Origin of the sequence: Anaerococcus senegalensis JC48, from assembly GCF_000321005.1 — a bacterium.
GTDB classification, from domain to species: Bacteria; Bacillota; Clostridia; order Tissierellales; family Peptoniphilaceae; genus Anaerococcus; species Anaerococcus senegalensis.
The window spans coordinates 1-57,671 of record NZ_HE578908.1 but is presented as its reverse complement, the minus strand read 5'-3'; the positions used below and the strand labels follow the sequence as shown (position 1 = coordinate 57,671).

The window sequence follows — 57,671 nt, the reverse complement described above, 5'->3', positions numbered from 1 at the left end:
TTAAGAGAAGAATAGGAGGATATGATGGCTAATAAAAGAAAGCTTGGTAGAAGAACTGATCATAGAAATGCCTTACTTAGAAATCAAGTAACTTCTTTGTTAGACAATGGTAGAATTACTACTACCCTAACAAGAGCAAAAGAAACTCAAAAAATGGCTGATCGTATGATTACATTAGGAAAGAAAAATACTCTTCATACAAGAAGACAAGCAGCTCAATATATATATAAACCATCTACAGTTCAAAAATTATTTGGTGAAATAGCACCAAATTATGAAGATAGAAATGGTGGATATACTAGAGTATTAAAACTTGGACCAAGAAAAGGCGATGGTTCTGAAAGAGCAATTATAGAATTAGTATAATTAACTTACTCTATAGCATCTTATGAAAATAAGGTGCTTTTTTTTATGCTTATTTTTATATTTTAATAAATGAAATTATTTTTATAAATTTTAGATTAATTTTTTATTATGATAAAAATTGAAAATATGGCTCATAAATGTTAACATTATAAGAGAATAAATGTTAAAAAGAGGTTCATATGGGTAAGGAAAAAATAGAAAAATTTAGAGATGATAATTTCTATGTGTTAAACTCAATGGATGATTGGGTTAGAATACTCGATAAATATGGCAGAATTGTCTTTATAAATGAAAAAATGAAAAGAGATATTCACCTTGATAGATCACTCATTGAGCAAAATATTGATGCTGATAAACTTAGCGAAAAATCGGATATTTTTAAAAGTACTACAATTGAAGAAGAAAGACTTATTAATGGAAAATATTATTCTATTAAATCTTCACCACTTTATAATAATAATGAATTTGTAGGTATAATAGAAGTTTATAGGGACATTACTAGTGAGTCTAAGATGAAGGTTGATCTTTTTAATGCGAATAGAAAGATGCTTGAAGATATTAGGTTTGTTAGAAAAATTCAAACAAATATTTTGCCTAAAAATAAGAGATATGGAGATATAAAACTTGAAGGTAGGTATATACCTTCTAATGATGTTTCTGGTGATTTGTTTGATATTATAAAAGTAGATGATGATAAATACGCCTTTTATATAGCAGATGTTATGGGACATGGTGTTAAATCTTCTATTATGACTATGTTTGTAAAATTATCAATTCAAGCTATTTTTGAAAGACATATTGACTATTCTCCAGGCCAAGTCCTAAAGAAATTAAGAGAAGGATTTGTAAAACTTGATATGAACTCATCCCAATATTTTACAGTATGGATTGGAATTTTTGACTGCAAAAATAATACCCTTACCTTTTCAAATGCAGGTCACAATTGCCCACCTCTTCACTTAATACATAATAAAAATTATGTGGAGAAACTTGTAGTTTCTGGAAGAATGATTTCAAATATAATAGAGCAAAATATTTATCAAGAAGTAACTATAAACCTAAATCCAAAAGATAGAGTTTTATTTTATACAGATGGAGTTACTGAAAGTAAGGATATTGATAAAAATGAATATTCTGTTGAAAGATTGATGAAAATTTTGAAAAAAAATAAGAAACTAGATTTTATTTTAAGTGATTTAGAAAATTTCACTTGGGGAGAACAAGATGATGATATTAGTCTTGCCTTAATTGATTATAAAGGAGAATTAAATGAAAATTAATCGATATATTGATCACACTTTATTAAAAGCTGATGCCACAAAAGATCAAGTTAAAAAAATTGTTGAAGAGGCTAAGGAATACGAATTTAAGTCTGTATGTGTAAATTCTTCTTATGTTTCTTTTATTAGAAATATGGATAAGGATATAAGGATCACATCAGTAATTGGCTTTCCTTTGGGAGCTATGACTACAAAGTCTAAGGTTTTTGAAGCAGAAGATGCTATAAAAAACGGTGCTGATGAAATTGATATGGTAATTAACGTTGGAAGACTTAAGGATAAGGACTATGATTATATCCTTAATGATATAAAAGAAGTTAAAAAGGCTTGTGGGGATAAAATATTAAAAGTTATTATTGAAACTTGCCTTCTTGATAATGAGGACAAAATTAAAGTATGTGAGATTTCCAAAGAAGCTGGAGCTGATTTTGTAAAAACTTCTACAGGATTTTCTACAGCTGGAGCAAAAAAAGAAGATGTGGCTCTTATGAGAAAAACTGTTGGACAAGAAATGGGAGTTAAGGCAAGTGGAGGAATCCATACTTATGATGAGGCAATGGAAATGATTGAGGCTGGAGCAAGTCGACTTGGTTGTTCAGCATCTATTGATATAGTAAAGGGAGAAAAATAAATGAGTGACGTTATGATGCAAGCCTTCGAGTGGGACAGTCCCGCTGACGGAGGCTATTATAAATTTTTAAAAGAAAATGCAAAAAATATAAAAGATGCAGGAATAGATGCTCTCTGGCTTCCACCAATGTGTAAGGGTGGAGGAGACCAAGATGTTGGATATGGAATTTATGACTTGTGGGATTTGGGAGAATTTGACCAAAAGGGCACAGTCAGGACTAAATATGGAACAAAAGAAGAACTTCTTGAAGCCATTGATGAACTTCACAAAAATGAAATAAAAGTTTATGCCGATGTTGTTTTAAATCACAAAGGAAATGCTGATTTTGAAGAAGAATTTATGGCAAGAATGGTAGATCAAAACAACAGAGAAAAAGATGTATCAGAAGATATGAAAATAAAGGCTTGGACAGGTTTTAATTTTCCTGGAAGGGCTGGTAAATATTCTGACTTTGTATGGCATTATTACCATTTTACAGGTGTTGATTATGATGCAAATACCGATACAAAGGCTATATTTAGGATCCTTGGTGATGGAAAATATTGGGATGATGGTGTAAGTGATGAAAAGGGAAATTTCGATTACCTTATGAATGCTGACATTGACCATTCTCACCCAGAAGTAAAAGAAGAAATTTTTAAATGGGTTGATTGGTTTATGGATCAAACTGGTGTTGATGGTTTTAGATATGATGCTTTAAAACACATTTCTGATGAATTTATTTATGATCTATCCAAACATATTATGGAAAAAAAGAAAGATGATTTTTATCTTCTCGGTGAATACTGGCAATATGATGAGGGCCAAATTGATGGATATTTGGATGATACTGATTGGAAAATAGATTTATTTGATGTACCTCTTCATTTTCATTTCCAAGAGGCAAGTAAGTCCAATGGAAATTATGATATGAGAAATATTTTTAATAATACCATAGTTAAGAATCATCCTTTACAAGCAGTAACTTTTGTAGATAATCACGATTCACAGCCAGGACAATCTTTGGATTCTTGGGTAGATGATTGGTTTAAAGAAATTGCCTATTCTTTGATATTATTTAGAAAAGATGGTTATCCTTGCATATTTGCAGGAGATTATTATGGACTTAAAGGCGAAATTAAAAAAGATCCATTAAAAGAAATGATAGATAAGATGCTTGATGTTAGAAAAAAATATTCTTTTGGAAGTCAAGATGATTATTTTGATAATCCTCAAGTAGTTGGATGGGTTAGAAGAACTGATGATAAAACTTCTTCTCTTGCAGTTTTGATTTCTATTGGAGATATGGCAGAAAAACAAATGTTTGTTGGAGAGGAAGAAGCAGGGAAAACCTACATTGATCTTTCAGGAAATAACAAAAACGAAGTTACAATCGATGAAAATGGAAATGGAATTTTTAATGTTGGACCTGGCTCAGTTTCATATTGGGTAGCAAAGGAAAATTAAAATAAATGAAATATTACGCAGTAAAAAAAGGCAGAAATCCTGGGATATACACATCCTGGGATTTGTGTTTAAAAGAAGTAAAAGGATACAAGGGAGCAATATATAAATCTTTCAAAAAAAAAGAAGATGCTGAAGATTTTTTGGAAGAGAAAGAAATTGAAATAAAGGCTGATAAAGATTCAGTAATAGCCTATATTGATGGGTCTTATTCAAAAAAAGATAAAAAATATGGAGTGGGAATAGTTTATATTACTGATGAAAAAATTGAAGAAATTTACAAGGATTTTGATGACGAATTTCATATCCACAGAAATGTTGCAGGCGAAGTAAAGGCAAGTGTCGGAGCAATCAATAAGGCAATAACCGATGGTAAAAAAACAATTTATATCCATTTTGACTACCAAGGAATAGAATCATGGGCTAAGGGAAATTGGAAGAGAAATAACGAGCTTACAAAAAGATACTACGAATTTTTCCAAAAAGCAAAGGAAAAAATCGATGTACATTTCATAAAAGTAAAGGCCCACTCAAATGACAAATACAACGATATGGCGGATGCTTTGGCAAAAAAATCTTTGGGAATAGAATCATGAAAGAATTAGAAAAAATGCTTAAAGGCGAGCTTTATAATGCAAATTATGATGAAGAAATATAAAAAATAAGGCAACAATCCCAAGATTTGTGCTATGAATTTAACCAAACAAGGTCATCAAATAAAAAAAAACGAGAAGAAATAATAAAAAAATTAAAAATAAAAACAAAAGAAAATTTCACTATAGAAAGTCCATTTTTTTGTGATTATGGTTTTAATATAGAAGTAGGAGAAAATTTTTATGCAAATCATAATTTGATAATATTGGATTGTGCTAAGGTAGAAATTGGAGATAATGTATTTATAGGACCAAATGTTACAATTACAACAGCAGGTCACCCACTTGATTATAAAAAAAGAAATGAGGGTCTAGAATATGCCTACAAGATAAAAATTGGAAATAATGTGTGGATAGGGGCAAATGTAGTAATAAATCCAGGAGTAAAAATAGGAGATAATACAGTAATAGGATCTGGATCTGTAGTTACAAAAGATATAAAAGAAAATTCTCTAGCTTTTTGAAATCCATGTAAGGTTAAAAAAGAAATAAATGTTGAATAAATAAAGATTTACTATAATATTGATTATGAAAATGCAAAAAAAGCCTATGATAATGCTAAAAAATCTTTGGAAGATATTCAAAAGAAAATAATTAATAAAAAAACAAACCTAGTAGATAATCTACTAGGTTTATTTTTTTATTTTATATATTTTAGGTAATTTGAGCGTTTATCAGTGGTCTATAAGTAATTCTTAAAAAAACTTGATAATAAAAAAACGCCCCATCAAAAAGGGACGATAATAAACGTGTTGCCACCCTAATTCGCAAATAAAATTTGCCTCATTAGCTAGACCTAAACGCGGTTAACGGGAAGCTTATGAATTATACTTCCAACTATTCCAAGTCTCTGTTCAATTAAAATAATTATAGTTTCTTCCAGCAAACGAAACCTCTCTGTGATTAATTTTTCTAATTTACTTACTCTTCTAAGTGATGGTAGAATCATACCATGATTTTTTTTACTTGTCAAATTTCTTTACAATTATTTTATCTAATCACTTCTAGATTATAATACAGAATATTTTATTTTTTATAAATACAAATAAATTTATAAATTTTTATACTGAAATGTAAAGTATAAGTAAAATTTTATACAAGATTGTAGGTTAAATATGAAAATTCATGTATAATAAAATTAATTTAAGGGGGATTTTATGAAAAAAAATTTAAAATATTTGGATCATTATTTTTAATTATTATAATTATTACAAGTCTTGGTATGGGATATTTTATAGGAAATGAAACTTTTAAAGGACTCACAAATATAACCCCAAGAGAAAAAACTGTAAAAAATATTTCTATGTATGAAAATGAATATAAAAAATTTGCTAAAAATAAAAAAATAAAAGAAATTAAAATTAAATCATCAAAATTTGATCATGAAATTCCTGGTATATTTGTTAAAAATAAAAATGCAAAAAATATTGCAGTAATGGTCCATGGACTTGGTGGTACAAAATATTCAATGTATAGTCAAGGTCAAGGACTTTATGATTTGGGTTTTAGTCTTTTAATATTTGATCAAAGAAATTCAGGTGAAAATTTAGCAAAATATTCTACTTTTGGAGTATTAGAATCTTATGATTGTCTAGATTATTTAGAATATGCAAAAAAAATTGTTAAAAATGAGGGGAAAATTCTTTTATATGGAGAATCTTATGGAGGGGCAAGTTCAATTATTGCTGCAAGTCGTAACGATAGTCTTATAGATTATATGATCTTAGATTGTCCGGTTTCCGATTCCAACGAATTTTCTGATAAAGTTTTTGAAAAGGTAGAAAAAAATCAAGGAATACCACAAGCCTTGATGAAATTTACTGGAAATATTTTCTTAAAAACAAAACTTGGCTTTAGTTTAAAAGATATAGATACAAGAAAATGGCTAAAAAATACAAAAATTAAATGTCCAGTACTAATAATAAATTCATATTCAGATAAAGTTACCCCATATCATATGGGAGAAGATATCTATAAGGCTATAAATACCAATAAAAAAGAAATTTATACTTCCAAAGAAATTCCACATACAAAATTTGCAGAAAGTGAACCAGAAAATTTTAAAAATATTATTTCTAAATTTCTAAAAAAATATAAATAAAAACTCTTACAAATTAATGTAAGAGTTTCTATTATAATTTTTCTACCAAATTTTTAATTTTATCCCTATATTTCTTAGCGATATTTATATCAAAATCTTCTCCAGCTTTTTGGAAATATTGGTTTAGATCCTTTACTGATTTTGCTATTTGGGGATTTTCTTCTCCACTTTCTTCTTTTATTTTTCTTGCTTTTGACAAATACCCATTAATTTCTTCTACAATTTGCATAGTTTTGTGTTCCTGATCGTTTTCTTCCAATAAATATCTAAGTGTCCACTTAATATTTGTTGGTGTAATTCCAGCTTTGTGTTCAATAACAACGCCTTCAGCTCTCATCTTATCGATAAAGTCAAATAATTCTTTTTGTTCAAAATCCTTAAAAAATGCAAAAGTAAAATCATATTGGTCAAGGTGTTCGCCCTTTGATTCTATTTTTTCGTATCCTTCAATTTCAGCAAGATATCCAACCTTTTGATTAACATCTTCCATTCCTATTAATTTTAATTTTACATTTTCCTTTTCACATAAAATTTTTAATTTTTCTTTTTCTATATCATTAGCGTTAAATAAAATAATTAATGCCATAAACTCTCCTTTTCTTTTTTTCATATTTTATCTTATACCCAAAAAGATTATTTACCAACAATGGGTATAATATATTATAAAGATAAATTAGGGGAGAGTTTTATGAAAGATTTTAAATATGAAAATGATAAGATAAAAGAAATTGATAAATTACTTGATGAAGCAAGAGATGCTCTTGGAGTTTTGCAAAGGGCAACAAAGAGAGTAGGAAAAGCTTCTGATTATTCTTTTACTGGACTTGTTGGAAGAAATATGCTTGGAGATTTTTTAAGATCTAACAAAAATAATTCTATAAATAAAGCAATTGATAGGAGCCAAGACGTTCTTTTGAGTCTTCACTCAAATTTATTAACATTTGATCCAAAACTTGCATCAATTATTGATCTTCCTTATAAACTTAGTCAGTTTTCTAGACCTAGAAATCCTATTTCAGATATGAAATTAAGAATTGATATGAGAAAAAAGAAATTGGATATTCAAAAATCTGAGAAAAAACTTATTACTCTTATCAAAAAACTTTCAAAAGAAAGATCTAAGGAAATTAATAAAATTAAAAAAGAAATAGAACTTAAGGCTTTTGAAGATTAATAATTTAGGGACATTTTCACCTTTCTACTTATATATAAGTGGGAGGTGATTTTTTTATGGAAAAATTCAAGGAAGTCTTTGCTTATATATTTACCATGCTTGGATCTTTTTTGGGATTTTATTTTGGTGAAATTGATGCTTTTGTTTATAGTCTTTTATGTTTTGTAATAGCAGATTATATGACAGGGATTTTAAGGGCAGGAGTAGATGGAAAACTTTCTTCAAAAATTGGTTTTAAGGGTATTGCTAAGAAAATTATGATTTTTATTATTGTTGGAATAGGAAATTTGTGTGATAAAAACCTAATTAAATCTGAACCAATGATTAAAACTGCTATTATATTTTTTTATATAGCAAATGAGGGAATTTCTATTTTGGAAAATTCCCTTGCTCTTGGTTTACCAATTCCAATGAAATTAAAAGTTTTATTAGAACAATTTAAGGAGGAAAAATGACAAATAGTAAATTAATTGATGATATAATTTTATCACCAAACCATAGTGGGCTAAGAAATCAAAAAATTACAAAAATTGCCATCCATCATGCAGCAGGAATAATTAAAGGTAGAGACTTGGCAAAAATTTTTCTTCCAAGACAAAGACAAGCTTCTGCAAATTATAATTTAGGATCAGATGGGGTTATTGTTTTGGGTGTAGATGAAAAAAATAGAGCGTGGACAAGTTCTTCTTCATGGTGTGATAATCGCGCTATCACAATTGAAGTTGGAAATTCTACAAGAGGGCCAAATTGGGAAATTTCAGATTTTGTTTTAGATAGGTTGATTGATTTGGTGACAGATATTTGCAGGAGAAATAATATTTATCCTTGTTCTTATACTGGAAATAAAAAAGGAGTGTTGCAAAAACATGAATGGTATGCAAGTACAAATTGCCCGGGCCCTTACCTTGGTAAAAAATTTTCTTATATTGCAAATGAAGTAAATAAAAGACTTTGTAAAAATAATAACTCAAACTTATATAGGGTTAGAAAATCTTTTAAAGATGTTAAAAGTCAAAAAGGAGCTTTTAAATCCTTAGATAATGCTAAAAATTGTGCTAGAAAATATAAATTGAAAGTATTTGATAATTATGGAAATGAAATTTATCCAAGAAAAAATAATAAACCAATTGACATACTTGCAAGAGAAGTTATAAGAGGCGATTGGGGAAATGGAAATGAGAGGAAAAAAAGATTGACACAGGCAGGATATGATTATTATGCCGTACAAAGAAGGGTTAATCAGATTTTAATCTAAGAAAAAAGCATTGGACTTTAGGTTCAATGCTTTTTTTGTATTTAAATTCCATTTTTGTAAAGATAAAAAGAATAAATTGTTGGGATAATACTTGTTACTGCTAAAATTATAAATATATAGTAATTTTTTCCAATAAATGGATTTATTAAAAATAAAATTCCACCCAGAATAAATAAATATCCTGCAAGTCTATGAGTTTTATTCCAGTTTTCGTCGCTATTTAAGGTCCAAGGAATTTTTATTCCTACTGTGTAATTTCTTTTTGTTTTTGGAAGATAATTTCCCATAACTATTAAAAGAAAACCAACAAATACTGAAACTATTACCATAACATTTATTTTTTTATCTAAACCATAAAAAACACTTATCATATAAGTTATAAGTAAAATGAGTGGAACAGTAGCTTTTCCAATTAATATTATAAGCTTATTTACATTCTTGTTTTTTGGGTCGTTATCAAGCATAAAGCATGAAAAAATATTTAGAAAAATTAAAAACATTGGAGTTTTTATAAAGGCGCTGAATTTACTAGAATAATCATCAATTTCATTGTTAATATTCCAATGTGTTGGTATAGTATCTGGCATTTTTTTATAAAATATGATGTTTACTAGGGCAAATAAGATAATAGTAAAAATTACAGAAATTATACTTTCTTTTTTAAATTTAATTTTATTTTTCATTTTCTACTCCTTTAAATTTAACAAACCAAGCCATTATTTCCTCAAAAATACTTGTGTTTAGCTCATAATAAATAAAATTTTTCTTTTTTGTTTCATAAATTAAATCTTCATTTTTTAATAGTTTTAAATGGTGAGAGATGGTTGCCCTTGATAGGTCAAAATTTTCAGCAATTTCTCCTGCATTCATAGATCCTTTTTTTCTCAATAAATTTAATATTTCAATCCTAACAGGATCTGATAAGGCTTTAAAAGTATCGGAAAACAAAATATCACAACCTTTCAATCTATTTTGATAATTATCTAAATAGTTATTTATATTATAAGATTTAAAATAAAAAAAGTCAAATCTATTTTGAAAAATATCTAAATAGATTTGACTTAAATTATTTTTAACTTTTATTCACTTTGCAAAGCTTCAACTGGGTCTTTTTTAGCTGCTATTGATGATGGAATAATTCCTGCAAGTAGGGTTAGTAAAACTGAAATTATTACAAGAATTATACCAGCTTTTATAGGAAGTGATGACTTAATGTAGGAAATATTTGTCATATTTTGTATGATTTTACTAATTGGAATATTTAAAAGACTTGTTACAATAACTCCAAGAAGTCCAGATAATAATCCTTCCATAAAAGTTTCTGATAAAAATACTTTTCTAATATCTTTTTTGCTAGCTCCAATTGATCTTAAAATTCCTATTTCTTTTGTCCTTTCTAAAACGGAAATATAGGTTATTATTCCAATCATTATTGATGAAACAACGAGAGAAACGCCAACAAATGCAATTAGAACATAAGAAATTGCATTTATTATTGTTCTTATTGATGAGGTTAAAAGACCTACAAAATCTGTGTAGTGAATTTTATCTTTTTCTTTTTTATTTTTGTTAAAATCATCAATTATTTTTTTTACCTTGTCCCTGTTTTCAAAATTTTCCACATAAATTTTTATTTCAGATGGGGTATTTTTGGAAACATAACCAAAATCTTCTAGGTTATTTTGGTAAGAATTTGATGAAAGCTCTTCATCATATAATTTATCCAAAACCTTATCTTCAGGATCTTTTAGGAAAAGTCCAATTATATCCATATTTTGTCCTTGATTTTGACTTGGTTTATTCATAGAACTCATTGATGCTTTTTTGATATTTTCTTTTAATTTATCAGAATTTGCTAGCAAAAATGATTGGGCTTTTAATTTTTGGTCAGGGTCTAAATTTTCAAGATATGATTTACTTGCCTTTCTTTTTTCATCCTCATTTTTTGCCTTAAAGGCAATATTGTTTAAAATATTAATGTCTTTATTATTTTCTTGGTCTTTTACAATTTGAGACTCTCCTGCTCTTTTTATCATTTGGTCAGTAAATTTTGATGTAAAACCAAGAGGGGCAGTGTTTGTTTGATTTGTTTCGCTATCTTTTTTTGCCCTGGCAATTCCCACTATTTTTATTTTATATGCATTTTCAATTATCTTTTTCTTTTCGTTGTCATCTTCTTCTATATTTTTATACTTATTATTTTCTTTTTTATAAAAATCAGCTGGAATTAAGGCCTTAAATTCATGACCTAAAAGATCTTTTGTTTTTATTTTTTTATTGTCAAGTTTAATTTTATCTCCATCTTTCATTTTAGTTAAAATGTTTTTGTAGTCTTTTTTTGGTAAAATTCCAAGCTCATACAAACTTTCCCTATCAATAGAATTATTCTTATCTGTAAATAAAACTAATTCGTTGGCATTTTCTGGCCATTTTCCACCTATTAAATCATATTCTTCTTTTACAATATTTGAAATTGATCCATCCTTGTTAGAAATTATTTGTCTAAAATTTTTATGCTCGCTTGATCCCATATTAAAAATTGTAGGGCTATTTGATGAAAACATTTCATTCTCGTCATCTTTAAAATCGGATCCGTCTGTATTTATAAGATTTCCATCCTTATCTTTTCCATATATTTGTAAATTTAAATTGTAAATATAATTTGTTGAGTGTTTTCCAATTGTCTTACTTAAATTTTTCTTATCTAAGTAAGCCTTAAATGGTGATAGGTTATTTTCTGAAATTGATGATGTTAGGGTTGATTTCCTTTTTAAAATATCATTGTTTGCCAAAATATTTTTATCATCTTTTTTGTGATTTTCATCATCAGCAGGATCTCTCATAAAATTATCCCCAAGATTTAGGCTTTCTTCCTTTATTTCTATGGGATAAGATTTTAATGTTTTTCTTTGACTTTCCTTTATAAAATCATCTACCCCATTTGATAGGGATAGAATTAAAGCAATTCCAATAATTCCGATTGATCCTGCAAAGGCTGTAAGAATTGTCCTAGCTTTTTTTGTCAAAAGATTATTAAAAGAAAGTTTTAAGGCTGTTGGGAGAGATAGAGATAATTTTTTGGTTTTAAATTCATCTTTTGTTTTTTCTTCTTCATATGGATTTGAATCCGATAAAATCTTCCCATCTTTTAATCTTACAATTCTTGTAGAATATTTTTCTGCCAATTCTGGATTATGGGTTACCATAATTACAAGTCTGTCTTTTGAAACTTCTTTTAACAAATTCATAATTTCCTTTGAAGTTTCTGTATCAAGAGCCCCTGTAGGTTCATCGGCAAGAATTATTTCTGGATTATTCACAAGGGCACGGGCAATAGCAACTCTTTGCATTTGTCCACCTGATAATTGGGCAGGTTTTTTATAAATATGATCAGATAGGCCTACTTTTTCCAAGGCTTTTTTTGCCAAATCTTCCCTTAATTCTTTCTTTTCGCCTGAAAGAGTTAAGGCGAGTTCTACATTTTTTAAAATGTTTTGATGGCCAATTAGGTTATAGGATTGAAAAACGAAGCCGACCGACCTGTTTCTATAATAATCCCAATCCCTATCCTTAAATTTTTTGGTAGACCTACCATCTATTATCAAATCTCCTGATGTATAATTCATAAGTCCGCCTATTATATTTAAAAGGCTAGTTTTTCCACCACCAGATGGGCCTAGAATTGAAATAAATTCATTTTTTCTAAATGAAATATTTATATCATCAAGAGCTTTTTGTTCACTTTCTCCTGTTTTGTATATTTTACTAATATTTTTAAGCTCTAACATATTATTCCTTTCTCTAATTATATTTATTTATTATACTAGAAATTTATGTTTTGAATATTTAGATATTAAAAATATAATGTAAATATAAAGGAGAATTATGGGTGATATTTATTATTTAACTTATCCAAAAAAATTTAATAAAGATAAGTCGAATCTAGGTTTTTTGGATATCTATGATCTTGATTCAAGATTTATGATAGGAAAAATTTTGGGTGTTGATTATATAATAATTGAAGATATTTTTGAGTATTATGAGAAAGATTTTATAAATTATTTTCAAATAAATAAATTATTAGGACAAAGACGCGATTTTGAAAATCAAATTTTAAAAGCTCACGAACTTGGATTAAAAATAATATTGAGAATAGATTTAGAAAAAGTTTTAAATAAAAATCAAATCACAAATATAATGAATTTTTGGAAAGAAAGATTCATAGATGGTTTTTTCCTTGATAATAGTGAAAATTTTAAAAGCATTTTTGAATATTTAAAAAAATATGATCTAAAGATTATAGTTAATACTCACAAAGAAGACAATATTTATTTTCCTAGTGTTAATTTATCTAAGAATCTTAAAAACATTAATTTAAAATCTTACATTTTAGATAAAAATAAATATGATAAAGTTTTTGCCTTAAATCAAGATCTAGGATTTATTTCGGAAAAGTTTCTAGATTTTAAACATTTTCACACATATTGTGCAAAACTTTTTGCTATCATATCTATATTAAGAAAAGAAAATATTTTTATAAAAGAAGGTGAGGAGACCCTTTTTAATATTGGAGGAATTATTCTAAATGATAGAAAAGAAATATTTGATTTTTACAAGAAATTAATTTTATTAAGGTATAATTATATTGATATATTAAAAGGTGGATATTTTCCATTAAATTTCAAAGATAAAGATGTTTTAGCTTACCTATATTATAAAAATAATAAAGCTTTTATTATTATTAATAATTTGTCCCAAAAAAATATTTTATTAAAATTACCAAGTTTTTTGGATGTCAGAAATGCAAAATTTGTAGTTGGAAATATTTCTAAAAGAGAAATTTTTGAAAATATTAACTTAAGATCTTACGAATCTTTTGCCTTTACCTGTCCAATAGTTGGAATATAAATTAAAAAAAGGAGATAATCATGGAAGAAAAAATGAAAAAATTTGTACCCCAAGTACACTCAAAACTAAGGAAATCATTTATAACGGTGCCAGAGGAAATTTACAGGGCAAGTGGGATAAAAATTTATGAAAAAAGAATAAAATCTCTTTTATTTACAACAGACCTTGCCATAATTAGAAATACAAATGCAGATTCTATAATGGCAGTTTATCCTTACACACCACAAAATACAATTGCCCAATCAATAATTTCTACGGCATCAGTTCCATGTTTTATTGGTGTTGGAGGAGGAACAACTCAAGGAGCAAGGTCAAAATATATTGCTTTTGATGCAGAACTAGAAGGAGCCTATGGTGTTGTTGTAAATTCTCCAATCCCAAACAAGGACATTAAAGCAATTTCAGAATTTGTAGATATTCCTGTAATTGCAACTGTAACAGGTTTTAAAGATGATGTAGTTGGAAAAATAGAAGCAGGGGCAGAAATTTTAAATGTATCTGGTGGTCCAAAAACTCCAGAGCTTGTAAGTGAAATTAGAAAATTAATTGGAGATGAATTCCCAATAATAGCAACAGGTGGCAAAAAACCAGAATCAATTTTAAAAACAATAAAGGCAGGAGCAAATGCCATCTCCTACACAGCACCTTCATCTGCAGAAGTTTTTGAAGAAATGATGGATAAGTATAGGAAGTAGGATTGATTTTTTTAAAAGTCTTAATAATTAAAAAATATTTAGAATGAAAGTCCTAAGTTAATCAAAGAGCTCTCTCGACTACTAAAACTTATTTGAGTTACAAACTTTTCCGTGTTTTCACACTAGTTTTAGGGATAAATGTGCCAAATTAAGGCACATTTATCTGCTCGAGATGGGTTATTGTTGTATTTATTTTTAGGCTAAAGTTTAAGTTGATAATAAAAATAAATAGTATTTTAGGAGATTAAGAATTTATTTTTTTTAAAGTAACTAAGCTAAAAACCCATCTCGACCTTGTGGAGAGATCTCTTGATGGCTATTAGCTGAAGAAAATAAAGCTTAATTTATTAAATATAATTTTTAACAAGGAGAAAGAATGTATAAGGGATACATTACCGACATCGAAGGAATAAAAGTTGGTCATGCTCAAAATTTTGATGGGGGAACTGGTCTTACGGTATTAATTCCTCCCAAAGGAAATACTGCAAGTGTTGATGTAAGAGGGGGAGGACCGGGAACTCGTGAAACTGATTTATTAAATCCTGTAAATACTGTAAGTGAAGTTTCAGCTCTTGTTTTATCTGGAGGTTCCTCCTATGGCCTTGCAGGTTCAATTGGAGTTGTTGAGGAATTGGAAAAAGATGGAATTGGTTTTAAGGTTCCAAGCGGAATTGTTCCCATAGTTCCCCAAGCAATTTTATACGATTTGGATTATAAATCTTATAAAATTAGACCAGATAAAAAAATGGGAAAGGAAGCTTATAAAAATGCAAGTTTTGATGAAAATCGTCAAGGAATAATTGGGGCAGGATGTGGAGCTACAGTTGGAAAGGCCTTGGGGAAAGAATTTTCTATGAAATCAGGACTTGGTTCAGCCACAATTTGTGTAGGAGATTTAAAAGTTTCTGCAATAGTTGCTGTAAATGCTATGGGGGATATTTTTGATGATGAAGAAAATAAACAAATTGCAGGAATTTTAAAAAATAATAAATTCATTCCAACTCTTGAAGTTTTAGAAAAAATTTCTGAAAAAAATTCTTTAAACACTACAATTGGAATTGTTGCAACAAATGGTAAATTTAATAAAACTGAGCTTAGAAAAATTGCTTCAATGACTCACAACGGTTATGCCAGAGCAATAAGACCAGTTCATACTATGATGGATGGAGATACAATTTTTTCTCTTGCAACCAATAAAGTAAAGGTAGATTTAAATCTAGTAGGAAGTTTAGGGGCAAAAGTTATGGCTCGTGCGATTGCAAATGCAATTTATTTTTCAAAAATAGAAAATTCAAGTGAATTTATTTAAGAAATTTATTGACTTTTTAAATAGATTATAGTAACATAGATAAGAATTCTCTACTCCGACTTTTAGATCGGGGTCAAAGACCAAAGGGAGGTGAATAAGATGAATAACTACGAAGCAGTATTGATTTACAAACCAGAAGTTTCAGATGAAGAAAGAAATAAATCTTTAGAAATCTTCAAAGGTATCATAGAAGATAAAGGAGAAGTAGAATCTGTAGATGACTGGGGAAAAAGAAAACTTGCATACGAAATCAATTATATCAAAGAAGGATATTATTATATCGTTGATTTTAAAGCTAGTGGTGACCACATCAAAGAATTTGAAAGAAGATTAAGAATATCTGATTTAATTCTAAGATTCATGGTAATCAGAAAAGAGGACTAAATGAATAAAGTTTTTCTTATTGGAAGACTTACAAAAGATCCAGATTTAAGATATACCCAATCTGGACAAGCAGTTGTTAGTTTTTCATTAGCAGTTGATAGAGGTTTAAGTAAACAAAAAAGACAAGAAATGGAATCAATGAATCGTCCAACAGCTGATTTTCCAAGAATTACAGTATGGGGAGTACAAGCTGAAAATGTATCAAGATATCTAAAAAAAGGAAATCAATGTGCGATAGATGGTAGAATCCAAACAGGATTTTACCAAGATAAAGATGGAAAAATGGTTTATACAACAGATGTTGTAGCAGATAGAGTTGAATTTTTGGAATCAAGATCAGAAGGTCAATATCAAAATAACAACAATCCAATGAATCAAGATAATGGTTTTGGAGATATGAACCAAGATAGATCTTACAATAATTCAAATAATTTCCAACAAAATAACAATCAAAACATGAATAATAATGATGACTTTTTTGACGATGACTTTACAGAAATTGAAGACGACGGAAGAATTCCTTTCTAATTTTAGGAGGATAAAATGCGTAGAAATTTCAGACCAAGAAAAAAAGTCGATCCATTTGTCAAAGACCCTTCAAAAGTAATAGATTACAAGGATGTTGATACTCTAAAAAGATTTATTTCTGATAGAGGAAAGATCCTTCCAAGAAGAGTTACAGGACTAAATGCGAAACATCAAAGAGAAATTACAAGAGCAATCAAAAGAGCTAGACAAGTAGCTTTATTGCCATACGAAGATAATTAAAGATAAATAAAAATAAAAACTTTCAATAAGCAAGCAAAAGACACTCACTCTAGAGTGTCTTTTTTTTTATATAAAAGTAAAATAGAACTATGGAAATAAATAAAAAAAGATATAAGGATTTAGATTCCTATTTTAAAAGAAAATTTAATAAAAAAATAATAAAAATACCCCTTGATGGTGGTTTTACCTGCCCAAACAGAGATGGAAAGATTTCAAATAAGGGATGTATTTATTGCTCTGAAAATGGGGCAGGAGATTTTACAAGAAATGATGATTTGAATAAGCAAATTGATTATCAAGTTAAAAGATTAAGAAAACCAGAAAGAAGAGAAGGATACATTGCGTATTTTCAAAATTTCACTTCAACCTATGGCAATATCGAAAGAATTAAAAAATTATTTTATGGGGCTATTGAAAATCCTCACATTATGGGAATATCTATTGCAACTCGTGCAGATTGTCTTTCAGATGAAGTTATTGAATTACTTGATGATTTGAATAAAAAAACTTTTCTAATTGTTGAGCTTGGACTTCAATCTGTAAATAAAAAATCTATAGAATTTATAAATAGGGGCTATACTCATAAAGAATTCGACCAAGGTCTTTTGAAATTAAAAGAAAAAAATATAAAAACTTTGGCCCATATTATAATAGGTCTTCCCAATGAAAATATTGATGATTTTTTAAATGACATTTATTATATAAATGAAAGAAAATTTTGGGGTATTAAAATTCATAATCTTTATATAGAAAAAGGCTCAAGAATTTATGATTATTATTTGAAAAATCAAAATCAATTTACTATGACTTTGGATGAATACGTTTCATATGTTATACTTATTTTGGAGAATTTAAATCCAAATATAGTAGTTCAAAGACTAACAGGCGATGGACGTCGTGATAGGATTATTTGGCCTACTTGGTCAAAAAACAAAGCAAGAGTTTTGTCGACTATAGATAAAAAATTAAAAGATGAAAACAAAAATCAGGGGGATTTATGGAAAGAGAAATAGGAAATTTTTATATTGAAGGCTATAATTTTGATACAAAAACTTATGATAGCAAGGAAAATACATTATTATTAGTAATTGATCTTCAAGAAAAATTGATGCCTGCAATTTATGAATCTGAAAAAATAGTAAGAAAATCATCAGCACTTTTAAAGGTATTTGATATGTATGGAATAAAAAAAATAGCGACTGAACAATATCCAAAAGGACTTGGTCAAAGTGTGGATGATATTAAAGAATTTCTAGATCAAGATCACATTTTTTCAAAAACAAGTTTCGATGCAATAACTGATGAAGTTTTTTCATATTTAAAAGAAAATAATATTACAAATGTAGTAATTACAGGAGCAGAAAGTCATATTTGTGTGTTTCAAACTGTTAGAAGATTGTTATTTGAAGGATATAAAGTTTTTGTAGTTGAAGATGCTGTTTCAAGCTTTAATAAAGAACAAAAAGATTTAGGATTAAAATCTATTTCAGATATGGGTGCAAGCCTTGTAAATACTGAAATGATTATGTTTGATTTGGCAAGTAATGCTAAGGATGAAAATTTTAAAGAAATTTCTAAAATGGTAAAAGATTTGAGAAAATAAATTGAGCCTTCTTTGTGAAGGCTTTTTTTGTCTTTATTTTTATCATTTTTTATAGTATATAATTTCTAAATAATCCTTGATAATTTTATAAATTTAATCTATTATATATTGATACGAGTTAAGATATTTTTATAATTTAATATATAAATTTTAAAATATTTTACAAAAAAATCTTTATTTAATTTATTAGATAAAACCGACTTTTTTGCTTGTATTTACTTTTTATTGGAATAAAATATATATGATAGGATTTTATATAAATTCTATGTTGATTTTAAATATAAAATAAATTTTTAATATATAGGAAGGGAAAGTGTATGAATTTACATATGGGACTTGATGTCGGCTCTACGACAGTAAAGATCGTTATTACTGATGATAATTTTAACACTCTTTATTCTGTCTACAGAAGACATAAATCAGATGTAAAACAAACAGTTACAGATGTTTTAAATGAAGCTTATGATAGGTTTAAAGATGATTTTTTGACAGTTAATGTTACAGGATCCGGTGGGATGTTTGTTGAAAAATATTTGGGAATTAATTTTGTTCAAGAAGTTATTGCCGAAACAAAGGCTATAAAAGAATTTATTCCCCAAACTGATGTTGTAATTGAACTTGGTGGTGAGGATTCAAAGATAACTTATCTGAAAGGTTCAGTTGAGCAAAGAATGAATTCTATTTGTGCTGGTGGTACTGGCGCTTTTATAGATCAAATGGCAGCATTACTTGATACTGATGCTTCAGGTCTAAATGATTTGAGTAAAAATTATAAAAAAATTTATCCTATAGCAAGTCGTTGTGGAGTTTTTGCAAAAACTGATATTCAAGCTTTAATGAATCAAGGAGCAAGCAGAGAAGATATAGCTATTTCTGTTTTCCAATCAGTTGTAAATCAAACAATTTCAAATCTTGCTTGTGGTAGGCCTATTAAAGGAAATGTAACTTTTTTGGGTGGACCTCTTCATTTTCTAAAAGCTCTTAGAGATAGATTTATAGAAACTTTAGGAGAAGAAGAAAATAATTTTTATATTCCAGATGATGCGCAAATTTATGTTGCAAAAGGTGCTGCGATTTTATCAAAAAATGAAAATCCTATTTCTTATAAATCACTTATTAAATCTTTAGAGGAAGATAAAAAAGTTGATATGGAAATGACTAAAAAAATGGATAGGCTTTTTGAAGATGAAAAAGAGTATCAAGAATTTAAGAAAAGACATGAGACTAATCTTGTAAAATATAGAAATATTGAAGATTATGAAGGAGAAATTTACCTAGGAATAGATGCAGGCTCTACTACTTCAAAAATTGTCCTTATTAGTGAAGATAATGAAATATTACACCAAGATTATAGGATGAATCTTGGAAAACCACTTGAAGTTGTAATTTCTATGCTAAAAGATGCTTACAAAAAAATTTCACCAAAAGCTAAAATTGTTTCATCAGGAATTTGTGGTTATGGGGAAGAATTTATTAGAAAGGCTCTTCATATTGATAATGGAGAAGTGGAAACTATTGCTCATTATTCAGCAGCTAATTTTTTTGATCCTAATGTAGATTTTATTTTGGATATTGGTGGCCAAGATATGAAGGCTATGCATATAAGAGATGGAATAATAGATTCAATCCAATTAAATGAATCTTGCTCATCAGGATGTGGATCATTCTTGTCAACTTTTGCAGCAAGTGTAGGACTTTCAGTAGAAGAATTTCAACAAAAAGCTCTTTTTGCAAAAGAACCAGCAGATTTGGGTTCAAGATGTACAGTTTTTATGAATTCAAAAGTAAAACAAGCTCAAAAGGAAGGATCAGATGTTTCTGATATTGCAGCAGGACTATGCTATTCAGTAATAAAAAATGCTATCCAAAAAGTTATAAAAGTTCGTGATCCAAAATCTTTAGGTGAAAATATAGTTGTTCAAGGTGGAACTTTTTATGGAGATGCAATTTTAAGATCTTTTGAAAAATTATCATCAAGAAATGTAACAAGACCTGAAATTTCTGGACTTATGGGAGCTATGGGTATGGCTTTGATTTCCAAAGAAAAATCAACAGGTCATTCCAAAATTTTATCAGAAGCTGAAATTGATAATTTTACTTACACACAAAAATCTGCAAGGTGCGGAAAATGTACAAACAATTGTTCTCTACAAATAAATATTTTCCCAGACGGATCAAGATTTATTACAGGAAATAGATGTGAAAGAGGAGCTGGAGTAAAACAAGAAGAAACTTTGGCAGATCTTAATATGTACAAATTTAAAAATAAACTATTATTTGATAGACCTACTTTAGGAGATAAAAATATTCTAGGTAAAGTTGGTCTACCAAGGGTTTTAAATATGTACGAAGATTATCCTTTCTGGCATGAATTTTTCACATCTCTTGGTTTTGATGTTGTTTTGTCAGACAAATCAAGTAGAGAAATTTATGAAAAAGGAATTGCAACAATTTCATCAGAAACTGCTTGTTATCCAGCAAAAATCACCCACGGTCATATAGAAAATTTATTGGAAAAAAATATAGATATTTTATTTTATCCAGCAATTTTTTATGAATATAAGCAATTTGATAGGGCACAAAATCATATGAATTGCCCAGTTGTATCAGGATATCCTGATGTAATTAAAAATAATGTAGACGGCTTAAAAAATGTTAAATATATGGCACCATATCTTTCATTTGAATCTGAAAAAATTATTGGAGATAGACTTGTAGAAATTTTTGAAGGATATGAACATAATGGATTTGTTTTAAAGAAAAATCAAATAATAAATGCAGTAAAAAATGCTTGGACAAAACAAGCAGATTATCATGAAGATATTAGAAAAAAGGGAAGAGAAATACTTGAATATGTTCATGTAAATAATGAAAAAGCCATAGTTCTTGCAGGTCGTCCTTACCATATAGATCCTGAAATAAATCATGGAATTCCAGAATTGATTGAGTCTATGAGAATTCCAGTTTTATCGGAAGATGCCCTTGCTTATTCTACAGAAGATTTGGAAAATAAGACTAGAGTTTTGGATCAATGGTCATATCATGCAAGACTATATAGGGCAGCAGAATTTGTAGGAAAAGATCCTTGTCTTCAATTGGTTCAATTAAATTCATTTGGTTGTGGGCTTGACGCAGTAACAACTGATCAAGTTCAAGATATTTTAGAGGCAAATGGAAAGATTTATACACTTTTAAAAATTGATGAAGTTTCAAATCTTGGAGCTGTAAAAATTAGAATTAGATCTTTAATTCAAGCTTTAAGCCAACAAAATAAAGAAGATATTCATCTAAGAAAAAGAGAAGATAAGATTTCTTATAAAAACCATGAATTTACAAAGGAAATGAAAGATGAAGGCTACACAATTCTTGCTCCACAAATGGCAAGAGAGCATTTTCAAATTTTAGAAAAACTTTTTAATGGAAATGGATATAATGTTGAATTTTTAAATAAAGTTGATGAAAAAGTTATTGATAATGGTTTGAAATATGTAAACAATGATTCTTGCTATCCATCAATTACAGTTGTAGGTCAATTTATGGAGGCTGTAAATTCTGGAAGATATGATCCGGATAAATTAGCACTTTTAATGACTCAAACTGGAGGAGCTTGTCGTGCATCTAATTATGTTGGCTATATAAGAAAGGCCTTAAAAGATGCAGGCTATCCACAAATTCCTGTAATTGCCTTATCAGCCCAAGGAATAGAATCACATTCAGGTTTTGACCTTAAAAAAGTTTCAAATATACCACTTTTAATTAATTCAATTAGGTCTTTACTTTTAGGAGATTTAATAAATAGGGTTTCAAATGCAACTAGACCTTATGAGAAAGAAAAAGGATCTGTTAATAAATTAAAAGAGAAATGGATTGAAATCTGTAGAGATAATATTATTAAAATGAGTTCAAAAACTTATAGAAAAATTATAAAAGACATTGTAGAAGAATTTGACAATGTTGAAATTTTGGATATCAAAAAACCAAAAGCAGGAATTGTTGGAGAAATTCTTGTAAAATATTTACAAGAAGCAAATAATCACCTTCAAGATACTTTAGAAGAAGAAGGAGCAGAAGTAATTGTTCCAGATTTAATGGACTTCTTTATGTATTGTTTAAAAAATACAGAAATAAAAAAAGATTTATATGGAAAAAGTCCGTTGGCGGCATTTTTTGGAAAAACTGCTATAAATACAATTGAAATTTATAGGAAACCAATAAGAAAAGCCTTAAAAAATTCAAAAAGATTTTCAGAACCTGTTTATATAAATGATGTAGTAGATTTTGCTAAAGAAGTTACAAGCATAGGAAATCAAGCAGGAGAAGGTTGGCTACTTGCAGGGGAAATGGTAGAATTAATCCATCAAGATGCTCCGAATATTGTTTGTATTCAACCATTTGGTTGTCTACCAAACCATATTACAGGAAAAGGTGTAATGAAAAAAATAAGAGAAATTTACCCTCAAGCAAATATTGTAGCAATTGACTACGATCCGGGTGCAAGTGAAGTAAATCAAATCAATAGAGTAAAATTGATGATGAGCCAAGCAAGAGAAAATCTAAAAGAAAATGTTCATGCATAAAATATAAATAAAAAATCTAGCAAAATTTTGCTAGATTTTTTTTATAAATTTTTCAACATGATTTGTAATAATTCCATTTGGATTTAAAAGTTCTAGTTTCTTATAATCTTCCTTTTTATTTGAAAACCAAATATTAGTTAAAACACCCATCTCTTTTAAATCTATAATTTCTTGAGGACTAATAGCTGTATTTTTTGGATGGTAATACTGCAAATTCAAATCTTCACAAATATTTTTTATATTATCAATCTTTTTGCTAGTTAAATAAGCTAGAGGAATTTTTGTATCAATTTCTCTTATTCTTTTTAGTGAATTTAAATTAAATGAAGAAATAAAAACTTTATCAACCAAACCATACCCATAAATTTTTCCCATCAAAAGTTTTTCTATATTTGGATATTCTATTACATTAGTTTTAATCTCTATATTTGTTAAAACGTCCTTATCTTTAAAAAAAGAAAAATATTCATCTAAATCTGAAATCCTAATATTTTCAAAATCTTTATTATAAGAAAAAGAATATTTTTGTAATTCTTCTAGGCTATGATCTTTAATAAATCCATTTCCATTGCTTGTTCTATCAATTTTTTCATCGTGAATTATAATTAACTCATTATTTTTAGACAAATGAATATCAAGCTCAATAGCATAAACTCCCATTTCATAAGCTTTTTTGAAAGCAAGCATTGTATTTTCTGGATAAAGGGAAGAAAAGCCCCTGTGTGCAATAATTTTCATAAGACCTCCTTTTTTGTATATTACCCTTAAATAAAAAATTGAAAAAATATTTGATAAATTTCATTTTATTATATTCTTAAATGCAGAAAACTAGGATATATTATAATAAAATATATTAAAAATAAATAAAACTATTCACAGCTTATAAAAAAATTATAAAAAATTGACAAGGATAATATAAATTGGTATTATATAAGGGTAGCTTGCAGGATTGGCGGAATTGGCAGACGCGCAAGACTAAGGATCTTGTGTCCGATTTTAGGACGTGGAAGTTCAAGTCTTCTATCCTGCACCAGATTTAAGCACTCAAAAGTGAGTGCTTTTTTTGTACATTTTTTTAATTGTGATTTATTTTTGTGATTTTTATTAGATTAATTAATTTATAATTAATGAACAATTTTTAAACATAATTTTTTGGTATAAATAATTTATAGAAAATATTTAGGTTTAATATGTATTGATTAAATCTTAATATATATATTTAATAGTGTTTATTATATTTTAACTGATAAATTTTACCAGCTAAAAATTCATCTTATAAAAAGGATATATATTATGATGAAAAATTCTTATGATGACAGAGTGAAATTTGTAAATGGTAATTATCATTCTCTTGTAAAAGCAAGAAAACCAAAAGATATTGATAAGAAGAAGGCTTATATTATAGGTACTGGCCTTGCAGCTTTATCTGCTGGAGGATTTTTGGTAAAAGATGCCCATATGAAAGCAGAAAATATTACTTTTTTAGAACAATTAGATTTGCCAGGTGGAAGTTTAGATGGGGCTTATAAAGAAGAACACATGGGATATGTTGCCCGTGGTGGAAGAGAAATGGGTCACCATTTTGAAATTTTATGGGACCTTTATAGCGCAGTTCCTTCTTCCGAAAATCCAGATGAATCTATTTTAGATCATTTCTTTTATACAAATTTGGATGATCCAAATTATAGTAAATGTCGTATAATTCATGAAAATGGAAAAAGATATGATGAAGAAAAATTTAATTTAAGCGACAAAGCATTAAAAGAAATAATTGATCTTACTATTACTGCTGATGAAAAATTAGTGAATAAACAAATTGATGAAGTCTTTAGTGATGAAACTTTAAATAGTGATTTTTGGATTTTATGGAGATCAATGTTTGCTTTCCAAAATTGGAATTCTGCTTTAGAAATGAAACTTTATTTGAATAGATTTATCCATCATGTTGGAGGCCTTCCTACACTTTCTGCTCTTCAATTTACTCAATATGATCAATACGAATCTATAGTTAAACCTATTGCTAAATGGTTAAAAGATCAAGGAGCAAAATTTGAGTATGGAGTTACTGTAAAGGATATAGATTTTTACCTAAGTGATGATAAGAAAATGGCTACAAAATTAGTCATGGAAAATAGTAAAAAAGAAGATAAATCTATTGAATTAACTGAAGATGATTTGGTATTTATAACTAATGGTTCAATGACAGAATCTTCAAGCTATGGTGATGATAATACTCCAGCTACTCTTTCTGCAGATCTTGGTGGAAGTTGGGAATTGTGGAGAAATATTGCTTTAAAATCTGATGAATTTGGTCATCCAGATAAATTCTGCCAAAATGTTGAAAGAACAAATTGGGAATCATGTACAGTAACAGTTCATGGGGGAGAAGTTATTGATTATATTGAAAAAATAACTCAAAGATCACCTTATACTGGAAGAACTGTAACAGGTGGAATTGTAACAGTAAAAGATTCAAATTGGTTAATGAGTTGGACTATTAATAGACAACCTCAATATGTTGGCCAACCAAAAGATGATGTTTGCGTATGGGTTTATGGATTATTTTCAGATAAAAAAGGAAATTATATAGAAAAAGCTATGAGAGATTGTACAGGTAAGGAAATTACAAAAGAATGGTTGTACCATATTGGAGTTCCAACTTCTGAAATTGATAGACTTGCAGAAGATTGTTCAGCAATTCCTGTAATGATGCCATATATAACAAGTCATTTTGAACCACGTGAATTTGGTGATAGACCATATGTTGTTCCAAAAAATGCAGTTAACTTTGCCTTTTTAGGACAATTTGCTGAAACTTTAGATAGACCTGGAAGAGATACAGTATTTACGACAGAATATTCTGGAAGAACTGCAATGGAAGCTGTTTATGCATTATGTCATGTAGAAAAGGGAATACCAGAAGTTTATGCATCAAGATATGATTTAAGATATTTGATGAATGCTGCAAGTGCTCTAAATGATTATCAAAAACCAGATCTTCCAATTCCAAAATTAGTTCAACATAATTTGAAAAAAAGAATTAAAGATACAGATATTGAAATAATGTTAAAAGAAAATAATTTAATTTAACTAAAGATAACTAAAAACTGGTGAAAATTTTCACCAGTTTTTTATATTAAATTTAAAATAAAAAATAATAATTTGAGAAGTATCAACTAATGAAATAATTAGTTATATTTATATTTATCAGGAAAAGCTTTTACTAAAATCATTTTCTTATAAATTTTATTTAAATTTTTAAAAAAATTTGAGTTTTTAATATGGTTAAAGATTGAATTATTAATACTATAAGTTACAACTTATTAAAATAATTATGAATTAGTAATTTTACTTAAAGAAACGTTTTCTATATAATTATATTTGAAAATAGATACTAATATTTATTATAATTGAAGAGGATTCAAAAAATTTAAGTGAATTTATGGAGGTTGAAAATGACTAAGTTTCGTAGAGAACATGATTCTGTAGGTGAAATGGATATTTTAGAAAATGCCTATTATGGTGCAAACGCTAAAAGAGCAGAGGAAAATTTCCCAATTACAGGTCTAAAAGCTGATGATAAATTTTTAGATGCTATGGTTGAAGTTAAAAAAGCTGCAGCTATAGAAAATGAAAAGTTAGACCTTATATCAACAGATCAAAAAGATGCAATTATTTATGCTTGTGACAAACTTTTGTCAGGAGAATATAAGGATAATTTTATAGTTGATCCAATCCAAGGTGGAGCTGGAACAAGTTACAACATGAATACTAATGAAATTATTGCAAATATTGCTAATGAACAACTTGGTGGAGCTCTTGGAGTTTATGATAAGGTTCATCCAAATGATGATGTTAATAAGGGACAATCTACAAATGATGTTATTCCTACAAGTGGTAAAATTGCTCTTGTTAGATATTTTATGGAACTTAAAGAAGAATGTGAAAAACTTTTAGAATCTTTTGATAAAAAAGCAAAAGAATTTAAAGATGTTTACAAAATGGGACGTACTCAACTTCAAGATGCAGTTCCAATAAGCTTAGGTCAAGAATTTAATGCTTATCATTCTGTTATAAAAAGAGATTATAAGAGAATGGAAAAAGCAATCGAAGCTTTATCAAGCGTAAACCTAGGAGCAACTGCAATAGGAACCGGCCTTAATGCTGATGCTACATATGTAAATGAAATAGTTGATGTATTAAAAGAAGTTACAGGTCTTGATTTAAAACAAGCAGAAGATTTAGTTGATGGAACACAAAATTTGGATGGATTTTTATATGCATCATCAATCTTAAAAACTTTTGCAGTTTCACTTTCAAAAATTTCTAACGACTTAAGATTAATGTCTTCAGGTCCACAAACAGGAATTGGTGATATTAACTTGCCAGTAAGACAAGCAGGATCTTCTATAATGCCAGGAAAAATTAACCCTGTTATACCAGAAGTTGTAAGCCAAGTAGCTTTTGCAGTTTGTGGTAATGATACTACAGTAACTATGGCAGTTGAAGCTGGACAATTAGAACTTAATGCTTTTGAACCAGTCATTTTTTACAAACTTTTTGAATCTCTAAGAGCTTTAAAAGGTGCAATCTATACTCTAAGAATTAATTGCATAGATGGAATCACAGCTAATAAAGAATTATTATTAGAAGAAGTTGAAAAATGTGTAGGACTTGTAACAGCACTTGCTCCACATATTGGATATGAAAAATCAAGTAAAATTGCTCACAGAGCACAAGATACAGGAAAAACTGTAAGAGAGATTGTTCTTGAAGAAAAATTATTAAAAGAAGAAGAACTTGATAAAATATTAGACTTCAAAAAAATGATTACACCTGGAATCTTAGAAGAGGATAAATTGGATGAAAAATAAATATTAGGAGGAAATTATGACTGAGAATAATAAGAAAAAAATGAGCCCAACTAAAAAAATATTATTATCAATGCTCATTGGTCTTGTAGTAGGTATAGCACTACACTACTTAGTTCCTGATGGATTTTTTAAAAAATCTGTTTTGATTGATGGTATATTTTTCTTATTTGGACAAGGTTTTGTTAGATTATTACAAATGCTTGTAGTACCACTTGTATTTTTCTCAATTGGTACAGGTGTTATGCAAATGAGAGATATTTCCCAATTTGGGAGAGTTGCTGTTAGAACTTTGGTTTTATATTTAATAACAACAGCCATTGCTATAGCTATAGCTTTATTTTTAGCAAAATTATTAAAACCAGGTGTTGGTATGAATCTTGCAGAAGCTAGTAAATCTGCATCACCAGCAGCTGAAGCTGAAGAAGCTCCAACATTAATTGAAACATTAGTAAATATAATTCCAAAAAATCCTATTGAATCATTGGCAAATGGTGATATGCTTCAAGTAATATTTTGGGCATTTTTATCAGGTATAGTTATAGGAAAATTTGGCCAAGAATTAAAATTATTAGAAGACTTTATGAATGTTGGAAATGATTTTATGATGAAAGTTACAGCTTTAGTAATGAAGGCTGCACCAATTGGTGTGTTTGCTTTAATTGCTAGAACATTTACAGATATAGGACTTGGAATAGTAGGACCACTTCTAACTTTCTTAGGAGCAGTATTAGGTTCAATGATAATTTTAATACTAATTGCATATATCCCGTTAATTTCTTTAACTTCAAAGAAAAGTCCAAGCCATTTCTTGAAAAAAGTATTTCCGGTTTATACCTTTGCTTTTTCATCAGCATCATCAAATGCCACAATTCCATTAACATTATCATCATGTGATACACTTGGAGTTCCAAGAGAAATTTCTTCTTTTACAATTCCTCTAGGTGCAACGATTAATATGAATGGTACTGCAATTTATCAAGGTTGTGCAGTAATATTTATAGCAAATGCTTATGGAATAGATTTGACATTTGGAAATTTAGTAACTGTTATTTTAACTGCTGTTTTATCATCAGTTGGTACAGCAGGAGTTCCTGGAAGTGGAATGATTATGCTATCAATGGTTCTTTCATCAGTAGGACTTCCTGTAGAAGGTGTAAGTTTAATTATGAGTGTTGAAAGAATTGTAGATATGTTTAGAACAGCTCTTAACGTAACAGGTGACGTTGTTTCTACATTTGTATCAGCAACAGCTGAAAAATTATTAGATCAAGAAAGATACTTATCAGACGAAAAACCAGAAATGGAAGAAGTAAGCTTTTAAGTTATGAAAAATTTCTTTGTAATTTTGGGAGGAATGGGGACTTTAGCTACAACCAATTTTTTGAATGATTTAAATAAGGTCTACAAACCAAATTCAGATCAAGAATATTTAAATTATATGGTATTAAATCATGCTACAATCCCCGATAGAACCTCCTTTATATTAAAAAAGTCTAAAGAAAATCCTTATGATTTTCTAAAAGAAGATATAGAAAGTGTTGATAAACTAAATCCAGATTTTTATGTGATTACATGTAACACTGCTCATTTTTTCTATGATGACTTACAAAAACTTACAAAAAAACCAATCATAAATATGATTGAGCTTGTTGAAAATAAGTTAAATAAGCTAAAAAAACCTTCAACTATAGGAATTTTTGCAACAGAAGGAACTATTAAAAGTCGCTTATTTACAGATATTATAGAAAATTGTGGTCATAAAGCCTTAGTATCTTCAAGAAAACTACAAGAAAATATAAATGATTGTCTTTATAAAGATGTGAAAGAAAGTGGAACAATAAATTTCAATAGATATCACAAAACACTGGATAAGATGATAGATGAGGGAGCAGATTACATAATAATTGGATGTACTGAAGCTTCATTTATAAATAGTGAAGATGAAAAAAGAGATTCTTATCCTATTATAGATAGTGAAAAAGAATTAGTAAATGAAAGTTTAAAACTAGGATTAAAACTTCAAAAAAATATCGAAATTTAGGAGTAAATATGTCTGATATAGACTTGGAATATATAAGGGCTATATTAAAATATGGTTCAATAACTTCTGCTTCAAAAAAAATTTATATATCTCAATCAGCTTTAAGCCAACATATAATTAGGATTGAAAAAAAATTGGGAGTTAGGATATTTGATAGGGATTTTAAGCCCATGAAGCTTACTGAAGCAGGTCTTATATATAAAAAGTCTCTTGAAGATATAGAAAAATTAAGGGAGAACACCCTGTTAAAAATCGAGGAAATAAATACACTTAAAATAGGAGAGATTTCAATAGGTTCTACCGACTATCAAACTTATTTTTTCCTATCCAAAGTCTTAAATAAGTTTAATAAGGATTATCCTGGTATAAAAATTAAACTTGTTGAAGCTAAAACTGACCAGCTTAATCGATTTGCAAGGAATGGAATTTGTGATTTTGCAATTACCTATGAAACTGATAAATATGATGATTTGGAAAGTATAAATCTATATAGAGAAAATGTATATTTGGCTATGTCAAATAAAAATCCTCTAAAAAAATACTTGAAAGGTAATGGAGAAATAAAATCAATAGAATCCAAAAAACTTACTGGACAAAATATTATAAGAATGAAAAAAGGACAAAATTTAGTTTTACAATATCAAGAACTTGATAAATTTACTGAAAATTCGTTAAAAACAGTTCTTGAAACTGATTCTATATTTATAGCGCAAAAATGTGTAAGAGAAAATTTTGGACTTGCAATCCTTCCTGAATCGATGTTAAAGGAAGAAAGAGATGATCTTATATATTTTAAATTAAAAGAAGGTTTATCATCAAGAACAACCATGATAAATTACTGTAAGAATCACAAATTAAAAAGAATAGCAAATATTTTTATAGATAGATTAAAAGAGTATGCAAAAGAAGAATTTTAAAAGAGGTAAAAAATGAAATTTAGACAAGAAGAAGATTCTCTAGGAATTGTTAATGTTCCAGCTGATCATTATTGGGGAGCACAAACTGAAAGATCTTTAGAAAATTTTCCTCAAGATGTTGAAAAAATACCACATTCTCAAATTATGGCTATAGCAAGTATAAAAAGATGTGCTGCTATTGTAAATAATAAAGAGGGGAAATTAGATGATAATAAAAAAGAATTAATTGTTAATGCTTGCGATAGAATTTTAAAAGGAGAATTCGATAATGAATTTCCACTAACAGTTTGGCAAACAGGTTCAGGAACACAGACAAATATGAATGTCAATGAAGTTGTAAGCCATATTGCAAATGAAAATGAGAAAATTATCCATCCAAACGATCATGTTAACATGAGCCAATCATCAAACGATGTTTTCCCAACTGCAATGCACCTTTCAACTTACAAAAATTTAAGTGAAAAATTGTTGGAAGAATTGCCAAAAACAATAGATGCCATAAAAAAATTAGAAGATGACAATAAAGAGATAATTAAAACAGGAAGAACTCATCTTCAAGATGCAACTCCTGTAAAACTTTCTCAAGAAATTTCTGCATGGAGAACTTGCCTTGAAAGAGATTTGAAAGTTTTAGAAGAAGTAAAAGAAGAATTGACCTACCTTGCTATAGGTGGTACTGCCGTTGGAACAGGAATAAATGCTAAAAAAGAATTTGGCGATGAAATGGCAAAGGAACTTTCAGATTTTTATGGTTTTAAATTTAAATCTGATAAAAATAAATTCTACCAATTATCATCAAAATCAGCCCTAGTAAATGTTCATGGAACAATAAAGGCCCTTGCAACAGACCTTTATAAGATTGCAAATGATATAAGATTTTTATCATGTGGACCAAGATGTGGAATTAGTGAGCTAACAATTCCAGCAAACGAACCAGGATCATCAATTATGCCAGGAAAAGTAAATCCAACTCAAGTTGAATCAATAACTATGATTTGTATAAAAATAATGGCAAATGATTTTGTAATATCAATGGCAAATACTCAAGGTCAATTACAATTAAATGCTTATATGCCTTTAATAATTCATTCAATGGATAATTCAATTACTCTTTTATCTAAATCATTAAAATGTTTTAGAGAAAAATTATTAGAAGGTCTTGTAGCTAATGAAAAAAATATTGAAAAAAATTTAGAAAATTCCCTAATGCTTGTAACAAGCCTATCACCACATATTGGTTATGATAAGGCAAGTAAAATTGCTAAATATGCTTTTAATAATAATTTGACATTAAAACAAGCAAGTCATGAATTAGGTTATTTAGAAGATAGTGAATTTGATGAATTAGTAAAACCAGAAAAAATGGTATAAGGAGAGAAAAAAATGGAAAATCTAAAAGAAAAAGCACTTGAATTGCACAAAGAAATCCAAGGAAAAATTTCAACAGAATTAAAAGCGAAATTAGAAAACAAAGATGACTTATCCCTAGTTTATTCACCAGGAGTAGCAGAACCTTGTAAAAAAATCCACGAAAATGAGGATGATGCTTATATTTATACTGGAAAGGCAAATACAATAGCAGTAATTTCTGACGGAACAGCTGTATTGGGACTTGGAGATATTGGTCCAAAGGCTGCACTTCCTGTAATGGAAGGAAAGGCTTGTTTGTTTAAAAAATTTGGTGGACTTAATGCAGTTCCACTAGTAATTGATACTACAGATACTGAAGAAATTATTAAATTTGTAAAACAAGTTGCACCAACTTTTGGTGGAGTAAACCTTGAAGATATTTCTTCACCAAGATGTATAGAGATAGAAACAAGATTAAAAGAAGAGTTAGATATTCCAGTTTTCCACGATGACCAACATGGTACAGCTATAGTTACAATTGCAGCTTTAATAAACTCTTTAAAATTAGTAAATAAAAAACCAGAAGAATGTAATGTGGTTATATCAGGAGTTGGAGCTGCAGGCTCTTCAATTGTAAGAATGTTAAATGATTTTGGAATTAACGATATTTATGCTTTTAATTCTAGAGGAATCTTAAAAGAGGGTGAACAATATTCAAAAGATTTATATAACAAACTTGCAAAAGAAACAAATAAAGATAATAAAGATCTCACATTAGAAGAAGCTATGGCAGATGCTGATATTTTTGTTGGGGTTTCTGTGCCAAATAAGGTAAGTAAGGAAATGGTAAAATCAATGAGACGTGATCCAATAGTTTTAGCTATGGCAAACCCAGATCCAGAAATTACTTATGAAGATGCAAAAGAAGCAGGGGCAAAAGTTGTTGGAACAGGAAGAAGTGATTATCCAAATCAAGTTAATAATGTTCTAGCTTTCCCAGGGCTTTTCAAAGGAGCTTTGTCAGTTCATGCAACAAAAATTACAGAAAAAATGAAAGTTGCAGCTGCAGAAGCTATAGCAAGTCTAATTCCAGATGATAAAATTACAGAAGATTATGTAATTCCATCAGCATTTGATATGGGAGTTGCAGATGTAGTTGCAGAATCTGTTGCAAAATGTGCAAGAGAAGAAGGTATTTCTCAAAAATAATTATAATTTTTAATTTAACCACTAACTTTTTATAAGTTGGTGGTTTTTTATTTTTAGAAAAATTCAGCAAGTATAAATAAAAAGATAAAAAATAACAAATTAATTTTTTATATTAATAGTTTGACGCATAGATTGTTTTTATTATATAATGAGTTAAAATGATAAAAAAATTAGTGGAGGAATAAAAAATGGAAAAAAAGAAACTTAAACCAACGACATTTCAGGCGATATCGCCCTTGGTTATTATGATTGTCCTTCTTACAATTGGAGTAGGATTTTTAAAATTAAGGGCAGAACCAATAATATTAATTTGTGCTAGTATTGCAAGTATAATAGCAATAAAATTAGGCTACACATGGGAAGAATTACAAAAGGGAATTATAGAAAAAATTGCATCAGCCTTTCCTGCTACTTTGATTTTATGGTCAGTAGGACTTTTGATAGGGGCTTGGATGTTTTCAGGAACTGTTCCTATGATTATTTATTATGGTGTTCAAATTATTAACCCAAGATTTTTATACGTAAGTGCCTTTTTAATAGCTGCAGTTTTATCTACAGTCACAGGAACATCATGGGGGTCTGCAGGAACAATTGGTGTTGCTATTATGGGAATTTCACAAGGACTTGGAATGAACTTAGCCGTAACTGCAGGGGCAGTTGTAGCAGGATCTTACTTTGGAGATAAATTATCACCATTTTCAGATACAACAAACCTAGCTCCTCTTGCAGCAGGATCACAATTGTATGACCACATCAAACACATGCTTTATACAACTTTACCATCATCTATTGTTTCGATAATAGTATATTTAATTGTTGGTCTTTCTTCAAAATCAACAGGAGCAAGCACAGAATCTGTAAAAATTATTCAAAGCCAACTTTCTGGAATTTATAATTGGAATATAATTTTACTACTACCTGTTTTAATTATGTTAATTGGTTCAGTATTAAAATTTCCAACTCTACCAACCATGATTGTAAACTCCTTGGTATCGGTTGTAATCGGAATTTTTGTTCAAGGATTTAGCTTAAAAGATGGATTTATTTCTATGGTTAATGGATTTAATGTAGAGATGACAGGGTTTGATGGAAAAATTATTGATGATATCTTAACTCTAATAAACAGAGGTGGTGCAGTTTCCATGACTACAACAACAGTTTTGGTATTTTGTTCTATGGGATTTGCTGGAGTTATGTCAACATCTGGTATGCTTGATGTTGTTTTGGATGCAATTTTGACAAGGGTAAAGACAACTTTTGGAGTAATATTGTCAACTATAGCTTCATGTTTTACAGTTGCCTTTGTAACAGGAAACTCTTACCTTTCAATTTTAATTCCTGGAGAATTATTCAGAAAAGTTTATCTTGAAAGAAATCTTCACCCTAAAAACTTATCAAGGACTCTTGAAGATTCAGGAACAGTATTAGTCCCATTGATTCCTTGGTCTGCAGCTGGTGCTTACATGGCCGCTACTCTTGGTGTAGATACTTTGACCTACCTACCTTGGGCAGTTTTAAATTATATGGGAATTGTCTTTGCTATAATTTTAGCCTTTACAGGAATTGGAATAACAAAAATAACTGAAAAAGAAAAAGAAGATTTTTTAATAGCGGAAGGTGAAAAAGTATGATTTTAATTAAAAATGTAAAAATTCTATGTGAAAATAAGATAAAAAATATTTTGATAGCAAATGAAAAAATAGAAAAAATATTTGAAGGAGATTGTGATTATCCTTTAGATGAAATTTATGATGCAGGGGGAAAAACTCTTATACCTGGTTTAATTGACCAACATATCCACATAACCGGTGGTGGTGGAGAAGGTGGATTTGAAACAAGGGTTCCAGAGATTACCCTTTCAAAATTAATAGAGGCAGGAATAACTACTGTAGTTGGACTTTTGGGAACAGATTCTGAAACAAGAAGTGTAGAAAATCTTGTGGCAAAATCACTGGCCCTAACAAATGAAGGAATAAAAACATATTCCTTAACAGGCTCTTACGCTTATCCATCACCAACGATTACAGGGTCTGTAAAAAAAGATATAATTTTTGTAAATCAACTTATTGGAGTAAAAATTGCAGCAAATGATCACAGGGATTCTTGTCTTGATTATAAAGAATTACAAAGGATTGGGGCAGAAGCAAGGGTTGCTGGAATGATTTCTGGTAAAAGCGGACATGTAACAATTCATATGGGAAGTGGAAAATTTTATTTTAATCAAATTAATGATGCCCTAAAATTTTCAAATCTTCCAATTACAATATTTAGGCCAACACATGTAAATAGGGATAAAAAATTATTTGATGAAGCCTTAGAATTTGCCGAAAATGGTGGATATATAGATTTAACGTCAGGAATAAATAAAGATTTCCCAGACAGCTTGGCTTATAAAATGGCAAAGGAAAAAAATGTTTTAGATAAAATTACCTTTTCATCAGATGGATTTGGTTCATGGTCAAATTACGATGATGAGGGTAATCTAATAGAAATTGGATACTCACCAGTTGATACTGGAATAAAGGCAATTAAAGAAATTGTAGATGAAGGAGAAAATTTAGAAGATGCAATCAAGCCTTTTACATCTAACGTTGCAAAAGTATTAAAGCTTGACAAAGAAGTTGGATTTATTAAAGAAGGCTATATAGCAAATTTACTTTTACTGGATGAAAATTTAGATATTGATGGGGTAATTTCTGAAGGTAAGTTTATGAAAAAAGATAAAAAAATCCTAAAAAAAGGATCATACGAATAAAAAAAGCAGAAATAAATTTTCTGCTTTTTTAATATTTATTCAAATAAATATAGATATTTTTCATATCCTTCATCTTTTAATTTCTTTTTTGGAATAAATTTTAGACTTGCCCCATTTATGCAATATCTTAATCCACCTTTATCATCAGGACCGTCTTTAAAAACATGACCTAAGTGTGAATTAGCATTTTTTGATTTTACTTCTGTTCTTATCATTCCATGAGATAAATCTTCATTTTCTTTTATATTATCTTCTAGTGGTTTTGAGAAAGAAGGCCAACCACATCCAGAATCAAATTTATCTAAAGATGAAAACAAAACCTCTCCACTTACTATATCTACATATATTCCATCCTTATAAAAATCATTATAAATACTAGAAAAAGGTTTTTCTGTACAAGAATTTTGTGTAACCTCATAAGATACTCTAGATAGTTTATTTAACTTATCTTGTTTTAATTTTTCATCCATAATATCCTCCTTACAAACATTTTACTAATTTATCATAAATTAAGCAATATTTTTTACTTTTAAAAATAAATAAAAAATGATACAATATTTTTAATAATAATGTATTTTGAGGGGAAATTATGGGACAAAATATTATAGCAGATCATGCGAAATGGCCTATACTTGAAGATGCAATTTTTAAAATAAGTGGAGATTGTAAGAAAGCTATTGAAAAAAAAGGTAAAGATAAGGTGATTAATTCAACTTTGGGAACTATGATAGATGATGATGGAAATATTATTGCTTTTAATAGTGTTTACCATACTTTAAAGAATATGGATAAAAAAGATATTGCTAGCTATGGAGCAATAGAGGGAGATAAAGATTTTTTGGGTTTGGTTACGAATAGGTGTTTTGGTCCTTATAGACCTAAAGGTTTTATAAGATCAGTTGCAACAGTTGGTGGGACTGGTGCAGTAAGGCATACTTTTTGGTCACTGTTAGATGAGGGTGATTATGTTGTTTGCCCAAATTGGTATTGGCCAGCCTATAAAACTATGTGCGAAGAGTATAAGAGAGAGTTTCTAAATCATGAATTTTTGGATGAAAATTATGAATTTAATTTGGTAGAATTTACAAAGGCCTTGGACTATGCCTTGGAAAAAAAAGATAGAGCTTTGTGCGTGTTTAATTCACCAGCAAATAATCCTACGGGTTTTACAATATCTGATTCGATGTGGGATAAAATTTTAGATATTATAGATGATAGGGCGGTTGAAGGAAAATTTATAAGTATTTTGTTGGATGTTGCCTATATCGAATTTGCAGGTGATGGAAGTCAAAAGAAATTTTTTCAAAAATTTGGATCTTTAAAGGAAAATATAATAACTTGTATAGCTTATTCTATGAGCAAATCTTATACAGCCTATGGCCTAAGATCGGGAGCTTGTATAATTGTTTCTTCAAAAGAAGATATTGCAGATAGTCTTTTTTATTCAATGAAACATTCTAATAGGGCAATTTGGTCAAATATCACTCATGTAGGTATGAATATTTTGGTTGATTTAGAAAAGGATGAGAAAAAGAAAAAATCATATGCTAAGGAACTTGAATTTTATAGGAAAATGTTAGAAAAAAGAGCTAAATATTTTGTGGAAAATGCAAAAGAAGTAGGACTTGTAACTCTTCCTTATTTTGGTGGTTTTTTTATTTCTATTCCTTGCAAAAGTTCAAAAGAAGTTTCTGAAAAATTAAAAGAAAAAGATATGTTTATCGTTTCAAATAATAATGGTTTAAGATTTGCGGTATGTGCAGTAAGTGAACAAAATTGTAAAATTTCACCAAGACTAATTAAAGATGCAATTGATATAGTAAATAAATAATATAAAAACTCAAGCGAAAGTATTAATTTTCTTGAGTTTTTTTATATTTTTAAATATTTTTAATTAATTCAAATAGTTCAATAGCAGCAGATCTTGGGCCTTCAAATTGCATATGACTTAGACCAAGTTGAGTTTTTATTGTTCCTACCTTTACTTTATTTTTAAATAAATTATCAAAATATTTGTTTAATAATTTATCACATTCTTCTCTTTTTTGTACTGGACCAAAAGGATTTGCAAAATATGTTTGAACCAGATCTTTTTCTGTTGTTGTTCCTTTGGCAAGTCTTGCTCCTCTTTTGAAAACTCTTATGGCATCTTGTTTATTTTTAAAAAGCTCTATTGAATTGCAATTTTCAACAACTGCAGAATAATTATCAGCATAGAGGAAGAAGTCTACTGGATATCCTAAATTAATTTCATCAAAAGTTGGAACTGGCATTATCAATCTAGAGTTTACCTTATCTGGATTCATAAAAATTGATCTGTCGATTTGTTTGAATGCATATCCTGCATCAAGATCATCAAGTCTTACAAAAGCACCAATTTCAGTTCCGTAAGCATAAACTTTATTATTTTTGATTCTAAAAGATCCCATATCATCAAAAACAATTGTCATTTCTTTTATATAATCTTTGGCAAGAGATCTGAATGCTTCTATTGATTCACTTTTTCCAGCTCCACTATCACCAAGAATTACGATGTTTACAGTTTTATCATTTTGTAAAACTACAGAAAGACCAGCGCCATGAATTGGTAGATATCCCTTTTTTATATTAATAACATTATTTAAAGTTAAGACCATTTTTTTCAAATAACCAAAATAATCTATTTTTTCTGAATAGGCAATATATCCAACATACAATTTGATTTCTTCATCATAAAAAAATGAATTTTTCTTATTAACTTTATCTTTTGGTCCGTAGATATAAACGGCATCAGATTTTTTGTTTTCAATATCATCAACATCAGCAAGTTCAAAAAGATTTGATGCCGACACACCATGAGTTAATAAATCTCTGTGAAAATAAATATAAATTAAATTATCTCCAACTTTTGCTGGATAACAGAAAAAATGATCTGGATTAATTTTTGTATTTATAATAGGATTTTCGTAAACTTCTTCAAAAATTCCATCTCTTTTATTTGATTTAGTATAAGTAATATAAGGAGTTTCTATCATAACTTGAGTAATAAATGGAATATCATTTAGACATTGATAAGTTTTTGGATAATTTTTATTAAAATTTCTAATCATAATAGAGGCATCAGCAGCTGCTGGAACTTGTCTATAAACTTTTGGCCATACTCCCAAAATGCTCATTTCAACTCTTCTGTAGGCTTGAAGAATCATATTTTTCAACTTTTCATTTGTTTCAACAAAATTTACAACTCCCACTCCTCTGGAATTTTCATTTTGTTCGATAATAGAATATCTTTCTAAATTTCTCCAATAATTGTAAAATTCTTCAACTATTTTTAACAAACCTTCTTTTTGTTTTTCTAAATTATGATATTTGTTTATTTTAGTAGAAATTTCCTCAATATTCATAACAGTTAGAAGTTTTAAAATATCAGTAAGTTCTGTTGCAAGAGAATCTACTGAAGAATTTATGAAAAATTGTTCTATGTAAGCGTAAACTCTTGTTGAATCTTTTTTGTGATAATTTATAAATGATTTAGTAAGTTCTAAGAAAGAATCACTGTTTAATAATTCATTTACATCATTGAAAAATTGCTCGGATAAATTTAAAATAGCCTTATTTCCCGTAATTGAAAATTCTTTACTCATTTTTTCCCCTTTATTTTTTTCTGTATTTATTTATAATTTTACTAATTATATATCTGATTTAGACTAAAAACAAGAAAAAAAGACTTTGTGTAAAAATAACACAAAGTCAAATAATAAATAAAATTAATTTTAGGAAAATTTTTTATTTTTTCTATAAGCCAAATAAGAATAAATAAAGGTAATTAGGCATGAAACTAATAAAGAGGACAAAAGGACATAAAGGCCATATTTAAGTGATAATGTTAAGGCAAATAAGGATAAAACTCCACTAATAAAAAATAAAATACCAGCAGACTTTTGAGTTTTTTTCCACACATAATCATCTTCCATTGCCCAAGAAGTTCTAAAACCCATGGTATAATTTCTTTTTATTTTTGGCATAAAAATCCCACTTATGGCAACTAATAACGAAATAAGAGCTAAGATAATTCTTTCTACATCAATATTTTCATTATAAGTTTTCCAGATAGTTAAACTTACAATCAAAAAATTTAAAATAGGAATAAACAATAAAAATATATGTTTGTAATTTTGGTCATGCTTTTCAGATTTTGGATCAAGACTAATAATCAAAAAAAGTGCAATATAAAGTAAAATCAAAAAAGTAATAACAAATAAAAGAGTCTTGGTTTTGTTGGCATAAAAGTCAGCGCTTGAAGAATAATCGAAATTAATTGGAATTCTTTCAGGAAGTCTATCATAAAATACTAAAGCCAAAATTATAGATAAGCTAAATATTGTAGTTGAAAAAAATAAATTTTTCTTATTTTCTTTCATGAATTTCTCCTTTCTATTTTTTATTATATTAAATTTGAAGCTAAAAGTATATAAAATCATTTCTTTTTATTGGTTTAAATGCTATAATTACTAATGTATGCAAAAGTAAGAAAGGAATATTATGAAAGAATATGATGTTGTTGTAGTAGGCAGCGGAGCAAGTGGATCTTTTATGGCCTACGAATTTACCAAATTAAATTCAAATAAAAAAGTTTGTGTGATAGATGCAGGGAGAAAAGTTAAGGCGAGAAAATGTCCGATTTCTGAAGGAAAAGTAGATTCTTGTATCGGATGCAAACCATGTAATATAATGTACGGATTTGGTGGAGCAGGAACTTTATCTGACGGAAAATATAACATTACAACCAATTTTGGTGGAGATTTACATAATTATATTGGAGAAAAAAAAGCTCTAGAATTAATGGAATATGTTGATGATGTTTTGATGGATTTTGATAAGGGAGATGCAACACTTTATTCAACAGAAAATACTGGTTTAAAAACAGAGTGTCTGAAAAATGATCTTCACTTATTAACAGCAAAAGTTCGTCACTTTGGTACAGAAAGAAATAGAGAAATTCTACAAAAAATCTATGATTATGTAAAAGATACAATAGATTTTGAATTTATGACAAAAGTTATAAGTGTAGAATTTGAAGACGGATATTATTTTGTAAAAACTGACAAAAACGAAACAATAAAATGTAAATACCTAGTTCTTGCTGCCGGAAGATCAGGATCAAAATGGATTTCAGAAACTTGCCAAGATTTTGATGTTGAAATGAAAAAAAACAGAGTAGATATTGGAGTTCGTGTAGAAGTTCCTGCAGAAGTTTTTAAACATATAACAGATAAAGTTTATGAGGCAAAGATCGTATATCAAACAAAACAATATAACGATCTAGTAAGAACATTTTGTATGAATCCTTATGGAGAAGTAGTAACAGAAAATACAAATGGAATTATAACTGTAAATGGTCACTCATACGCAAACCCAGAACTTCAAACAAATAATACAAACTTTGCACTTTTAGTTACAAATAGATTTACAGAACCATTCAAAGATTCTAATGAATACGGAGAATCAATAGCAAAAGTTTCAAATATGCTTGGTGGTGGAGTATTAATGCAAAGATTTGGAGATCTTGTAAAAGGAAGAAGATCATCAGAAAGAAGGATGAAAAAATCTTTCTTAAGACCAACCTTAAATTCAACAGCAGGAGACTTATCATTAGTAATGCCAAAAAGACAACTAGATGATATTATAGAAATGATTTATGCTCTTGATAAAATTGCACCAGGAATGGCTAATGATGATACACTTTTATATGGAATAGAAGTTAAATTTTATAATTCTGTTGTAGAAGTAAACGAAGAATTTGAAACAAGTCAAAATAATTTATTTGTTCTTGGAGATGGATCAGGAGTAACGCATTCCCTATCTCAAGCATCAGCATCTGGTGTTGAAATGGCAAGAATATTAAACAAAAGAAATTAAAAAGAAAATTTGACAAAGAAAGAAAATTCTTGTATCATATCAAAAGAGAGTTAAAGAAGTACCCGATACTCACCTGCCGACCTTTAGTTTTCAGGTTACAATCTCTATTAGAATATTTCTAATTATATTGTAAATTTTTTGGGTACTTTGAGTACCCATTTTTTTATGCGAATATTTGGAGGTAACATTATAAAAGACTTAAAAATTAATGAGGAAATAAGAGACAATAAGCTTAGACTTATAGATGAAGACGGATCACAAATTGGTGTTGTATCTAAAAACGAAGCCTTGGATAGAGCTTTCGATAAACATTTGGATCTAGTATTAATGTCACCAAATGCTAAGCCACCAGTTGCAAGAATCATGGATTATGGAAAATTTAAATACGACCAAGAGAAAAAAGCTAAAGAAAATAAGAAAAAACAAAAAACAACACAAACAAAAGAAACAAGATTTAGCTTAAATATTGAAGATCATGATTTAGAAACAAAGGCAAATCAAACAAAGAAATTTTTAAACAATGGCGACAAAGTTAAAGTTTCTGTAAGATTTAAGGGTAGAGAATTGGGTCATAAAAACTTAGGCTATGATTTATTAGATAAATTTATGGAATTTGTTGGAGATTGTGCACAAGTTGATAAGAAACCAGCAATGGAAGGAAGATCACTAGTATTATTTATCTCACCAAATACCGAAGAAAATTAGGAGGAAAAAATGGCTAAGAACAAAATAAAAACAAAAAGAGCAGCTGCAAAAAGATTTAAAGTAACAGGCAGTGGAAAAATAAAAAGACATAAAGCTTACAAGGGACACCTTACAGCTAAGAAAACACCAGCAAGAAAAAGAAAATTAAGAAAATCTACAATCGCTTCAAAAGGTGATGCTAAAAACATTAAAAGATTATTAAATATCTAATAGGAGGACATAATGGCAAGAGTAAAAAGAGCATTAAACGCAAAAAAAAGACATAAAAAAGTTCTTAAACAAGCTAAAGGTTACTACGGTTCAAAATCATTACTTTTCAAAACTGCAAACCAAGCAGTAATGAAATCTTTACAATATGCTTTTATTGGTAGAAAAAGAAGAAAAAGAGATTTCAGAAAATTATGGATTGCAAGAATAAATGCAGCAGCAAGAGCAAATGGAACAAGCTATTCTAAATTAATGGGAAATCTTAAAAAAGCAAACATTGATATAAACAGAAAAATGCTTGCAGAAATTGCTGTATCAAGCCCAGAAGAATTTACAAAATTAGTAGAGATTGCTAACCAAGCAGCTTAATGATAATAAAATCAGAATCTAACGAAAAATACAAGTATATAAATAAACTTAAAAAGAAGAAATATAGAAAAAAGTTTAACTCTTTCATAGTAGAATCTATAAAAATAGTTGACCAAATTCCGGAGGATTTTGAATGTGAATTTGTTTTTGTAAATGAAGATATGAAAGATTATAAAACAGATTTTAAAAAGATAGTTTTTTCAAATAATTTATTTGATAAGCTATCTTTGCTTGAAAATCCTGAGGGAGTTTCAGCTGTTATAAAAATAAAAGAAAAAAAAGAAATTTCTTCTAATAAGGTATTACTATTAGATCATATGCAAGATCCGGGAAATCTTGGCACGATAATAAGAAGTGCTGAGGCCTTTTCTTTTAAAGATATAATTTTTCTAAATAATTGTGTAGATTTATACAATGAAAAAACTATAAGGGCAAGCATGGGATCTATTTTTAGGTTGAATTTTATTGATTTAGAATTAGAAGATGTAAAATATTTAATTAGTAAAAATTATAAGCTGATTTTGGCTGATATGAATGGAAAATCAGTAGAAAAATTTAAATCTTATGATAAAATAATATTAGCTATAGGAAACGAGGCTAATGGAATAAGTGAATCTTTAAAAGATTTGTCAGATGATTTTGTATCCATAAGAATGGATGGGAAAATTGAATCATTAAATGCAGCAATAGCTGCATCAATACTTATGAATAATTTTAGCCAAAGCGGATAAAAGCTATACTATTCAAGTAAAGCAAGTGGTAGATGATGAGAGGCCATCTTGTAACGGTATAGAAATTCACCGCCTAGCTTCGATACGAATTAAGTAGTTGAGACGGTTATGCGTTATAATTTTTGAGTGGATTAAAGAATCAAATTAGGTGGTACCGCAGATAAGTCTGTCCTTTTATAGGGCAGTTTTTTTGTACCAAAATTTAAAGGAGAAAAAATGAAAGAACAATTACAAGCCTTAGTAAAAAGAGCAAGCGAGGCTATTGAAAAAAGTGAAGATTTAAAATCTCTTGACCAAATAAGAGTTAAATATCTTGGTAAAAAAGGTGAAATAACATCATTAAAGAAAAATATTTCAAAATTACCAAATGATCAAAAACCAATGGCAGGAAAACTTATAAACCAAACTTCAAATGAAGTTGAAAATAAACTTGAAGAGAGAAAAGAAGAAATTAAAAAAATTCTTTTAGATAAAAAAATAAAAGAAGAAAAAATTGATGTAACTGCAAATTTTGACATTTATTCTAGTGGTCATATGTCAGTAATAAATCAAACTATGGCAGAGCTTGAAGAAATTTTCCAAAATATGGGATTTGATGTTGTAGAAGGACCAGAAATTGATACTGTAAAAAATGTTTTTGATGATTTAAATTCACCAAAAAACCACCCATCAAGATCTTTGTCTGATACCTTTTATATAAATGAAAATACTCTTCTTCGTCCTCACACATCAAGTATGCAAATTCGTGTGATGAATGAAGGAAAACTTCCTATAAAAATGGTTTCTGCTGGAAGAGTTTTTAGAAATGACGAAGTAGATGCAACTCACTCACCAATGTTTCATCAATTGGAATGTTTGGTTGTTGATGAGAATGTTTCAATAGCAAATTTAAAAGCAACCCTTGAAACTTTTATAAAAGAAATGTTTGGAGATGAAATAAAAATGCGTTATCGTCCTCACCATTTCCCATTTACAGAACCATCTCTTGAAGTTGACGTAACTTGTCCAATTTGTGGAGGTAAGGGCTGTCCTGCTTGTTCAAACACTGGTTGGTCAATGGAACTTTTGGGTGGAGGAATGGTTCATCCAAATGTACTCGAAAATTGTGGAATAGATAGTGAAAAATATACTGGTTTTGCTTTTGGTCTTGGAGTTGATAGAATTGCCATGGTTAAATATGGACTAGATGATATTAGATTACTATTTGATAATGATAAAAGATTTATTGAACAATTCTAGGAGGAAATATGTTAGTACCTTTAATTTGGCAAAATGATTATATAAAATTAGACGAAGATTTAAAAACAATTACAGATAGACTCTCAGAAACTGGATCTCACGTTGAAAGTGTAAATTTTATTTCTGATAAACTTGATGGTCTTGTTGTAGGGAAAGTTTTAAAACAAGAAAAACACCCAAATGCCGACAAATTATTTGTCCTTACAATTGATGTTGGAGAAGAAATTACTATAGTAACTTCTGCAAAAAATACAAAAGAGGGTGATTATCTAATATTAATAAAATCAGGATCTAAAATAAACGGACAAAAAATTGATGATCATGAATTTTTTGGAATTGTAAGCCAAGGTATGCTTACATCATATAAAGAAATAGGATATGATGACTCGGTTATTGAAAAAAAATCAAAGGATGGAGTTATAGTTTTATCTGGTGAATTTAAGCCAGGTACACCAGCAGTTGAAGTTTTATATTCTAATACTCCAGTAATTGAATATGAGATCACTCCAAATAGACCTGATTGTCTTTCAATTATTGGAATGGCAAGAGAATCTGCTGCATCTTTTGATAAAAAAATCACCTATCCATCATTAGAATATCCAACAGTTTCTGATAAAAAAGATAATTATTTTAATGGGATTGAAATCAAATCTAATAATTGTAAAAGATTTACAGGAAGAATTATAAAAAATGTAAAAGTTGGCGAGTCTCCTCAATGGCTTAAAAATTATTTGATGCTTGCTGGAATGAGACCTGTAAATAATGTTGTAGATATTACAAATTTTGTAATGCTTGAAACAGGTCAACCTCTTCATGCTTATGATCTTGAAACTTTACATGATAGAAAAATTATTGTAAGAGATGCGAATGAGGGCGAAATTATTAAAACTCTTGATGGTGAAGAAAGAAAATTAAATGAAGAAGTTTTGGTGATAGCTGACGGAAAAGAGGCTATTGGTCTTGGTGGAATTATGGGATCAATGGATAGCGAAATTACAGAAAATACTAAAACAATTATTCTAGAATCAGCTAATTTTGATTCTGATAATATTAGAAAATCTTCTAAATTTTTAAATTTAAGAAGCGAGGCATCATCAAGATTTGAAAAAGAAATTTCTGTAGAAAATGCTGATTTTGCATCAAAAAGAGCTATGAAACTTATTACAGATCTTGGAATTGGAGAAGTTTTGGAAGATTATTTTGATGAAGGAATAAAAGAAAGTCCAGAAAATAAAGTTAAGCTAAGAATCTCTAGATTAAATGCCTTAAGTGGTAGAGAATTTTCTAAAAATGATGCAATTTCTTATTTGAAAGCTTTAGAATTTGATGTAAAAGACATTGATGATGATACAATTGAAGCAAAAATTCCTGATTTTAGGATGGATATTTCAATAGAAGCAGATTTAATTGAAGAAGTTGCAAGACTTTATGGAATGGGAAAAATCGAATCTAAAGCTCTTTATTCATCTTTACAAAGAGGAGAAAAAACTCCTATGAGACTTTTAAAAGATGAATTAAAAAATAATTTATTTGGACAAAAATTCTCAGAAATTACAACATATTCATTTATTTCTCCAAGAGATTATGACAAATTATTGGTTGATGAAGATTCAAAATTAAGAGATTATATAAAAATAATTAATCCTTTGGGAGAAGATTATTCTGTAATGAGAACAACTCTTCTTTCCAATATGTTAGATACTTTTTCAAAAAATATTGCTAAAAAACAAAAAGATTTAAGATTTTATGAAATTGGTACAGCCTTTATAAAGGATGGCTCTGATCTTCCAGAAGAAAAACAATACTTGACTATGGGGCTTTATGGAGATTATTCTTTCTATGATTTGAAAGATTTCTTTGTAAAGGCAATGAATAAAACTGGATTTAGAGGATTTAGATTTGAAACTGAAGAAAATATCAAAACTTTCCACCCAGGAAGATGTGCAAATATTTATCTTGATGGAGAGAAGATTGGTATTATGGGACAAATTTCCTATCAAGTTATGGAAGAATTTAAAATTAAAAATTCTGCCCTAGCTTTAGAAATTGATCTTTCTATGATCAAGGATAAAAAAATAGACCAAATTAAATACAAAGCTCTTTCAAAATTTCCATCAATTCTTCGTGATTATTCTTTTACTTGTGATAGAAATGTAGAAAGTCAAAAAATTGAAGATGTAATTATTGAAAAAGCAGATGGTTTGGTAAGAAATATAGAGATATTTGATATCTATACAGGAGATCAAATTGATCAAGGTAAAAAATCTATTTCTTATAAGGTAGCTTATGGCAAAAAAGATGCAACCTTGAAAGATGAAGAGGTTGAAAAAGTTGAAAAAGAATTTTTAGAAGATTTAAGTAAGGAAAATATAAACTTGCGTAGTTAGGAGTTAAAGTGGCAGATAATAAAATTGTTGTTAATATTGCTGGCATGGACTACACTTTGGTAAGTGATCAAGAAAAAAATGAGATTGAACAAATTGCAGCTTATGTTGATAAAAAAATTCGAGAAATTGATAATGATAAATTAACTCGTGAAAACCAACTTGTTTTAGCTTCAGTAAATATTGCTGATGAAATGTATAGGATTTTAATCAAGCACAAAAAGTTAAGAGAAAAAGCTAAAGATCCTATTGAAAATTATCCTAAAATAAAAGAAGCTTACGAGAAATTAGAAGAAGAAAATAAAATTACAAAAGATGATTTCGAAAAGTCTAAAAAAGATTTTATGGAATCTATGAAAAAAATCGATGGCTTAAATTCTACTATTAATAGACTAAATGCAGAAATTGATAATAAAAATAAAATTAATAAGTCGAAAGATGAAAATCTAAAAAAACTTAGAGAAAATTTGACCAAGTTACAAGAAGAAAATCTTGATCTTCAAAAAGAAAATGAAGATTTGAAGGGAAACTTGTAATGAAAAATGTTGAAATATTAGCTCCTGTTGGTAAAAGATCTATGCTTGATGCAGGGATTTCTGCAGGGGCTTGCAGTTTTTATCTTGCCTTGGATGATTTTGGTGCAAGAGCTTATGCCAAAAATTTCTCCTTAGATAATATTGAAGAAGTGATTGATTATGTTCACTTGTTCGATAGAAAAGTTTTTATAACTATAAATACTCTTATAAAAGATGAAGAAATTGATAAGGCGATTTTTTATATTGAAAAACTTTTTGAATATGGTGCTGATGCTATTTTAATTCAAGATATTGGACTATATTCTTTGCTAAAAGACATAAATAAGAAAGCAAATCATAGATTAGAATTTCATGCTTCAACGCAAATGGCAATAAAAGATTATGATGGGGCTCTTACTGCCAAAAATCTTGGTTTTGATAGGGTAGTTGTTGCAAGAGAAACTGAGATTTATGAGATAGAAAAAATTTGTAAATTAGATATTGATACAGAAGTTTTTGTTCATGGGTCTTTATGTGTATCTTTTTCTGGAGAATGTTTATTATCTTCATATCTTGGTAAAAGATCTGCTAATAGAGGAAGATGTGCAGGAATTTGTAGAAAAAAATATAAGCTTATTAATGATGAAAAAATTTTGGGAGAAGATTATTATCTTTCAATGAAAGATCTTTCAACAATTGATAATATCGATAAGCTAATAGAAGTTGGAGTAAATTCTTTAAAAATTGAAGGACGTATGAAAACTGATGAGTATGTTTATAATACTGTAAAAAATTATAGAGAAAAAATCTATGAGAATTATTACGATAAGGATCAATTAAGAGATATTTCAAATAGGTCTTATACAAATGGATTTATTTTTGGACAAAAATCATCATATCTTGCCCTTGAAAATGAAAATAAACATAGAGAAATTGGTGAAGTTTATAAAAAAGGTAATAAAAAATATTTTAAAGCAAATTCAAATTTGATAAAAGAATCAATTCTTCAAGTTACAACTGAAAAAAATAGAAAACTTCCCTTGACCTTGACAGAAGATTTGAAAAAAAATCAAGAGGTAGAATTAAAAGATTTTCCAGATGCCAAAGTGGGGTCAAAAATTTACCTACTTTCTTCAAAAATTTTAAAGGAAAATCTAGATTATGGTCTAAATTCTTATGAAAATCTACCTTTAAATGTTAAATTTGAGGCTAAAATCGGACAGTATCCTAAAATTACCCTTAAATATAAAGATACAAAAATATCTTATGAAGGTGAAAATTTAGTCGAAGAAGGTAAAAATATTTTCCTAAATCAAGAAGACATAAAAGAAAATCTCACAAAATTTGGAAATACAATTTATAAAGAAGAAAAGGTAGAAATTGATATTGACTCTAATATATTTTTGAGAAAAAAAGATATAAATTCTATGAGAAGAAATGCACTTGACATTTTAAATGAAAAAAGACTTTCTTTTTATAAAAATGATCCTATAAAAGTTAAAAAAAGAGATTTGAAAGAAGATAAAACTTTTAAAAGAGAAAAAAATATAGAATTATTAACAAATGATATAGACCCTTCTCTATTGAAAGATTTTGATAATATTTATTTGAGAAATTATGATCAAAAATTTGATGGTTTAAATATTTTTTATATTATGGATGCTGATAAAAAATATGACCTAGATTTTATTACTTTTTTGAAAGAGAAAAATTTTAAGGGAGTAGTTTTTAATAACTATAAGGACTTTGTTTTAAAAGATGTACTTTTGAAAAATGGATTTGAAATTAGGATAGGTAGATATTTAAATGTTTTCAATTCTTATTCTTTTGATTTTTATAGTGATTTTTCTTCTATGATTTGTTCATCTGTAGAAAATTCTTTTGAAAACATTAATAAAAATTCTAGAAAATACCCTACAGAAATTTTAGCTTACGGTCCAATTGAGCTTATGAATATGAGACACTGTCCATTTTCTGCTATAAAAAAATGTGAACTAAAGGGATGTGAGACTTGTAAATTTTCTAATTCTCAAATAAAAGATGAGGATAATAATCTATTTGACATAAAAAGATCTGATGGTTTATCTAGGATCTATTCAAAAGAAATTACAAATATTGACCTTACAAAAATTGAAAATTCAGTATCTTTATTGTATCTTATTAGAAATAATGAAGATATTAAAAATATTAAAAAAATTGAGATTAACAATCTTGGATACGACAGGGGTGTTATTTAATGCAGGAAAAAACTTTAGAAGTTTTAGAGTTTAGAAAAATTTTGGAAAAACTCAAAACCTATGCAAGAAGTGAACTTGTTAAAAAAGAAATTTCAAAAATAAATCCTAAAAATGATATAAATGAAATTAAAGATGAGCTAGATAAGACTAAGTCTATGGAAAAGGTCATTGTAGAAAATGGGAACATTGATATTTTTGGCCTATATGATTTAAAAGAAATTATTGGATATGTTAGAAAAAAAGGAATTCTTGAACCATTTGAACTTTTAAAAATTCTTGATTTATTGAGAGTTAGCAATTATTTAAAAGAATATGGAGAAAATATAGAAGATCCTTATATAAAAGATTTATTTGATAGAATTTCTACTAATGATTTTATAAAAGATGAGATAGAAAGGTCTATAATATCTGAAGATGAAATAGCTGATAATGCATCAGCAAATTTAAGGTCTATTAGAAAGAAAATGGGCAAAAAAGAAGAAGAAATTAAAAATAAATTATCATTTTATATTTCTTCATCAAAATTTGATGACTCACTTCAAGATAAGGTAGTTTCAATTAGAGATGGAAGATACGTACTTCCAGTAAAAACAAATAAAAAAGCGGTTTTAAATGGAATAATTCATGATAGATCTCAAACAGGAAATACTCTATTTATAGAACCTAGTGCAATTGTTGAATTAAATAATGATTTATCAAATTTACAAATCGAAGAAAGTGACGAGATTAGAAGGATTTTAGATAGACTTTCAAGATTTGTTGAAGGCTTTGATCAAGAAATTTTAGAAAATCAAAAATTAATTCAAAGAATAGATTTTTTACAAGCGAAAGTAAAATATTTTTTGGCACATGAATATACTATGCCAAAACTTACCGATAAAAAAATTATTAATTTAAAAAATGCTCGTCATCCTCTATTGAAAGGAAATGTAGTTCCGATAAATGTAAAAATTGGTGATGGATATAATACTTTAATAATTACTGGGCCAAATACAGGAGGAAAGACTGTTTCTTTGAAAACAGTTGGATTAATTTCTTTAATGGCTCAATCTGGTTTTTATATTCCTTGCGATGAAGATAGTTTGGTAAATGTTTTTGACGATATATTTTTAGATATTGGAGATACCCAATCAATTGAAATGAGTCTTTCAACATTTTCAGCATCTCTTACAAATATTGTAAAAATTACAGAAAATATTACTGAAAATTCTCTAGTTTTATTAGATGAGGTCGGAAGTGGTACAGATCCAACAGAAGGAGCAGCTCTTGCTATTTCAATATTAGAATTTTTGAAAAATAAAAATACAATGACTTTTGCAACAACTCATTATTCAGAGCTAAAATATTACGCCTTGGAAAAAGAAGGAGTGATGAATGCAAGTGTAGAATTTGATCTTGAGAGCTTATCACCAACATATAAATTAATAATAGGGACTCCAGGTAAATCAAATGCTTTTGAAATTTCAAAAAGATTAGGTTTAAATAAAGAAATTTTAGCAAATGCCAAATCAATTCTTTCTGAAGATAATAAAAATTTTAATACAATTCTAGAAGAACTTGATCAAAACAAAAAAGAGATGGAAATTAAAAATCAAGAAATTGAAGATTATAAGAAAAAAATTAAAAAAGCAAGAAATGATCTTTTATCTCTATCAGAAAAAATCAAAAAAGAAGAAAAGAAAATAATAAAAAAAGCTGAAGAAAAAGCAAATAAAATCTTGGAAGAAGCCAATGAGTCAAGTCAAGAAATGCTAAAAATCGCAAAAAAATCTAAAAATGCAAATGTTTCGGATATTGATAGATCTTTAAATGATATAAGAAATAAATATAAATCATCAAAAATCGAAAAAGATGAAAATATTATAAAAGAAAAAAGAAGTAAAAACGCTCCACAAAATTTAAAAGTAGGAGACACTGTAATTATTGAAGGATTAAATGAAAAGGCCCAAGTTATTGAAAATCCTGACGAAAAGGGTAATATAAAAGTACAAATGGGTATTTTGAAAATGGATTCTAATATAAAAAATGTTACCAAAGTTAAAGCGAAAAATAAGACTAAAGAAAATACTAACAGAATTTATAAGGCAAAAAAAGCCATGCACATATCTCCAACTCTTGATTTAAGAGGACAAAGATATGATGAGGCTTTGAGAAATTTTGATAAATACCTGGATGATGCTATGTTATCAGGACTTGATCAAGCCAAAATTATTCACGGCAAGGGAACTGGTGCTTTGAGAAATGGTATTAACGATTATTTAAAAAATAATAAAATGATCGACTCCTTTAGGCCTGGAAATGAAAAAGAGGGTGGATATGGAGTTACAATTGTAAAATTCAAATGATTTTTGGAGGAAATATGAAAGATTTAAAAGAAGTTATAGTGAAAAAGCTTGAAGAAAAAGAACTAGGTTTGGATTACCAAGAAATTTATAATTTAATTGAAATTCCACCTCAAGATAATATGGGAGATTTTGCCTTTCCTTGTTTCACTTTGGCAAGAACTATGAGAAAAAATCCTAAACTTATCGCTGAAGAAATAGCAAAAAATTTAGAAATTGATGGCGTAGAAAAAATAGAGAACGAAAATGCCTATGTAAACTTCTTTTTAGATAAACAAAAAGTAACAAACGAAGTTATCAATGAAGTTTTAGAAAAAGAAGATGACTACGGAAAAAGTGATATGGGAAATGGAATTAATGAATTAGTAGAATTTTCATCTGTAAATATAGCTAAGCCTTTCCATATTGGACATATTAGATCAACAGTTATTGGGGATGTAATTAGAAATATTTATGAATACTTAGGTTATAATGTTACAGCTTCAAACTATATAGGAGATTATGGTACACAATTTGGTGTAATGATAGCAGCTTATAAACTTTGGGGAGATAAAGAAGCTATTGATAAAGATCCTATCAATGAACTTTTAAATTTATATGTAAGATATACAAAAGAAGAAGAAGATAACGAAGAATATCAAGAAAAAGCTAGACAAGAATTCAAAAATCTTGAAGACGGAGAAGAAGAAGCAGTTGAATTATGGCAATGGTTCAAAGATCTATCACTAAGAGAGTTTGATAGAGTTTATGGAATGTTGGATATTAAATATGACAATTACCATGGAGAAAGTTACCATTCAAAATGGATGCCAGATGCACTTGATGAATTAAAAGAAAAAAATCTTTTAGTAGAATCTGATGGAGCTTATATAGTAGATTTGAGTGAATTTAATTTACCACCATCAATGCTTATTAAATCAAATGGTTCATCAGCTTATATTACAAGAGACGTTGCAACAGCGCTTTATAGACATAGAACATATGGTCTTGATAAAAATATTTATGTTGTTGGAAGTCAACAAAAATTACACTTTGAACAATTAAAGAAAATATTATATTTAATGGGACATGAAGATGTAAGTGAGGAAATCTTACACGTACAATTTGGTATGGTTTCATTAAAAGATCAAGTTCTTTCAACAAGAAGAGGTCATGTAGTATTCTTAGAAGATGTTTTAAATAAAACAATAGAAAAAACATACTCAATCATGAAAGATAGAGATAACCAAATAGAAAATTTAGAAGAAGCTGCAAAGATTGTTGGTATTGGTGCTGTTAAGTTCCAAGAATTGTATAATTCAAGAATCAAAGATTATGTATTTGATTGGGACGAATTATTAAACTTTGAAGGAGAAACAGGTCCATATGTACACTACACATATGCAAGAGCAAAATCTGTTTTAAGAAAAGCTGGAAAAGAAAATTTTGAAAAAATAAACTTTGAAAAATTAAACTCAGAAGAAGAATATAGCTTAATTAAAGCTTTAGAAAGCTTCCAAGATGCAGTAATATTAGCTAAAGATAGACTTGAACCTGCGGTAGTTGCAAGAAAAGTAATGGAAATTGCACAAAAATTCAATAAATTCTACAACTCTACACAAATATTAGTAGATGATGAAAAAGTAAAAGAAGAAAGACTTGCACTAACAAAGGCTACATCAATTGTTATTAAAAATGGTTTAGGAATATTAGGAATTAAAACAGTGGAACAAATGTAATGAAAGAAAGAATTATAGATTTTTTAGAAATTTCAAAATATGCATTTTCTGAAAGCGTAAAAAAAATAAAAAAATCATACATTCTGTTCATTGCTTTAATAGTTAGGTCTGTATTTGAAGGTATGAAGGGTTTATCTATGTTAAACTCTTCATATCTTTCTTCATTAATAAATTATTTAATAGAGATATTAATATTGTGTTTTGTTGCTCAAGCTCTTAGATCTATAGTCTTATACAACAATACTGGCAAAAAATCTATAGAAAATTCAATATCGAATTTTTTCTATTTAATTATGTCAGCTATGTTTTCAATTTATATAGTAGAACTTTTAATAAATAATTTACTTACAGGAGTTGATCCAACTATTTTAAATATAGTAAGTATTATATTTAAGTTTTTTACGTCGGCTGTAATAGAGCTTGTTTATATAGAGAGCGTCTATGGATTTTCTATATTGATAGATTCCTTTAATTTTGTAAAAAACAACCTATTTATTTGGGGAATTTATGCACTAATTTACACATTAGTAGAAACATATTTAATAAACAAATTAGTGATAAATACCTTGGTAATTAGGAATGAATTTATATTTGTAATTCTTCTATCAATATGGGATACAATATTTTTACTATATAAAGGACATTTATTTAAAATATTATCAAAACATTCTTATGGACAAAGAAAATTTATGAGAGGATAAAATGGCAAAAATAGACCAATATTTTTTGAATTTTACAGACAAACTAGGATATATAGATCTAAAAAAAGAATCATCGTATGATCTATTAAATAAAACTCCCTTAGCACTTTATACAAAAGACTTATCAGAAAATGTAATAAGCGGAGAATTTGAAAATAAAATAAACCTAGATATAATTTTAGATGGACTAATAATGAATCTAGGTATTGATAAAGATTTTAGATACAAAGAAACATATATAAAAATAATAGAAAACTATATTAAAAATATAGGTGCCTATACATCACAAAAAGCTTTAAAAATAATAGAAAAGAGTCCTGAAAAATCTTTACTCTTACTAAGAGGAGGATATATAATAAATCCATTTGATAAATACAATTCTTATAATTATGCTAGAATTCTTTGGCCAAAAGCATATGAAGATACAGAATATAAAGATGAATTTATTAAAGAAGCTCTTAGAATTTTACAAGAAATAATAAATCAAGACGAAGAATTTCCCTTATCATATTATGAGCTTGGAAATATATATGCAAATCTTGGAGAATATATAAAGGCAAGATCTTACTATGAAAATGCCCTCCAAAGAACAAAAGATATACAAGCTAAAGATGAAATTAGAGAAAAGATAAAAATGATATTTGATAATGCAGAAATAGAAGAAGGACTTTATTATATAGGAAAAGGAAACTTTGACAAAGCAATACAAATACTAACAAGACTTTTATCAAAAACAAAAAGAGCAGATGCGTATTATTATCTAGCTGTAGCCTATCAAAATGTAGGTCAATATGAAAATTCAAACCTTGCTTTCAAAAATTCATTAGAAAAAGGCGGAGAATTTAGAGAACTTTACAATGACTATGCTATAAGTCTATATGCAACAAAAAAACCAATAGATGCAATAGAAATAATAAACCAAGGTCTAAAAAAATATCCAGAAGACCCTAGAATGACCTACAATAGACTACAAATAAATTTATCTCTTAATAATATGAAAAAAGCAAAAGAAGACATAAAAAATTTAGAAAGCTATGATGATTTAAGTGATGAATTGAGTAGAAATATACAAATAATAAAAGATCAATACAAATTAAACTAATCTCAAATTAATATTTGAGATTTTTTTAATTTAAGTTGAATAAAACAAGAAAAAAAGTATGCTCATAATATAATAACGTTTACTAAATAGGAGGAAATTATGAAAATAATTCAAACAAAAAAAGCACCAGCAGCAGTTGGAGCATACTCACAAGGAATAGTAACAAACGGATTCGTATACTCATCAGGACAACTTCCATTAGTACCAGAAACAGGTGAGTTAATATCAGATGATATCAAAAAAGCTACAAAACAATCATTGGAAAATGTAAAAGCTATAATAGAAGAAGGTGGATCTTCAGTAGAAAAAATCGTAAAAGTTAATATATTCTTAGACGATGTTAACGACTTTGCTGCAGTAAACGAAGTATATGCAGAATTTTTTGGAGATCATAAACCTGCAAGAAGCTGTGTAGAAGTAGGAAAACTTCCAAAAGGTGGACTATTAGAAATCGAAGCAATAGCAGAATTATAAATAGGAGAATAAATGTCAATAATAAAAAAAGGTGAAAAAGCACCATTATTTAATATAAAAGATCAAAATGCAGAAGATGTAAACTTAGAAAATTATAGAGGAAAAAAAGTAATACTATCATCACATCCTCTTGCATTTACATCAGTATGTGCAGATCAAATGAGATCGCTTGAAAGAAATTACGATAGAATCCAAGAAAAAGGAGAAACAGTAGTAATAGGCTTATCAATAGATCCACAACCATCAAAAAAAGCATGGGCTGCAGTATTAAATATAGATAACGTAAAATTTGCATCAGACTTTTTCCCACTAGGAGAAGTAGCAAAAGCTTATGGTATATTTAATGAAGAAAACTCAGCAAGCAAAAGAGCAAATATCATAATAGATGAAGAGGGAATTGTAAAGTGGTCAAAAGAATATCCACAAGCACAACTTCCTGATATAGAAGAAGTAATAGAGAATTTATAAAAAATAAAAAAAATATTTGACAAAAGTCAAAAAAGATAATATACTAATATAGCTGTTTGATTAACAGCTATATTTTTTATCTCAAAAATAGTCAAGAAAATAAAATATTGAAAAAAATATAAAAAAAGCTTGACAATAAAAAAATACGAGATATAATATAATAGTCGGCACCAAGAAAAGCGATAAGTTAAATAAAGAATATGAAAAAAATCTTAAAAAAAACTTGACAAGCTTTCAAAAAGGTGGTAGACTTAAATAGTCATTACAAATGACGCATGAACCTTTAAA

At 28.2% G+C, this 57,671-nt stretch carries 52 protein-coding genes, 1 tRNA gene, 2 pseudogenes and 1 other annotated feature (1 of these 56 running past the window's edge); of the genes and pseudogenes, 47 read left to right on the top strand and 8 right to left on the bottom strand.

The features are described from left to right. The 9 genes and pseudogenes from ASHG_RS06805 to ASHG_RS06770 all read left to right on the top strand — a co-directional run. Positions 1-15, top strand: the 3' end of a protein-coding gene (locus tag ASHG_RS06805; protein WP_040398517.1) for a DNA-directed RNA polymerase subunit alpha. Its footprint begins 942 nt before the window's first position; only the last 15 of its 957 coding nucleotides appear in the window; its start codon lies beyond the left edge, outside the window; the stop codon is at positions 13-15. A gap of 9 nt (positions 16-24) precedes the next feature. Beyond that, positions 25-366 carry a 50S ribosomal protein L17 gene (gene rplQ, locus ASHG_RS06800; RefSeq protein ID WP_040398515.1) on the top strand — a complete coding sequence of 114 codons (342 nt, stop codon included), beginning with the start codon at positions 25-27 and terminating at the stop codon, positions 364-366. A gap of 179 nt (positions 367-545) precedes the next feature. Next, complete coding sequence (locus ASHG_RS06795) at positions 546-1,646, top strand: PP2C family protein-serine/threonine phosphatase (RefSeq protein WP_040398513.1); 1,101 nt, start codon at positions 546-548, stop codon at positions 1,644-1,646. Beyond that, positions 1,636-2,277, top strand: coding sequence for a deoxyribose-phosphate aldolase (gene deoC, locus ASHG_RS06790; protein ID WP_040398512.1), 642 nt, complete (start codon positions 1,636-1,638; stop codon positions 2,275-2,277). The genes ASHG_RS06795 and deoC overlap by 11 nt, the downstream gene beginning before the upstream one ends. Further along, positions 2,278-3,723: an alpha-amylase gene (locus ASHG_RS06785; protein ID WP_040398511.1), complete on the top strand. Its 1,446-nt coding sequence runs from the start codon at positions 2,278-2,280 to the stop codon at positions 3,721-3,723. A gap of 5 nt (positions 3,724-3,728) precedes the next feature. Beyond that, positions 3,729-4,316 carry a ribonuclease H1 domain-containing protein gene (locus ASHG_RS06780; RefSeq protein WP_040398510.1) on the top strand — a complete coding sequence of 196 codons (588 nt, stop codon included), beginning with the start codon at positions 3,729-3,731 and terminating at the stop codon, positions 4,314-4,316. Positions 4,317-4,381: 65 nt separating this feature from the next. After that, positions 4,382-4,459, top strand: a pseudogene (locus ASHG_RS09590) (maltose acetyltransferase domain-containing protein); the annotation flags it as partial. A gap of 249 nt (positions 4,460-4,708) precedes the next feature. Then, positions 4,709-4,816, top strand: a pseudogene (locus ASHG_RS09585) (DapH/DapD/GlmU-related protein); the annotation flags it as partial. 287 nt (positions 4,817-5,103) lie between these two features. After that, positions 5,104-5,314, bottom strand: a binding site (T-box leader). Positions 5,315-5,595: 281 nt separating this feature from the next. After that, positions 5,596-6,474 carry an alpha/beta hydrolase gene (locus ASHG_RS06770; protein WP_084689297.1) on the top strand — a complete coding sequence of 293 codons (879 nt, stop codon included), beginning with the start codon at positions 5,596-5,598 and terminating at the stop codon, positions 6,472-6,474. Between the two features lie 31 nt (positions 6,475-6,505). Here the strand turns inward: ASHG_RS06770 and ASHG_RS06765 are convergent, their stop codons facing one another. Further along, positions 6,506-7,060, bottom strand: a complete 555-nt coding sequence (locus ASHG_RS06765; RefSeq protein ID WP_040398507.1) for a DUF3783 domain-containing protein — start codon at positions 7,058-7,060, stop codon at positions 6,506-6,508. A gap of 102 nt (positions 7,061-7,162) precedes the next feature. Between ASHG_RS06765 and ASHG_RS06760 the strand changes: the two genes are divergently transcribed. From ASHG_RS06760 to ASHG_RS06750, 3 genes are read left to right on the top strand one after another with little or no spacing between them, the layout of a single operon-like run. Beyond that, positions 7,163-7,648, top strand: a complete 486-nt coding sequence (locus tag ASHG_RS06760; protein ID WP_040398506.1) for a coiled-coil domain-containing protein — start codon at positions 7,163-7,165, stop codon at positions 7,646-7,648. Between the two features lie 56 nt (positions 7,649-7,704). Beyond that, positions 7,705-8,103, top strand: coding sequence for a phage holin family protein (locus ASHG_RS06755; RefSeq protein WP_040398504.1), 399 nt, complete (start codon positions 7,705-7,707; stop codon positions 8,101-8,103). Further along, positions 8,100-8,903: an N-acetylmuramoyl-L-alanine amidase gene (locus tag ASHG_RS06750; protein WP_040398502.1), complete on the top strand. Its 804-nt coding sequence runs from the start codon at positions 8,100-8,102 to the stop codon at positions 8,901-8,903. Before ASHG_RS06755 ends, ASHG_RS06750 begins: the two co-directional genes overlap by 4 nt. Positions 8,904-8,944: 41 nt before the next feature. Here ASHG_RS06750 and ASHG_RS06745 read toward each other — a convergent pair whose 3' ends face one another. The 3 genes from ASHG_RS06745 to ASHG_RS06735 all read right to left on the bottom strand — a co-directional run bounded on the left by ASHG_RS06745 (position 8,945) and on the right by ASHG_RS06735 (position 12,691). Beyond that, on the bottom strand, positions 8,945-9,586 hold the full coding sequence (locus ASHG_RS06745) for an SdpI family protein (protein ID WP_040398501.1): 642 nt from the start codon (positions 9,584-9,586) through the stop codon (positions 8,945-8,947). Further along, positions 9,576-9,851, bottom strand: coding sequence for an autorepressor SdpR family transcription factor (locus tag ASHG_RS06740; protein WP_040398500.1), 276 nt, complete (start codon positions 9,849-9,851; stop codon positions 9,576-9,578). Before ASHG_RS06740 ends, ASHG_RS06745 begins: the two co-directional genes overlap by 11 nt. Positions 9,852-9,982: 131 nt before the next feature. Beyond that, positions 9,983-12,691: an ABC transporter ATP-binding protein/permease gene (locus ASHG_RS06735; RefSeq protein WP_040398498.1), complete on the bottom strand. Its 2,709-nt coding sequence runs from the start codon at positions 12,689-12,691 to the stop codon at positions 9,983-9,985. 97 nt (positions 12,692-12,788) lie between these two features. Between ASHG_RS06735 and ASHG_RS06730 the strand changes: the two genes are divergently transcribed. The 9 genes from ASHG_RS06730 to ASHG_RS06690 all read left to right on the top strand — a co-directional run bounded on the left by ASHG_RS06730 (position 12,789) and on the right by ASHG_RS06690 (position 23,147). Beyond that, positions 12,789-13,811, top strand: a complete 1,023-nt coding sequence (locus ASHG_RS06730; RefSeq protein WP_040398496.1) for an alpha-amylase family protein — start codon at positions 12,789-12,791, stop codon at positions 13,809-13,811. 20 nt (positions 13,812-13,831) lie between these two features. After that, entirely contained in the window at positions 13,832-14,506 is a 675-nt protein-coding gene (locus tag ASHG_RS06725) for a hydrolase (RefSeq protein WP_040398495.1), read from the top strand. A gap of 376 nt (positions 14,507-14,882) precedes the next feature. After that, positions 14,883-15,815, top strand: a complete 933-nt coding sequence (locus tag ASHG_RS06720; RefSeq protein ID WP_040398494.1) for a P1 family peptidase — start codon at positions 14,883-14,885, stop codon at positions 15,813-15,815. A 99-nt stretch (positions 15,816-15,914) separates the two neighbouring features. Then, complete coding sequence (gene rpsF, locus ASHG_RS06715; RefSeq protein WP_040398493.1) at positions 15,915-16,199, top strand: 30S ribosomal protein S6; 285 nt, start codon at positions 15,915-15,917, stop codon at positions 16,197-16,199. Continuing rightward, positions 16,200-16,727 carry a single-stranded DNA-binding protein gene (locus ASHG_RS06710; RefSeq protein ID WP_040398492.1) on the top strand — a complete coding sequence of 176 codons (528 nt, stop codon included), beginning with the start codon at positions 16,200-16,202 and terminating at the stop codon, positions 16,725-16,727. Positions 16,728-16,742: 15 nt separating this feature from the next. Then, a complete protein-coding gene (gene rpsR / locus ASHG_RS06705; protein WP_040398491.1) occupies positions 16,743-16,967 on the top strand; it encodes a 30S ribosomal protein S18 in 225 nt (74 codons plus the stop codon). 89 nt (positions 16,968-17,056) lie between these two features. Then, positions 17,057-17,980 (top strand): tRNA modification radical SAM protein MnmL/YtqA, encoded by a 924-nt coding sequence (gene mnmL / locus ASHG_RS06700; RefSeq protein WP_040398489.1) that lies wholly within the window; start codon positions 17,057-17,059, stop codon positions 17,978-17,980. Then, entirely contained in the window at positions 17,965-18,570 is a 606-nt protein-coding gene (locus tag ASHG_RS06695; RefSeq protein WP_040398487.1) for an isochorismatase family protein, read from the top strand. Before mnmL ends, ASHG_RS06695 begins: the two co-directional genes overlap by 16 nt. Before the next feature lie 317 nt (positions 18,571-18,887). Then, positions 18,888-23,147 carry a 2-hydroxyacyl-CoA dehydratase gene (locus ASHG_RS06690; protein ID WP_040398485.1) on the top strand — a complete coding sequence of 1,420 codons (4,260 nt, stop codon included), beginning with the start codon at positions 18,888-18,890 and terminating at the stop codon, positions 23,145-23,147. A 30-nt stretch (positions 23,148-23,177) separates the two neighbouring features. Here the strand turns inward: ASHG_RS06690 and ASHG_RS06685 are convergent, their stop codons facing one another. Beyond that, positions 23,178-23,885, bottom strand: a complete 708-nt coding sequence (locus ASHG_RS06685; RefSeq protein WP_040398484.1) for a glycerophosphodiester phosphodiesterase family protein — start codon at positions 23,883-23,885, stop codon at positions 23,178-23,180. Between the two features lie 205 nt (positions 23,886-24,090). On the opposite strand from ASHG_RS06685, the gene ASHG_RS06680 reads away from it, so the two are divergent. The 10 genes from ASHG_RS06680 to iadA all read left to right on the top strand — a co-directional run bounded on the left by ASHG_RS06680 (position 24,091) and on the right by iadA (position 36,293). After that, positions 24,091-24,180: transfer RNA gene (locus ASHG_RS06680), tRNA-Leu, on the top strand. A 260-nt stretch (positions 24,181-24,440) separates the two neighbouring features. Then, positions 24,441-26,237, top strand: coding sequence for an oleate hydratase (locus ASHG_RS06675; RefSeq protein WP_040398483.1), 1,797 nt, complete (start codon positions 24,441-24,443; stop codon positions 26,235-26,237). Between the two features lie 365 nt (positions 26,238-26,602). Continuing rightward, positions 26,603-28,021 carry an aspartate ammonia-lyase gene (locus ASHG_RS06670; RefSeq protein WP_040398481.1) on the top strand — a complete coding sequence of 473 codons (1,419 nt, stop codon included), beginning with the start codon at positions 26,603-26,605 and terminating at the stop codon, positions 28,019-28,021. A 16-nt stretch (positions 28,022-28,037) separates the two neighbouring features. Then, positions 28,038-29,342, top strand: a complete 1,305-nt coding sequence (locus ASHG_RS06665; protein WP_040398480.1) for a dicarboxylate/amino acid:cation symporter — start codon at positions 28,038-28,040, stop codon at positions 29,340-29,342. Positions 29,343-29,345: 3 nt separating this feature from the next. Beyond that, positions 29,346-30,062 carry an aspartate/glutamate racemase family protein gene (locus ASHG_RS06660; protein WP_040398479.1) on the top strand — a complete coding sequence of 239 codons (717 nt, stop codon included), beginning with the start codon at positions 29,346-29,348 and terminating at the stop codon, positions 30,060-30,062. 8 nt (positions 30,063-30,070) lie between these two features. Beyond that, positions 30,071-30,979, top strand: coding sequence for a LysR family transcriptional regulator (locus ASHG_RS06655; RefSeq protein ID WP_040398477.1), 909 nt, complete (start codon positions 30,071-30,073; stop codon positions 30,977-30,979). 12 nt (positions 30,980-30,991) lie between these two features. Then, positions 30,992-32,350 carry a class II fumarate hydratase gene (locus ASHG_RS06650; protein WP_040398476.1) on the top strand — a complete coding sequence of 453 codons (1,359 nt, stop codon included), beginning with the start codon at positions 30,992-30,994 and terminating at the stop codon, positions 32,348-32,350. A 12-nt stretch (positions 32,351-32,362) separates the two neighbouring features. Beyond that, positions 32,363-33,538 (top strand): NAD(P)-dependent malic enzyme, encoded by a 1,176-nt coding sequence (locus ASHG_RS06645; RefSeq protein WP_040398474.1) that lies wholly within the window; start codon positions 32,363-32,365, stop codon positions 33,536-33,538. A 188-nt stretch (positions 33,539-33,726) separates the two neighbouring features. Next, positions 33,727-35,169: a Na+/H+ antiporter NhaC gene (gene nhaC / locus ASHG_RS06640; RefSeq protein ID WP_040398473.1), complete on the top strand. Its 1,443-nt coding sequence runs from the start codon at positions 33,727-33,729 to the stop codon at positions 35,167-35,169. Beyond that, positions 35,166-36,293 carry a beta-aspartyl-peptidase gene (gene iadA / locus ASHG_RS06635; RefSeq protein WP_040398472.1) on the top strand — a complete coding sequence of 376 codons (1,128 nt, stop codon included), beginning with the start codon at positions 35,166-35,168 and terminating at the stop codon, positions 36,291-36,293. Before nhaC ends, iadA begins: the two co-directional genes overlap by 4 nt. A gap of 35 nt (positions 36,294-36,328) precedes the next feature. Here iadA and msrB read toward each other — a convergent pair whose 3' ends face one another. Then, positions 36,329-36,763: a peptide-methionine (R)-S-oxide reductase MsrB gene (msrB, locus tag ASHG_RS06630; RefSeq protein ID WP_040398471.1), complete on the bottom strand. Its 435-nt coding sequence runs from the start codon at positions 36,761-36,763 to the stop codon at positions 36,329-36,331. A 119-nt stretch (positions 36,764-36,882) separates the two neighbouring features. On the opposite strand from msrB, the gene ASHG_RS06625 reads away from it, so the two are divergent. Then, complete coding sequence (locus tag ASHG_RS06625) at positions 36,883-38,124, top strand: pyridoxal phosphate-dependent aminotransferase (RefSeq protein ID WP_040398469.1); 1,242 nt, start codon at positions 36,883-36,885, stop codon at positions 38,122-38,124. 49 nt (positions 38,125-38,173) lie between these two features. On the opposite strand, the gene ASHG_RS06620 is transcribed toward ASHG_RS06625, so the two are convergent. Beyond that, a complete protein-coding gene (locus ASHG_RS06620) occupies positions 38,174-39,916 on the bottom strand; it encodes a hypothetical protein (protein ID WP_040398468.1) in 1,743 nt (580 codons plus the stop codon). Positions 39,917-40,045: 129 nt separating this feature from the next. After that, the gene (locus ASHG_RS06615; RefSeq protein WP_040398467.1) at positions 40,046-40,693 is read right to left on the bottom strand and encodes an SdpI family protein; all 648 of its coding nucleotides are present in this window, start codon (positions 40,691-40,693) and stop codon (positions 40,046-40,048) included. Between the two features lie 121 nt (positions 40,694-40,814). On the opposite strand from ASHG_RS06615, the gene ASHG_RS06610 reads away from it, so the two are divergent. The 15 genes from ASHG_RS06610 to ASHG_RS06540 all read left to right on the top strand — a co-directional run bounded on the left by ASHG_RS06610 (position 40,815) and on the right by ASHG_RS06540 (position 57,383). Next, positions 40,815-42,191 carry an NAD(P)/FAD-dependent oxidoreductase gene (locus ASHG_RS06610; RefSeq protein ID WP_040398466.1) on the top strand — a complete coding sequence of 459 codons (1,377 nt, stop codon included), beginning with the start codon at positions 40,815-40,817 and terminating at the stop codon, positions 42,189-42,191. Between the two features lie 165 nt (positions 42,192-42,356). After that, the gene (infC, locus tag ASHG_RS06605; protein WP_040398464.1) at positions 42,357-42,896 is read left to right on the top strand and encodes a translation initiation factor IF-3; all 540 of its coding nucleotides are present in this window, start codon (positions 42,357-42,359) and stop codon (positions 42,894-42,896) included. A 9-nt stretch (positions 42,897-42,905) separates the two neighbouring features. Next, positions 42,906-43,106 (top strand): 50S ribosomal protein L35, encoded by a 201-nt coding sequence (gene rpmI, locus ASHG_RS06600; RefSeq protein WP_040398462.1) that lies wholly within the window; start codon positions 42,906-42,908, stop codon positions 43,104-43,106. 12 nt (positions 43,107-43,118) lie between these two features. Then, the gene (gene rplT / locus ASHG_RS06595; RefSeq protein WP_040398460.1) at positions 43,119-43,472 is read left to right on the top strand and encodes a 50S ribosomal protein L20; all 354 of its coding nucleotides are present in this window, start codon (positions 43,119-43,121) and stop codon (positions 43,470-43,472) included. Further along, on the top strand, positions 43,472-44,203 hold the full coding sequence (locus ASHG_RS06590; protein WP_040398459.1) for a TrmH family RNA methyltransferase: 732 nt from the start codon (positions 43,472-43,474) through the stop codon (positions 44,201-44,203). The genes rplT and ASHG_RS06590 overlap by 1 nt, the downstream gene beginning before the upstream one ends. Positions 44,204-44,419: 216 nt before the next feature. After that, positions 44,420-45,442, top strand: a complete 1,023-nt coding sequence (gene pheS, locus ASHG_RS06585; protein WP_040398457.1) for a phenylalanine--tRNA ligase subunit alpha — start codon at positions 44,420-44,422, stop codon at positions 45,440-45,442. Positions 45,443-45,450: 8 nt separating this feature from the next. Next, on the top strand, positions 45,451-47,829 hold the full coding sequence (gene pheT, locus ASHG_RS06580) for a phenylalanine--tRNA ligase subunit beta (RefSeq protein ID WP_040398456.1): 2,379 nt from the start codon (positions 45,451-45,453) through the stop codon (positions 47,827-47,829). A gap of 8 nt (positions 47,830-47,837) precedes the next feature. Next, positions 47,838-48,362 (top strand): cell division protein ZapA, encoded by a 525-nt coding sequence (locus ASHG_RS06575; RefSeq protein ID WP_040398455.1) that lies wholly within the window; start codon positions 47,838-47,840, stop codon positions 48,360-48,362. After that, positions 48,362-50,578, top strand: a complete 2,217-nt coding sequence (locus tag ASHG_RS06570) for a peptidase U32 family protein (protein WP_040398453.1) — start codon at positions 48,362-48,364, stop codon at positions 50,576-50,578. Before ASHG_RS06575 ends, ASHG_RS06570 begins: the two co-directional genes overlap by 1 nt. After that, complete coding sequence (locus ASHG_RS06565) at positions 50,578-52,923, top strand: endonuclease MutS2 (RefSeq protein ID WP_040398451.1); 2,346 nt, start codon at positions 50,578-50,580, stop codon at positions 52,921-52,923. The genes ASHG_RS06570 and ASHG_RS06565 overlap by 1 nt, the downstream gene beginning before the upstream one ends. Before the next feature lie 14 nt (positions 52,924-52,937). Next, complete coding sequence (gene argS, locus ASHG_RS06560) at positions 52,938-54,638, top strand: arginine--tRNA ligase (RefSeq protein WP_040398706.1); 1,701 nt, start codon at positions 52,938-52,940, stop codon at positions 54,636-54,638. Beyond that, the gene (locus ASHG_RS06555; RefSeq protein ID WP_040398449.1) at positions 54,638-55,339 is read left to right on the top strand and encodes a hypothetical protein; all 702 of its coding nucleotides are present in this window, start codon (positions 54,638-54,640) and stop codon (positions 55,337-55,339) included. Before argS ends, ASHG_RS06555 begins: the two co-directional genes overlap by 1 nt. A gap of 1 nt (position 55,340) precedes the next feature. Then, the gene (locus ASHG_RS06550) at positions 55,341-56,441 is read left to right on the top strand and encodes a tetratricopeptide repeat protein (RefSeq protein ID WP_040398448.1); all 1,101 of its coding nucleotides are present in this window, start codon (positions 55,341-55,343) and stop codon (positions 56,439-56,441) included. Between the two features lie 99 nt (positions 56,442-56,540). Continuing rightward, a complete protein-coding gene (locus ASHG_RS06545; protein WP_004818312.1) occupies positions 56,541-56,915 on the top strand; it encodes a RidA family protein in 375 nt (124 codons plus the stop codon). A 12-nt stretch (positions 56,916-56,927) separates the two neighbouring features. Continuing rightward, a complete protein-coding gene (locus ASHG_RS06540; protein ID WP_004815650.1) occupies positions 56,928-57,383 on the top strand; it encodes a redoxin domain-containing protein in 456 nt (151 codons plus the stop codon). Positions 57,384-57,671: the final 288 nt, after the last annotated feature.

What these genes read in the sequence shown, in the direction of transcription:
- rplQ (WP_040398515.1), top strand. Translation starts at nt 25, where the DNA reads ATGGCTAATAAAAGAAAGCTTGGTAGAAGAACTGATCATAGAAATGCC.
- ASHG_RS06795 (WP_040398513.1), top strand. Translation starts at nt 546, where the DNA reads ATGGGTAAGGAAAAAATAGAAAAATTTAGAGATGATAATTTCTATGTG.
- deoC (WP_040398512.1), top strand. Translation starts at nt 1,636, where the DNA reads ATGAAAATTAATCGATATATTGATCACACTTTATTAAAAGCTGATGCC.
- ASHG_RS06785 (WP_040398511.1), top strand. Translation starts at nt 2,278, where the DNA reads ATGAGTGACGTTATGATGCAAGCCTTCGAGTGGGACAGTCCCGCTGAC.
- ASHG_RS06780 (WP_040398510.1), top strand. Translation starts at nt 3,729, where the DNA reads ATGAAATATTACGCAGTAAAAAAAGGCAGAAATCCTGGGATATACACA.
- ASHG_RS06770 (WP_084689297.1), top strand. Translation starts at nt 5,596, where the DNA reads ATGGGATATTTTATAGGAAATGAAACTTTTAAAGGACTCACAAATATA.
- ASHG_RS06765 (WP_040398507.1), bottom strand. Translation starts at nt 7,060, where the DNA reads ATGGCATTAATTATTTTATTTAACGCTAATGATATAGAAAAAGAAAAA.
- ASHG_RS06760 (WP_040398506.1), top strand. Translation starts at nt 7,163, where the DNA reads ATGAAAGATTTTAAATATGAAAATGATAAGATAAAAGAAATTGATAAA.
- ASHG_RS06755 (WP_040398504.1), top strand. Translation starts at nt 7,705, where the DNA reads ATGGAAAAATTCAAGGAAGTCTTTGCTTATATATTTACCATGCTTGGA.
- ASHG_RS06750 (WP_040398502.1), top strand. Translation starts at nt 8,100, where the DNA reads ATGACAAATAGTAAATTAATTGATGATATAATTTTATCACCAAACCAT.
- ASHG_RS06745 (WP_040398501.1), bottom strand. Translation starts at nt 9,586, where the DNA reads ATGAAAAATAAAATTAAATTTAAAAAAGAAAGTATAATTTCTGTAATT.
- ASHG_RS06735 (WP_040398498.1), bottom strand. Translation starts at nt 12,691, where the DNA reads ATGTTAGAGCTTAAAAATATTAGTAAAATATACAAAACAGGAGAAAGT.
- ASHG_RS06730 (WP_040398496.1), top strand. Translation starts at nt 12,789, where the DNA reads ATGGGTGATATTTATTATTTAACTTATCCAAAAAAATTTAATAAAGAT.
- ASHG_RS06725 (WP_040398495.1), top strand. Translation starts at nt 13,832, where the DNA reads ATGGAAGAAAAAATGAAAAAATTTGTACCCCAAGTACACTCAAAACTA.
- ASHG_RS06720 (WP_040398494.1), top strand. Translation starts at nt 14,883, where the DNA reads ATGTATAAGGGATACATTACCGACATCGAAGGAATAAAAGTTGGTCAT.
- rpsF (WP_040398493.1), top strand. Translation starts at nt 15,915, where the DNA reads ATGAATAACTACGAAGCAGTATTGATTTACAAACCAGAAGTTTCAGAT.
- ASHG_RS06710 (WP_040398492.1), top strand. Translation starts at nt 16,200, where the DNA reads ATGAATAAAGTTTTTCTTATTGGAAGACTTACAAAAGATCCAGATTTA.
- rpsR (WP_040398491.1), top strand. Translation starts at nt 16,743, where the DNA reads ATGCGTAGAAATTTCAGACCAAGAAAAAAAGTCGATCCATTTGTCAAA.
- mnmL (WP_040398489.1), top strand. Translation starts at nt 17,057, where the DNA reads ATGGAAATAAATAAAAAAAGATATAAGGATTTAGATTCCTATTTTAAA.
- ASHG_RS06695 (WP_040398487.1), top strand. Translation starts at nt 17,965, where the DNA reads ATGGAAAGAGAAATAGGAAATTTTTATATTGAAGGCTATAATTTTGAT.
- ASHG_RS06690 (WP_040398485.1), top strand. Translation starts at nt 18,888, where the DNA reads ATGAATTTACATATGGGACTTGATGTCGGCTCTACGACAGTAAAGATC.
- ASHG_RS06685 (WP_040398484.1), bottom strand. Translation starts at nt 23,885, where the DNA reads ATGAAAATTATTGCACACAGGGGCTTTTCTTCCCTTTATCCAGAAAAT.
- ASHG_RS06675 (WP_040398483.1), top strand. Translation starts at nt 24,441, where the DNA reads ATGATGAAAAATTCTTATGATGACAGAGTGAAATTTGTAAATGGTAAT.
- ASHG_RS06670 (WP_040398481.1), top strand. Translation starts at nt 26,603, where the DNA reads ATGACTAAGTTTCGTAGAGAACATGATTCTGTAGGTGAAATGGATATT.
- ASHG_RS06665 (WP_040398480.1), top strand. Translation starts at nt 28,038, where the DNA reads ATGACTGAGAATAATAAGAAAAAAATGAGCCCAACTAAAAAAATATTA.
- ASHG_RS06660 (WP_040398479.1), top strand. Translation starts at nt 29,346, where the DNA reads ATGAAAAATTTCTTTGTAATTTTGGGAGGAATGGGGACTTTAGCTACA.
- ASHG_RS06655 (WP_040398477.1), top strand. Translation starts at nt 30,071, where the DNA reads ATGTCTGATATAGACTTGGAATATATAAGGGCTATATTAAAATATGGT.
- ASHG_RS06650 (WP_040398476.1), top strand. Translation starts at nt 30,992, where the DNA reads ATGAAATTTAGACAAGAAGAAGATTCTCTAGGAATTGTTAATGTTCCA.
- ASHG_RS06645 (WP_040398474.1), top strand. Translation starts at nt 32,363, where the DNA reads ATGGAAAATCTAAAAGAAAAAGCACTTGAATTGCACAAAGAAATCCAA.
- nhaC (WP_040398473.1), top strand. Translation starts at nt 33,727, where the DNA reads ATGGAAAAAAAGAAACTTAAACCAACGACATTTCAGGCGATATCGCCC.
- iadA (WP_040398472.1), top strand. Translation starts at nt 35,166, where the DNA reads ATGATTTTAATTAAAAATGTAAAAATTCTATGTGAAAATAAGATAAAA.
- msrB (WP_040398471.1), bottom strand. Translation starts at nt 36,763, where the DNA reads ATGGATGAAAAATTAAAACAAGATAAGTTAAATAAACTATCTAGAGTA.
- ASHG_RS06625 (WP_040398469.1), top strand. Translation starts at nt 36,883, where the DNA reads ATGGGACAAAATATTATAGCAGATCATGCGAAATGGCCTATACTTGAA.
- ASHG_RS06620 (WP_040398468.1), bottom strand. Translation starts at nt 39,916, where the DNA reads ATGAGTAAAGAATTTTCAATTACGGGAAATAAGGCTATTTTAAATTTA.
- ASHG_RS06615 (WP_040398467.1), bottom strand. Translation starts at nt 40,693, where the DNA reads ATGAAAGAAAATAAGAAAAATTTATTTTTTTCAACTACAATATTTAGC.
- ASHG_RS06610 (WP_040398466.1), top strand. Translation starts at nt 40,815, where the DNA reads ATGAAAGAATATGATGTTGTTGTAGTAGGCAGCGGAGCAAGTGGATCT.
- infC (WP_040398464.1), top strand. Translation starts at nt 42,357, where the DNA reads ATGCGAATATTTGGAGGTAACATTATAAAAGACTTAAAAATTAATGAG.
- rpmI (WP_040398462.1), top strand. Translation starts at nt 42,906, where the DNA reads ATGGCTAAGAACAAAATAAAAACAAAAAGAGCAGCTGCAAAAAGATTT.
- rplT (WP_040398460.1), top strand. Translation starts at nt 43,119, where the DNA reads ATGGCAAGAGTAAAAAGAGCATTAAACGCAAAAAAAAGACATAAAAAA.
- ASHG_RS06590 (WP_040398459.1), top strand. Translation starts at nt 43,472, where the DNA reads ATGATAATAAAATCAGAATCTAACGAAAAATACAAGTATATAAATAAA.
- pheS (WP_040398457.1), top strand. Translation starts at nt 44,420, where the DNA reads ATGAAAGAACAATTACAAGCCTTAGTAAAAAGAGCAAGCGAGGCTATT.
- pheT (WP_040398456.1), top strand. Translation starts at nt 45,451, where the DNA reads ATGTTAGTACCTTTAATTTGGCAAAATGATTATATAAAATTAGACGAA.
- ASHG_RS06570 (WP_040398453.1), top strand. Translation starts at nt 48,362, where the DNA reads ATGAAAAATGTTGAAATATTAGCTCCTGTTGGTAAAAGATCTATGCTT.
- ASHG_RS06565 (WP_040398451.1), top strand. Translation starts at nt 50,578, where the DNA reads ATGCAGGAAAAAACTTTAGAAGTTTTAGAGTTTAGAAAAATTTTGGAA.
- argS (WP_040398706.1), top strand. Translation starts at nt 52,938, where the DNA reads ATGAAAGATTTAAAAGAAGTTATAGTGAAAAAGCTTGAAGAAAAAGAA.
- ASHG_RS06555 (WP_040398449.1), top strand. Translation starts at nt 54,638, where the DNA reads ATGAAAGAAAGAATTATAGATTTTTTAGAAATTTCAAAATATGCATTT.
- ASHG_RS06550 (WP_040398448.1), top strand. Translation starts at nt 55,341, where the DNA reads ATGGCAAAAATAGACCAATATTTTTTGAATTTTACAGACAAACTAGGA.
- ASHG_RS06545 (WP_004818312.1), top strand. Translation starts at nt 56,541, where the DNA reads ATGAAAATAATTCAAACAAAAAAAGCACCAGCAGCAGTTGGAGCATAC.
- ASHG_RS06540 (WP_004815650.1), top strand. Translation starts at nt 56,928, where the DNA reads ATGTCAATAATAAAAAAAGGTGAAAAAGCACCATTATTTAATATAAAA.